Source organism: Methanoculleus sp. UBA303 (assembly GCA_002501655.1).
GTDB lineage: Archaea > Halobacteriota > Methanomicrobia > Methanomicrobiales > Methanoculleaceae > Methanoculleus.
Genome location: DANY01000009.1, coordinates 19,619 through 74,787, shown reverse-complemented (window position 1 = coordinate 74,787; position 55,169 = coordinate 19,619). Strand labels below are relative to the sequence as shown.

The following is a 55,169-nucleotide window of genomic DNA, read 5'->3' as shown; positions in this document are numbered from 1 at the left end:
TTGCAGGGGCAGGGGCGACCGTCATCGGGCTGAACTGCAACGTCTCGGGCCGGTTCGCCCGCCCTTCGGAGCCGCTGGAGGCAAATCTCCCCTATATCGGCGAGATCGTCCGGAGGCGAGAGGCTGCGTGTGCGGTGATTCACGACGGCGACGCCGACCGGATGATGGCGTTCGATGAGCGGGGCCGCTACATCGACGGAGACCATCTTCTTATGCTCTTCGCGAAGTACCTTGACCGGAAGCGCGTGGTCACCACCGTCGACGCCTCCATGGCGATCGAAGAGGTCGCGGAGGTCCGCCGCACGCCGGTCGGCGACAGCTTCGTCTCCGAGGAACTCCTCTCGTGGGGAGATTTCGGCGGAGAGGCGTCGGGGAGCTGGATCTTCCCCGAGCACTCCTACTGCCCTGACGGGGTCTATGCCGCGGCCCTGCTCTGCGAGATTGCGTCGGAGTGGTCGATCGCCGAAGAACTGGACCGGATGCCCCGGTATACCCTCCTCCGGGAGTCGTACCGCGTCGCTGTTCCGGGGGGGATCATGGCGGCGATGGGAGCTGATGAGCCTACGCATGGCGTCCGATACAGTGACGACGACGGCTGGTACCTGATCCGGGCGAGCGGCACCGAACCGAAGGTCCGGATCACGGCCGAGGGAAAGACGCCCGCAAAAGCAAAAAGAATGCTCGATGCAGGGCATACAGCCCTTGAGAGAGCGAAACGTGTTTCGGGAGCAGAGTAGGAGTGAATAGTATGCAGTGTGTCGTGTTAGCAGCAGGAGAGGGGAAACGGATGCGCCCCCTGACCGCCCGGCGTCCGAAGGTTATGCTTCCCATCGCCAACCGCCCGATGATGGAACACCTGGTCCTCGCGGCCCGGGACGCAGGAATCACCGACTTCATCTTCGTCGTCGGTTACTTTGAGCGTGAGATCCGGAACCACTTCAGGGACGGCAGCACTCTTGGCGTGAATATCACCTACGTCACCCAGCGGCACCAGCTCGGGACCGCCGACGCTCTCCGGGCGACGGCAGGAATGGTCAACGGGCAATTTCTCCTCCTCAACGGCGATATGGTCCTCAAGAGGAACGACATCGAGGAACTCTGCCGGATGAGCGCCCCCTGTATGGGAATACACGAGACAGACCACCCACAGGACTACGGCGTGGTGACCGTGGAGGATAGCCGTATCACCGGTCTTGAGGAGAAGTCGGAACACCCGAAGAGCAACCTGATCAACGCGGGAGCTTATCTCTTCAACCCGGACATATTCAACCTCCTTGCGGGGATCAAGATATCAGGCCGGGGTGAGTTCGAGCTGACCGACGCCCTCGAGTCCTACATCAGGGAAGGAACGCTCAATGCGTACCCGCTGGACTACTGGCTCGACGTCGGACAGCCGTGGGATCTCCTTGACGCAAACGAGGCGCTCCTCTCCTCGCTGCACCACGAACGGTGCGGCACCGTCGAAGACGGGTGCACCCTCCCCGATACGATCAGCATAGGCAAAGGAACCGTCATCCGGGCCGGCACCTACATCGAGGGCCCCTGTGTCATCGGCGAGAACTGCGTCATCGGCCCCCACGCCTATATCCGGGGCTCTACCGCCATCGGTGATGACTGCCATATCGGGCATGCGACCGAGATCAAGAACTCCATCATCATGTCGTCCACCAGGATCCCACACTTCAACTACGTGGGCGACAGTATCGTCGGGAGCGGGTGCAACTTCGGGGCCGGCACCAAGGTCGCGAACCTCAGGCACGACAACGGTGCGGTGAAGGTCTGCGGGAGGACTACCGGCAGGAGGAAGTTCGGCGCCATCATCGGCGATAACGTCCTTTTCGGCATCAACTGCTCGGTCAACGTCGGGAGCCTCGTCGGCAGCAACGCTAAGATTGCCCCCCACTCCCTCGTTGAGGGATGCATCGAGGAAGGATCAGTCATCAGGTGATATGATGCAGGCAATCATTTTAGCAGCGGGAGAAGGGAGCCGCCTCCGGCCGCTCACCCGGAGCAAGCCCAAAGCCATGCTCCCGGTCGCAAACCGGCCGATCATCGAGTACGTCATCGACGCTCTGCTGGAGAACGGGATCCGCGATATCGTTGTGGTGGTCGGCTACCGTAAAGAAGACGTCATCCGGCACCTCAACCGGCTTGAAGCCCCGATCCAGGTCGTCGTGCAGGAGCGGCAGCTCGGGACCGCCGACGCCCTCCGGGCGGCCGAGTCGGAGATCACGGACGACTTCCTCGTTCTCCCCGGTGACAACTACATCAACGCTGAATCGATCGCCCGGATCAAGAGGGAGCGAAATGCCATGCTCGTGGCCGAGCACCCGAACCCCTCGAACTTCGGGGTCGTGGTGATCAGGAACGGCTTCGTCCGCGAAATCATCGAGAAGCCCGAAGATGCCCCGACGTTCACGGTATCGACCGGGGTCTACTCATTCACACCCGACGTCTTCTCCTACCTCCGGACGAACGAGATCCCCGACGCCATCTCCGCCATGATCGCGTCGGGCCAGCGGATACGGGCGATCCCGGCAGACGACTGGCAGGATGCCATCTATCCCTGGGATCTCCTGAAACTGAACAGCCGGATGCTCAAGGGGATCACTCCCGAGATCGGCGGGACGGTCGATGCATCCGTCATCCGCCGGGGTACCGTACATATCGGCACCGGGACGACCATCGGCCCGAACACCGTGATCTACGGCCCCGTCACCATCGGGAGCAACTGCAACATCGGCCCGAACTGCGTGATCATGCCCGATGCGAGCATCGGCAACCGGGTGGTGCTTGAGCCGTTCACCTACGTTGCCGACTCGCTCATCATGAGCGATGTCAAGATAGGATCCCATTCAAGGATCGTCTCGGCGGTCTTCGGCCAGGGGTGCATCCTCGCCGACCATACTACCACCTACCCGTTCGCAAGTTTCATCGAGGTCGGAGACCGGGTCCATAAGGAGGAATTCGGCGCAGTCCTCGGCGACGGGGTCCGTGCAGCACCCTTCACAACATTTAAAAACTGCATAGCAGGTAACAGTGTTACCATTGAAGAGGGGAAGACAGTGGTCGGGCTCATCGAGGACGGCACCCGGGTGATGTAGATGTGCGGGATAGTCGGCTACATCGGAAGACGGGACGCAACGCCGGTCCTGATCCAGGGGTTGAAGCGGCTTGAGTATCGGGGCTATGACTCGTTCGGCATCGCGACGGTCGGGAGTGCGCTCGAGGTTTACAAAAAAATGGGCCGTATATCGGACGGCGAGGCTGGAGTGGTCGGTCTCCATGGATGCACCGGTATCGGGCATACCCGGTGGGCCACCCATGGCGAACCAAGCGACATCAACGCCCACCCGCATACCGACTGCACGGAGAAAATCGCCGTGGTGCACAACGGTGTCATCGAGAACTACAGCGAACTGAAGCGGCAGTTGCAGGCGCGTGGCCACACCTTCCGGTCCGAGACCGATACCGAGGTGATCGTCCACCTCATCGAGGAGCACTATGACGGAGACCTCCTCGCGGCGGTCAACGCAACCCTCCCCCTCCTCGAAGGCTCGTATGCCATCCTCGCAATTGCAGAGGATACGCAGAGGATCGTTGCCGCCCGGAACGCGAGCCCGCTCGTCCTCGGGGTCGGCGACGCCGAGATCTTTGCCGCCTCGGATATGACGCCGCTCCTTGAGTACACCGAGCGTGTGATCTACCTCGAGGACGGTGACGTGGCTGATATAACGTCCGATCACCTCAATATCTTCCACGGCGGCCGGAAGGTGGAGCGCCCGGTCGAGTTGATCAGCTGGTGCGTCGAGGATACCCGGAAGGGCGGGTTTGCCCACTACATGCTCAAGGAGATCTTCGAACAGCCCCAGTCTTTCTACGAGACCATCCGGGCAGGCATCGACGACCATGTGCGGCAGATGGTCACGGAGGCCGGCGAGATCACCCTGGTCGCGTGCGGGACGTCCTACCACACCGCCCTGATCTTCAAGTACCTGGCCGAAGCCCTCTGTAATGTCCCGGTTCGGGTCGAGATGGGGTCGGAGTTCAAGTATTTCACCCCACCCCTCCACGGCCTCGTGATCGCTGTCTCGCAATCAGGGGAGACTGCCGATACGATCGCCGCCTTAAAGATGGCAAAAGCCCGCAACTGCCCCACGCTTGCCATCACCAACGTGATGGGGAGCACCGTCACCCGGGTCGCGGATGAGACCCTGATCATGCGGGCCGGCCCCGAGATCGGCGTCGCCGCAACCAAGTCCTACACGGCACAGCTCGCGGCGCTGATGCAGATCCTCAATGCCCGCTGTGATGGGGCGTTCGACGACATCCTCTCACACGCGCACCTAGCCATCAGTGAGGTCCTCCTCCGCGAGATCAAGGAGGCGGTCACCCTCTGTTCTAAGGCCGAACACGTCTTTTTCGTGGGGAGAGGGGCATTTTACCCGGTCTCGATGGAGGGCGCCTTGAAGATGAAGGAGATCAGCTACGTCCACGCCGAGGGGTATGCGGCGGGCGAACTAAAACACGGGCCGTTCGCCCTGCTCACCCCTGAGACGCCGGTAGTCGCCATATGCACCCCCGGCCCGACCTACAGCGTGATGGCCTCGAATATCAAGGAGATGAAGGCCCGAAAGGCACCGGTCATCGGGCTCGGTGTGGAAGGCGATAAGGAGCTCGCTGAGATTGTGGATATCTTCATCCCCATCCCGAACACACACCTTCTGGTGCAGGTGCTGACCGCATCGGTCGCCCTCCAGCTGCTCGCCTACCACACCGCATGCGCCCTGCAGCGGGACGTCGACAAACCCCGGAACCTGGCAAAGAGCGTGACCGTTGAATGATTGAATATGGACACAACGCCCTCGGTGAGGGGGCGGTGATATTTGAACCGGTGACTCTCGGGTTTCCCTCCCGCGACCGGATCGGCGAGGAAGGATACCCGGGCGCCACCATCGGGAGGAACGCTATCCTCCGGTCGGGCACCATCATCTACTGCGACGTGACGATCGGCGAGGCCTTCCAGACCGGCCATAACGTTCTGATCCGCGAGAAGACAACCATCGGCGACCGTGTCGCGATCGGGACGGCGGCGGTGATCGAGGGCGACTGCACAATCGGCGACGATGTCCGCCTCCAGAGCCTGGTCTACATCCCCACCGGCGCCCGGATCGGCAACCGGGTCTTCGTCGGCCCGAACGCCGTGCTGACGAACGACCGCTATCCGCCGGGGCCCCATGAATCCCTCCGGGGCCCGGTGATCGGGGACGGCGCCGTCGTCGGTGCGAACGCAACGATCCTCCCCGGCGTCACCGTCGGTGAAGGGGCGTTCGTCGCCGCCGGCGCGGTGGTGACAAAGGACGTCCCGCCGGGGGCACTCGCGGTGGGTACACCGGCACGGTTCCGGCCGCTCCCCCCAGAGGCGAGGCGAGGCCGATGAAGATCCCCGTCGCCCGGCCGCTCGTCGGGGAGGAGGAGATAGAAGCCGTCGCCCGCGTGATGCGGTCGGGGATGCTCGCCCAGGGATCGGACGTCACGGAGTTCGAGTCGCGGTTTGCGGAATACTGTGGTGCCCGGCATGCAATCGGCGTCAACTCCGGGACGGCGGCGCTCCACGCGGCCCTCCTTGCCGCCGGCGTCGGGCCCGGGGACTCGGTGATCGTCCCGGCGTTCACGTTCTTTGCGACGGCATCAAGCGTCTCGATGTGCGGGGCAACCCCGCTCTTCGCGGACGTTGATCCACGGACGTTCAACATCGACCCGGAGTCGGTCGCGGATCTCATCAGGCCGGATACCCGGGCGGTCATCGGGGTCCACCTCTTCGGGCAGCCGTTCGACGTCGGTGCCGTCCGCGATCTCTGCGACGACCGCAGGCTCGTCCTCATCGAGGATGCGGCCCAGGCGCACGGTGCGGAGTACCAGGGAAAACGGGCAGGGAGCCTTGCCGACCTCGCCTGCTTCTCGTTCTACCCGACGAAGAACATGACCACCGGGGAAGGCGGTATGGTCACGACCGACGACGACGCCCTTGCAGAGCGGGTCAGGCTCTTCATCAACCACGGGCAGAGCAAGAAGTACTTTCACTCGGCCGTCGGCTACAACTACCGGATGACGAACATCGCCGCCGCCATCGGCCTTGTGCAGCTCGACCGGCTCCGGGGGTTCAACGAGCGCCGGATCCACAACGCTCGATACCTCGACCGCCACCTCGCGGGAACAGGGCTTATCACGCCCTACGTGGCACCGGGCGTCCGGCACGTCTACCACCAGTACGTGGTGAGGCTCCCCGCCGGCTACCCTCTGTCGAGGGATGCGTTCATGGAAGCTCTTTCCGAGCAGGGGATCGGGACCGCCGTCCACTACCCCATCCCCGTCAACCGGCAGCCGGTATACCTGGCTGGAAACAACAGCACCTCCTGCCCGGTATCGGATGACCTCGCGGCCTCGGTCGTGAGCCTGCCCGTCCACCCGTCGGTGACGGACGAAGAACTGGCGTACATCTGCGACGCGGTCCGGGAACTGCAGGAAGCATAACTGGATACCCATGAGAATTCTGCTCGTCTCCACCCAGGACTACATCCACCACCCGATCCCGTCCCGGCACCACAACATATTCGAGGAACTGGCAACACGGCACGAGGTCCACGTCCCCCATTTCCACGTCAGCAGGGGGAAGGAGCGGGAGACACGCCTCCACGTCCACGAAGCGACACAATTTCCCGTGGCAAGCCCCTTCCTCCACTACACCTTAAACGCACCCTGCCACTACCGGGTCATCCGTGATATCATCCGGGACTACGACATCGATGTCGTTGTCGGCGCCCACGTCCTCGCAGGAACGGCGATGATCCGTGCGGCGAAGAAGTTCGGCGTGCCGGTCGTCTTCGACCTGAAGGACTGGTTCCCCGACTCCGCCGCCGCCTACTACAAGAACCCCGCCATGCAGTGGGTGCTCCGGGAAGGCGTCCTCGCCGTAACCCGGTACAACCTCGACCACAGCGATGTCATCACAACGGTCTCGCCCGGGCTCGTTGCGAAACTGAAGAGATACGGCTATGAGGCGGAGTTGATCACGAACGGCGTCAACACCGACCTCTTCCGTCCAATGGATGGCAGAGTAATGCGGGAGGCCCTTGGAATTGCCCCCGATGCGTTCGTTCTCGGGTTCGCGGGCGCCGTCGAGCGGTGGTACGCCCTCGACGAGGTGGTCCGTGCGTTCCCCGAAATCCTCCAGAAGCACGAGAACGCAGAACTTCTGATCGTCGGCGGTTCGCTCTTCACTGGCTACCTGGACGAACTGCGTGCCCTTGCGGCAGACCTCGGGGTCGCCGGGCGGGTGCACTTCACCGGCGCCGTCGAGTACCATGACCTTCCCGGCTACATCGCGCCGATGGACATCTGCCTCATCCCGCTCTCGCCCCCCCAATGGGTCGATATCGCCCTGCCGAACAAGTACTTCGAGTACTCGGCATGCGGGAAACCGATCCTCTCCACCCCCATTCCCGATATGCTCCGGATGGGCGGCGGGAGCATCGCCGTCTACCGGGAGAGAGAGGAGTTCATCGAGAAGGTTGACGAACTGGCCGAGAACCCGGGACGCTGCCCGGCCGGGATCGAGGAGCACAGCTGGAAGAAGAAAGCGGAGGCGTTTGAGAAGGTCTTTACACGGTTAACAGGAAAAGCCCGGTAGGTGCTTCTTTTTCTGCTCTCCCGGATACGCCAAGGTTATTAATGGCTCGAAGGGAAACTGATTCGTAACAAGGAGGGTCCAATGGCTCACGTGGATCTCGGAAAATACCGACCGTATATAATCATAGGTTTTATCGTCCTGTTCACCCTGCTCGCGTTCTGGACGCGAGGTATCCCTTCGGATGGTCTGGTGACCGCCGACGGCGTCAATCTCCTGGAAAACGACGCCTGGTACAACATCCGCCAGGTCGAACAGACCGTCGCGAACTTCCCCGGCTACGCCTGGTTCGACGCGATGACGCTCTACCCGACCGGGGACGTCATCTACTGGGGGCCGCTCTTCATCGAGATCATATCGGCGCTCTGCGTCCTTACCGGCGCAGCGACGCGGCCGGAGATCATGGTGGTGGCGTCGTGGGTCCCGCCGCTGATGGGCGCGGCGATGGTGCCGGTCACCTACCTGCTCGGAAAGAAGATCGCGGACTGGAAGACGGGGATCATCGCGGCAGGCCTCATCGCGGTCATCAGCGGGAACTACGCCTTCCGTTCCCTCTTCGGGTTCGTCGACCACCATATCGCGGAGACGCTCTTCTCGACGATCTTCGTCCTCGCCTACGTTGCGGCACTGCTCGTCACCCGCGACCACCCGTTCTCCCTCAAGGATCGCGGAACCCTCACGGTTGAGGGCCTGAAGGCCCCGGTGCTCGCCTCGGCGCTCGCGGGCGTCGGGTACCTCCTCGGATACTTCAACATGCCGACGATGATCCTCTTCGCGCTCATCGTGACGGCGTTCACCCTGATCCAGTTCGTCCTGGACTTCTTCCAGGACCGGTCAAGCGACTACCTGGTCCTCGTAAACACTATCACCTTCGGTGTCGCGATCATCGGGACGGCAGCGTTCGGCTTCCCGCACCCCGGCCTCGACCTCTCACGCTACACCGTCGGGCACGTCATCGCCTGCGCCGCCCTCATCGCAGGCACGCTCGCGCTCTACGGTCTTGCTACCTACCTCCGCGGGCGCCCGAAGTACTACTTCCCGGCAGCGCTCGCCGGCATCGCGGTCGTCGTCGTGGCGGCGCTCTCTGTCGCCCTGCCTGACGTCTACAACCTCCTGATCGCAAGCCTCTTCGCGTTCTTCGGCGAGCAGCCGGTCACCACAACCGTCCTGGAGGCACGGGCCTGGTCGTTCGATATGGCCTGGGCAGCGTTCAACTGGGGCCTCCTCCTTATGGCGGGCGGGATCGCCTTCCTGCTCTGGTGGAGCCGCGAGAAGGTGAACCCCGCCCACGTCTTCGTCCTCGTCTGGACGGCGATCATCCTCGCCTCGACGATGGCGCACGTCCGGTACGAGTATTACTTTGCTGTCAACGTCGCCCTGCTCTCCGCCGTCTTTGCAGGCGCAGTCCTGAACATAGGGTGGAAAGACGTCACGCGCTTCGCGGGAACGGCAACGTCAGCCGCTCATGCAAGCCCGGCAGCCGCGGAGAAGCGGGAAGAGCCGCCACGAAAGGGGAAGAAGGGAGGGAAAGCCCCGGAGGCCAGAAAGCCGAAGGCTTCCTCCAAAGACCAGCCGGACTACCTGAAAGCAGGGGCGTTCATCGCGGTCGTCGTCGTGACGCTCCTCTTCGCGGGGGGTTCCCTCCAGGCGAACATTGCCCTGGCGAACAACGCCAGGTACGGCGGCGTCGACTCGCAGTGGATGGAAGCGCTCGAGTGGATGGGTGCAAACACCCCCAACCCCGGTGTCGACTACACCGCCATCCTCGACCAGAACACCTTCACCTACCCTGAGGACTCCTACGGCGTCATGTCCTGGTGGGACTACGGCCACTGGATCACCCTCATCGCAAAACGAATCCCGAACAACAACCCCTTCCAGCACGGGGTTGCCGGCCCGAACGGATCGGCCCAGTACTTCGTCGCGACCGACGAAGAGACCGCGAACAAGATCCTCGACAACATCGGCACCCGCTACGTCGTCACCGATATCCAGCTCGATACCGGGAAGTTCCACGCCCCGGCGACCTGGGCAGATCCGGACGTGGGCAGGAGTCCCTTCGAACCGCAGTTCTTCGTCCCCACGAGTACGGCCGCGACGAGCTACCAGGCGGTGCCGTTCTACAGCCAGGAATACTACCTGACGATGGTCTCCCGCCTCCACAACTTCGACGGGTCCATGGCTGACCCGACGTCGCAGGTGATCTACGCCGAGTATCGCGACGCGGGCACGGCGAACGCCTCGCTCCCCGTCATCACACGGACAGAACAGATGAACGCCACCGCGGGTGCCACCGCAGTGGAGGCATACAACAGGAACGCGCCAGCGGGCTCTCATGCCACGCTCCTGAACATGTACTACCAGTACCGGGGCGACTCGATCCTCCAGCCGCTCGAACGGGTGCCGGCGCTCCAGCACTACCGGCTCGTCCACGAGAGCCCCCAGAACGTCTACGGCACCACCGGCACGAGCGGGCCCGACCTGAAATACGTCAAGATCTTCGAGTACGTCCCGGGCGCCGCGATCAGGGGTAGCGGCATCATCGAGGTGCCGGTCGTCACGAACACCGGCCGGACGTTCACCTACCGGCAGGAGAGCGTGAACGGCACGTTCATCGTCCCGTACGCGACCGGAGGGTCGGACGGGGTCAGGACGGCGGGACCCTACCGGATCGTAGACACCAGCCAGACGTTCGAGGTCACCGAAGAGGATATCCTGCAGGGACGCACCATCAACTGAACGAGGATGCGCTCTTCGGTCATTTACGGTGACATCTTCACCAGGCACGACATGGAGGCCCACCCCGAGTCGGGCTCCCGGTTGCGTGTAGCCCTCTCGGGAGTTCCCGACAACGTGCGATGGCGTGCCCCGGTCCTGGCCACCGAAGATGACCGGGAGCAGGTCCACGATCCCCGCTACATCCGGTGGTGCAACAGATGGCAACGGGAACCTGTTTTTTAGACACAAACACCTACGTCACCTGCCACTCTTTCGACGTGGCATCCTACGCCGCCGGGTCGACCTACGCCGCGGTGGAGCGCACACTCGACGGCGAGCGCCTCTTCGCTCTGGTCTGCCCGCCGGCATAGAGGAGCACAGCTGGAAGAAGAAGGCGGAAGCGTTTGAGAAGGTCTTTGCACGACTGACGTGAAAATCCCGAGACTCACCCTGTTTTCCAGCACCGCGGATACGCCAATGTTATTAATGGTTCAGGGGAAACAGAAACGTAGCAAGGAGGGTCCGATGGCTCACGTGGATCTCGATAAGTATCGACCGTATATTATCATTGGCATTATCGTTCTGTTCACCCTGCTCCCGCTCTGGACGCGGGGGTATATTCCGGCGTCTGATATGGTGACCCCCGATGGGGTCAACCTCCTCGGCAACGACCCCTGGTATAGTGTCCGCCAGGTCGAGCAGACCGTCGCGAACTTCCCCGGTTACGCCTGGTTCGACGCCATGACGCTCTACCCGACCGGCGACGTCATCTACTGGGGACCGCTCTTCGTCCAGATCATATCGGCGCTCTGTGTCCTTGTCGGCGCAACGACGCGCCCCGAGATCATGGTGGTGGCATCCTGGGTCCCGCCGCTGATGGGCGCGGCGATGGTGCCGGTCACCTACCTGCTCGCGAGAAAGATCACGGACTGGAAGACCGGCCTCATCGCGGCAGGCCTCATCGCGGTCATCTCCGGGAGCTTCGCCCACCGCTCCCTCTTCGCCTTCGTCGACCACCACATCGCAGAGACCCTCTTCTCGACGATCTTCGTCCTCGCCTACGTCACGGCGCTGCTCACGACACGCGACAGCCCGCTCTCGCGGAAGAACCTTGAGACCCTGAAGATGCCGGTGATAACGGCGGCCGCGGCCGGCGTCGCCTACCTCCTCGGTTTCTTCAACATGCCGACGATGATCCTCCTCGCGCTCATCGTGGCGGGGTTCACCCTGGTCCAGTTTCTCCTGGACTTCTTCCAGGACCGGTCGAGCGACTATCTGGTCCTCGTAAACGCCGTCACCTTCGGCGTCGTGATCGTCGGGATAACAGCGATCGGTTTCCCGCACCCCGGCCTTGACCTCTCCCGCTACACCGTCGGGCACGTCATCGCTTACGCCGGCCTCATCGCCGGGACGCTCGCGCTCTACGGGCTCTCGGTCTACCTGAAAGGGCGCCCAAAGTATTACTTCCCCGCCGCCCTTGCAGGCCTCGCTGCCGTCGCCGTCGCGGTGCTCTTTGTCGCCCTGCCGGACATCTACAACCTCCTGATATCGAGCCTCTTCGCCTTCTTCGGCGAGGCGCCGGTCACCACGACCGTCCAGGAGGCACGGGCCTGGTCGTACAACGATGCCTGGCGAACGTTCCACTGGGGCCTCGTGCTCGCAGCCGGCGGGGTTGCCGCCCTGCTCTGGCAGAACCGTGATAGGGTGAACCCGGCCCACATCTTCGTCCTTATCTGGACGGGAGTCATCCTGGCATCGACCGCCGCACATGTCCGCTACGAATACTATCTTGCTGCAAACATCGCCCTGCTCGCCGCGGTCTTTGCCGGGGCGGTCCTCGACGCGACCTGGAAGGACGTCGCGCGCCTCTTCCGGGCGGGAAGCGGCGGGGCATCCTCCGGCCCCGGAGACGGCGGGAAGCGGGAAGAGCCGCCACGGAAGGGAAAGAAGGGGGCAAGAGCCCCGGATACCCGGAAACCGAAAGTCTCGTCGAGAGACCAGCCGGACTACATCAAGGTAGGAGCCTTCGCTGCGGTCGTCGTCGTCACGCTCATCTTCGCCGGAACCTCACTCCAGACCAACCTCGCCTATGCCGCCGGTGCGAAGTACAGCGGCATCGACTCGCAGTGGATGGAGGCCCTCGAGTGGATGGGCACGAATACGCCCGACCCCGGGGTCGACTTCCACGCCATCTACGACAAGGACACCTTCACCTACCCTGAGGGGTCCTACGGCGTCATGTCCTGGTGGGACTACGGCCACTGGATTACCTTTGTCTCAAAGCGGATCCCGAACAACAACCCCTTCCAGCACGGGGTTGCCGGGCCGAACGGCTCCGCGACCTACTTCGTCTCGACCTCCGAGGAGAAGGCAAACCGGATCCTCGACAACATCGGCACCCGCTACGTCGTCACCGACATCGAACTCGACACCAGTAAATTCCACGCGCCGGCGACGTGGGCCGATCCGGATGTTGGGAGAGCCCGGTTTGAGCCGGAATTCTTTATGCCCGTGAGCGTGGGCTCGACGAGTTACCAGGCGGTACCGTTCTACAACCAGCAGTACTACCTGACGATGGTCTCCCGTCTCCATAACTTCGACGGGTCCATGACCGACCCGGCGTCGCAGGTGATCTACGCCGAGTACCGTGACGCGGGCACGGCGAACACCTCCCTCCCGGTCATCACGCGCACCGAGCAGATGAACGCCACGGCCGCCGCGGCGGCGGTGGAGGCCTACAACAAGAGCGCGCCGGCCGGGTCTCACGCGACGCTCCTGAACATGTACTACCAGTACCGGGGAGACTCGCTCCTCCATCCGGTCGAGCGGGTGCCGGCGCTCCAGCACTACCGGCTCGTCCATGAGACACCCAAGAACATCTTCAATGTCGGCTTGAGTGGGCCTGACCTAAAATCCGTCAAGATATTCGAGTACGTCCCGGGGGCCCGCATCAAGGGCGACGGGATCATCGAGGTGCCGGTCACGACGAACACCGGCCGGGCGTTCATCTACCGGCAGGAGAGCGTGAACGGTACATTCACTGTCCCGTATGCGACGTCCGGATGGTCGGGCGAAGTGAAGACGACGGGACCATACCGGATCGCAGGTACCGACCGGACGTTCGACGTAACCGATGGGGATATCCTGCAGGGACGCACAATCAACTGAACGAGAATGCGGTCTTCAGTCATCTACGGTGACATCTTTACCAGGCACGATATGGAGGCTCACCCCGAGTCGGGCTCCCGGTTACGGGGGGCCCTCTCCGGGGTCCCCGATAACATAAGGTGGCATGCCCCGGTTCGGGCTACCGAGAGAGACCTGGAGCGGGTCCACCGTCCCCAGTACATCCGGTGGGTGCAGGAGATAGCACGAGGAACCTGTTTTTTAGATCCGAATACCTACGTCACCTGCCACTCGTTCGAGGCGGCGTCCTATGCAGCCGGATCAACCTCTGCAGCGGTGGAGCGCACACTCGACGGCGAGCACCTGTTTGCCCTGGTCCGCCCTCCGGGCCACCATGCTGAGCCCGACCGGGCGATGGGGTTCTGCATCTTTAATAATGCCGCCATCGCGGCGGCGAAAGCACTTCTGTCGGTTGACCGGGTGGCGATCCTCGACTGGGACCTGCACCACGGCAACGGCACGCAGACGGCTTTTTACGGGAGCGATCGGGTGCTCTTCTGCTCGGTGCACGAGGCCGACAGTTTCCCGAAGACCGGGTGGGTGGATGAGATCGGCACCGGTGCTGGCCGGGGCTACACTCTCAACGCCCCGCTTGCGGCGGGGTCCACCATCGCCGATTACTGCTACGTCTTTCGCGAGGTCTTCGTCCCGGCGCTCGCCCGGTTCCGACCCGACGTCCTGATCGTCTCGGCCGGACAGGACGCCCTCTCCGACGACGCGCACGGGCAGATGAACCTTGAGCCCGAGGACTACGGCGTGCTCACCGGTATGCTGATCGACGGCACGGACCTCCCTCTCGCCCTGACCCTCGAGGGGGGTTACGGCCCGTCGCACGGGAAGGCGATCGCCGCGATATTTGGTGCCCTCTCGGGGAAGCGGTCTTTGCCTGCAGAGAACCCCCTGCACCGAACCACGAAGAGGGTTGTCGACATCTTAAAGAAGGTCCGGTTCTGCTGAGCGCGACTGGCCGAAGGGCAGGAGCATGAGCACCGCAGGTGCAAGGCGCGGAGGGGAGGCCTTCCCGGCCCCGCCCATATCACCCCTGCGTGGCCTGCCGCCGGTCCGGATCCATGTAGGAGACCTCAAACCCGGGGAGGATGACCCGCACCACCGGCACCGGGGTCCTTGAGAGGTCGCAGACGCAGACCCGGTCCGTATAAGGACTGACCTCATCGAGCACCCGACGTATGTCGAGGTCGAACCGCGGGGTGCTCGCGTCGGGAACATCCCCGATATCGACGGTTTCTCCGTCGGCAAACCACATCCGGTTGATCCGCTTCAGCCGGTCGTATCCCGCCTTCCTGATGACCAGTTCCCGCCGGGGATCGGTGCGGCCGCCCTGGAGGTAACTCCCGCGGCTCTGGGCGACCTCGGTCAGGGCACGGAGCGCCGCGATCTCGGGGGAGGTGTGCGTCCCCGATCCGATGACGATCATCGCCGGGTCCTTCGTGACGGTGTCGTCCGCAGCGGCAGCGACGGTGGGGATGCCGGTCTTCCCGGAGAGCAGCCAGAGGTGGATATCGATACCGTTCTCCTCAAACCGGTCGAGGACCTGCCGGGCGGCGCAGTCGCTCCCGATTGTGAGGCGGCGCCCGAGGTCGCGCTTCTGGTCGGCGAGGCTGAGCGCATCCCGCTCGATCACCTCGAAGAGGGCGTGCAGGATCGCCTCCTCGATGACGTTTCCTGATGCGAGCCCGTTCGAGTCACTCCGGAAGAGGGGTATGGTCATGCCGAGCGAGTCATACGGGTGGAAGACGGCGTTACTCGGGACGTAGACCTCCTCATCGTTCAGAATATCCCACGCCGCCGTCCAGTGGACTTTCTCCCCCTGCTCAAGTCTTCGCGGGAGGATCAGGTCTTCGGGGTGCACCGCCCGCCCCGGGCCGATCTCCTCGTAGGTGGCATACTCCATCCGGTCGCCCCGGTACTCAGCGCAGTAACGCTCGAGCGCCTCCATCATCGCCGAGACCCGGGCATGGACGGGTTCCTTTCCCTTTCCAGCATGGACGCGAACCGCCCCCCGGGCCGCTCCCGGCCGAACCGCCGAGAAGACGGGGATCCCGAGACGGTCGAGAGGGGTCACGTCGATAATCTCCACAACACCGATCTCCGCCATCAACGGCTCTACGGCGGCACGGGTCTCCTCGGGAGAACGGGAGCGGTGCGTTCCGTCAAAATACAGTTTCTCTACCGGGTGAATCGTGATTGCCATTCAAGATCCCTTGGAGGTGATACCTTAATAGTATTGCAGATGTACCTACCACGTATGAGCACGGATGACGTGGTCGTGGGCGCAGTCGTCCGATATCCCCGCACCGGCACGACCGGAAAGGTCCTGCGGGTCGAGGAGATCGACGGATGGAAGTACGCCGAACTCGACAGCACCGGACTCTACTACCGGGTGGACGAACTCGTCGGCGCCGACCGCACGACCGAGCACGTGGAGAGAGAGGAGCGCTCCCTGGAGGACTACCTCAAAGAACACAAAGAACTTAAAGAGCAGCTGGAAGGGGTGTGGGAGAAAGCGACCGATCAGAGCTGTGAAGGCGGCGGGTGAACTATCCCCTCGCTCCACCCCCTTCATACCGAAGTTAACCCTCGATCGGTATGGTGGTAAGTTTCACCGCCTCGACACCTTTCTGTGCCATCAGCCGTTCCGTAATATCCTTCAGCACCGCACCATCCCCGCGGATCAGGATCACCTCAAGGCACTTGTTATGGGTCACGTGCGAGTGGAGGGATGCCTGGATGATATGAGCATACTGGTGCTGGATCTCGGTGAGCGTCTGAAGCAGCCCACGCTGGTCATGCTCATAGACCATGGTAATGACGCCCTGACGCTCTCCTTTTACATCGGATATCCACTGATAGTGGGTGATGTAACTCCGTATCGAATCCCGTATCCCTTCGGAACGGGAGGAGTACCCCCGGAGGCTCAGGATCTCGTCGAATTTATCGAGAAGGTTCTTGGGTAAAGAGATCCCGATACGTGAAAGTTCGGTATCACCTGACATACTATGATCAGCTCCCATATCTCTATTCATGGGGTATAAATTCTCGCTAACATCATGATGCATTTTCATACTTCGTATGCCACACGAGCAGTAGCATACGGAGGTAACCCGGATGCGCTATGCTACTACGACAGGGAGCAGAAAAGTAATCACTACTGATTATGTATAAGTAGTGTCACTCTATATTGGATAAGGAGGTTCGAAAACTTTTGCGAGATGCATTCATTCCCGGCGTCAATATTGGGCTCGTGGGTCATGTCGATCACGGCAAGACCACCCTGGTCAGCGCGCTGACCGGTACCTGGACTGACAGGCACAGCGAGGAGATCAAGCGCGGCATCTCCATCCGGCTCGGCTACGCGGATACAACATTTTACAAGTGCGAGAGGTGCGAGGGAGCACAGGCCTATTCTCCCCAACCCGAATGCCCAAAATGCGGAGGAAAGGCGGTTCCGTTCCGGACGGTCTCGTTCGTTGATGCCCCCGGCCACGAGACGCTGATGGCAACGATGCTCTCTGGTTCCGCGCTGATGGACGGCGCAATGCTCGTTATCGCTGCAAACGAGGCATGCCCGCAGCCTCAGACCAAGGAGCACCTGATGGCACTCGAGCTGATCGGCATCAGAAAGATCGTCATCGTCCAGAACAAGATCGACGTGGTCACCCAGGCCGAGGCGCTTGAGCACTATAAGCAGATCAAACGGTTCATCAAAGGCACCATTGCCGAGAACGCACCGATCATTCCGGTCTCCGCGCAGAAGGGAGTCAATATCGGCGCCCTGATCCAGACTCTCGACGCGGTCATACCGGAGCCTGCCCGCAACCCGGAGATCGACCCGGTGCTGCTCGTCGCACGGTCGTTTGACATCAACAAACCCGGCTGCAGCTGGCGGGACGTGAAAGGCGGCGTCATCGGCGGCTCGCTCATTCGCGGTGTCCTGCATGAGGGTGACGACATCGAGATCCGGCCCGGCCGGCAGGTGCAGGTGGAGAACCGGATGAAGTGGGAGCCGGTCGAGACGAAGATCACCTCCATCAACGCCGGTAAAACCAGGGTGACCGAGGCGGCGCCCGGAGGTCTCCTCGGCGTCGCGACGAAACTCGATCCGGCACTGACAAAGAGTGACGCCCTCGCCGGGCAGGTGGCCGGACTCGTGGGGAGACTCCCACCCGTCTGGGATCGGCTGAAGTTCGACGTCACGCTCATGGACCGGGTGGTTGGTGCAGACAGCGAGCAGATCATTGAGCCGCTCAAACATAAGGAGCCGCTGATGCTCTCGGTCGGCACCGCCGTCACCGTCGGCGTGATCACGAACGCGAAGAAGAACCAGGTGGAGGTCCAGCTGAAGCGTGCGGTCTGTGCGGAGGTCGGCGCACGGATCGCTATCAGCAGGCAGGTCGGCGGGCGATGGCGGCTGATCGGCATGGGTATTCTGGTCGAGTGAAGGTACTCCTCGACACGAACGCCCTCTTAATGCCGGCCCAGTTCGGGATTGACCTGTACGACGAGCTTATGAATCTCTTTGGGGACTTCGAGCCGGTCACGCTGGAAGAGGTGGTCGGTGAGTTACGCGGGCTCACCCGGGGCCGCGGCCGCGATGCAGCTGCCGCCCGTGTGGGCCTCGCGCTGGCCCTGCGCTCGACGATCGTGCCGAGCGGAAGTGCCGCCGATCGCGTGGACGACCGGGTGATCGAGTACGCCCGGCGGGAAAGGTGCACTGTGGTGACGAACGATCGAGAACTCCGGAACGCTCTCCTTCGTGAGGAAATTGACGTCGTTTCGATGCGAAGACAGAGAACATTGGAGCTGATGAGGGGATAGTGAAACCATGTATTACAAGATGACGCTGGAGGACAAGGTGCGGGTTCCGCCCCACCGCCTTGGGGAAGACCTGGAGAAGGTTATTCTCAATGTATTGCAGGAACAGCTGGAAGGCAGCATCGCAAAGGAGATCGGCATATTCATTGCGGTTACGAAGATCCTCAATGTCGGTGAGGGGGAGCTGATCCCCGGGGACGGTGCCGTCTACTACGATGTCAGGTTCGAGGCGGCGGTGCTTCGCCTGGCACTCCAGGAAGTGATCGAGGGGGAGGTGGTGGAGACGACGAGTTTCGGCGCGTTCGTCAGCCTCGGGCCCATCGACGCCATGCTCCACGTGAGCCAGATATCGGATGAATATATCAACTACGACGAGAAGAACGGCAGGCTGATCTGCCAGGACTCGAAACGGTATATTGCTGTCGGCGACGGCATCCGAGCCCGGGTTGTTGCGCTCTCGCTGAATGAGCGCGAGCCCCGGGAGAGCAAGATCGGCCTCACCATGCGGCAGTCGGGCCTCGGGACCACGGTCTGGCTGGAAGAGGAACTTGAACAGGAGAAACAGAAAGGAGCTGCATAATGGTCGTGCGCAAGAAGCTGGTCAAGGTCTGCCGCGAGTGTCACCGGGTCGTCGAAGGAGAGGCCTGCGTGATCTGCGGCACGACTAACCTGAGCGAAGACTGGGCAGGATATGTGGTGATCATCGATCCCGAGCATTCGGATATCGCGAAGAAGATGAATATCACCCTGCCCGGCCGATATGCGCTGAAGGTCCGTTGATGCTCAGGCTTCCCGAAGCGCATCGGGATCTCTTCAAAAAACCGTTCGGCACCCTCTACAGGGACATCAGGGAACTCCTTCCCCAACTCGAAGGCCGTGCGGTCTACACCGTCGGCGATGTGGTGACCCACAATCTCCTGGATGCGGGGATCGTCCCGGATATCGCCATCATCGACGGCTACACGATGCGCTTACCCTGCACCCATTCGCCCCTGCTCCAGGAGAGAAGGGTAACAGCGAAGAACGCCCCCGGCACGATCACCGACGAACTCGTGGATGCAATCGACGAGATGGTCCGGGACCCCCCGGGAGTGATCTTCGTCGACGGCGAGGAGGATCTTGCGGTCATCCCGCTCGTCCTCGCCGCGCCACACGGTGCTGCCATACTCTATGGGCAGCCGGGAGAAGGAGCTGTCCTCCGGCTCGTTGATGCGTCGGCGAAGCGAGAGGCCGCGTCTATGCTGAGAGTTTTTGTGCGTGAGTGAGGAGTGAGGCGAAACCCGCGCCAGCGCTCCATCCCAGAGTATAAATAAATCCGCCAACAATATTTTAGGGATATCGATGGACTTCGAAATTACCCGTGACGTGAGGAACGAGGTGTTGAACCGGAGGGAGCTTGCGTTTACGCTCACCTTTGACGGCCCGACACCCTCGCGGAAGAGCATTCAGGAGAAGCTCGCCGCGATGCTGAATAAGAATGAGAATCTCGTTGTACTGGACCTTGAGCGGACCCGGTTCGGAAAGATGGAAGTCGCCGGCCGTGCCCGGATCTACGACGACGAGGAGAGCAAAAAGTCGACCGAACGGGAGTATCTCCTCAAGCGCGGCGAGCCGAAGGCCGAGAGCGAGGCGTAAGAATGGCAGCCAAGAAGCAGGAATCAACCAAGGTCAAGAGACACGAGTGCTACGAGGTCAAGGGCGACAAGGTAGTCCTGCAGAAGCGGCACTGTCCCCGGTGCGGCCCCGGCGTGCTGATGGCCGAGCACAAGGACCGGGCGGCCTGCGGCAAGTGCGGCTACACCGAGTTCCGGAAGTAATCCTCACCCAGATACCAAATACGATCACGGCCGCAGTTCACCTGCTCCCGTCTGCAGGCCCCGGCCGCGGCCGGCCTTTTTCACAACACAACGGAGCGACATCTGTTTCATGCCGAATATGATACCTGAGGACGGGCTGGTGCTGGGACTTGAGGGAACAGCGTGGAACCTCAGTGCCGCCCTCTTCGGGGAAGACCTGGTCGCCCTCCACTCGTCGCCCTACGTCCCGCCAAAGGGAGGAATCCACCCGCGAGAGGCCGCGCAGCACCACGCCTCGGTGATGAAGGAAGTCATATCCCGGGTGCTCACTGAACCGGAACGGATCCGGGCAGTCGCCTTCTCCCAGGGACCCGGCCTCGGTCCCTCCCTTCGGACGGTGGCGACCGCTGCACGAGCCCTCTCGATTGCCCTTGGCGTGCCGCTCGTCGGTGTCAACCACTGCGTGGCGCACGTTGAGATCGGGAGGTGGGCAACTGGATTTCACGACCCGATCGTCCTCTACGCGAGCGGCGCCAACACGCAGGTGCTCGGCTACTTAAACGGCCGCTACCGGATCTTCGGTGAGACACTGGACATCGGGCTCGGGAACGCACTCGACAAGTTCGCCCGGAGCCACGATCTCCCGCATCCGGGCGGCCCGATCATCGAGAGACTTGCGCGGCAGGGGAACTACATCGAGTTCCCATACACGGTGAAGGGGATGGACCTCGCCTTCTCCGGGCTCGTCAGCGCCGCCCAGGAGAGCACGGCGGCGCTCGAGGATGTCTGCTTTAGCCTGCAGGAGACCGCGTTTGCCATGTGTGTCGAGGTGACGGAGCGGGCGCTCGCGCATGCCGGCAAGGATGAGGTCCTGCTCGTCGGTGGGGTCGGCGCAAATGCGCGGCTGCAGGAGATGCTCCGGATGATGTGCGAGGACCGGGGAGCGTCGTTCGCCGTCCCGGAGCGGACGTACCTCGGCGACAACGGTGCGATGATCGCCTATACGGGAAAGATCATGTTGGAGCACAACATCACGCTCCCCATCGAGGAGTCGCAGATCCGGCCGGGCTACCGGGCGGACGAGGTGGAGGTTACCTGGCGGGCCGAGCCCGGCGAGATCTTTGCTGCCGGGCGCGACGATGGAGGTGTCGCCCGGGGTGCGGAGGCGGTCGTGGAGATCCGCGAGGACGATGTGGTCAAGCGCCGGACGAGCAAGCGTTACCGGGATCCGGTCCTCGACCGGCGACTGATCACGGAGCGGACCCGGGCTGAGGCCCGCCTGATCGCGGCGGCCCGGCGGGCGGGGGTCCCCACCCCGGTGATCAGGGATATTACCGCTGATACAATCGTCATGGAGAGGGCCAGAGGTGAGGTGCTGAAATACGTCACCACACCGGAGACGATCGGCCTCGCGGGCGAGGCGGTTGGGAGGCTGCATGGGGCGGGGATCGTCCACGGCGACCTGACGACGAGCAACATGATCATCCGCGACGGCCAGTGTGTCCTGATCGACTTCGGACTTGCGTCCACGTCATCGGAGATCGAGAGCCGGGGAGTCGACCTCCACGTCTTCTTCCAGACGCTCGAGAGCACCACGGAGAACTTCGAGGAGTTGAAGGAGGCTTTCATCGAGGGGTATGCGGGCGCGTTCCCCGGGGCAGGAGAGGTCCTCTCCCGCGAGCATGAGGTAGAACTGCGGGGGCGCTACCTGTGAGGCTCGCGGTGGTGACGAGCAACGCCAACAAGGCGCGGGAGGTGGCTGCATACTTCGCAGGGGTGCTTGAGGTCGAGCATGTTCCGCTCGCGTGCCCGGAGTTCCGCCACGCCAACGTCGGGGAGATAGCACGAGGAAAGGCGGAGTTCGCCTATCAGACGCTATCTCGCCCGCTGATCGTCGACGACACAGCCTTCTTCATCGACGCGCTCCGGGGGTTTCCGGGGCCATACGCGGCCTACGTCCAGGACACCATCGGGAACGCTGGGGTTCTGAAACTCATGGAGGGCGTGGAGAACCGGGACGCCCACTTCGAGACAGCGATCGCGTTCGCCCGAGAAGACGGTATCCGGATCTTCAGGGGAGTCCTGCCGGGGACGATCGTCGCCCCCCGGGGGACTGATGGGTTCGGCTACGACCCGATCTTCGCATACGAAGGGCGGACGCTCGCCGAGATACCGCTCGTCGAGAAGAGCCGGATATCGCACCGGGCACGGGCACTCGAGGCGTTCCGTGCATGGATCGAGCAGGAGCGCACCGCGTGACAGAACTGTTAATAGTAGCAAGAACGAATAGTATGCATCTGACAAGTGGTGTTTTCAACATGGCAAGATTTCCCGAAGCTGAAGCACGTCTGCTCAATGTAAAGGTCTGTATGAAGTGCAACGCCCGGAACGCAATCCGTGCAACCCGCTGCCGCAAGTGCGGCTCGGATGAACTCCGGCCCAAGTCCAAGGAACGGAAGGCGTAACGCCGTTGCAGCGCTCGCGCGTTATACATCCACCCGGGTGCGGCCCCCGGTCACAAACGGGGCCGGGAGCCGGTATACTCTTTTTCAGGTGTTGTGGGGTAGAGCAGGGAGCGGGAGCAGCCCGTCCTTCAGGCACTGTAATAGGTGACCCGTCTGCCCTCTTCGCTGTACTCGCCCCGATAGGTCTCGATGTTACGCTTGTAGCCGATCCGCTCCACAAAACCGATGTCGCGAAGCCGTTCGCGGACCCGCATCACGTCCGCCTCGTCAGCCCAGTCCCGGGTGTAGACGTAGATGACCGCCCGCTCGTCGCGTGAGTCCGGGTTCGGCCTCGCGGTGCTGACTTTTGCGGATATCCCGAGCATTCCTCTCGCCGTCTCGTCCCGGACCTTCTTCCACGCTGCATCCACCTCGCCCACGGGGACGAAGATGAGCCATTTTCCTACCCGCTCATCATCGAGGCCTCGCGCGAGAGGCCCCGGAGCATCCTGGACGATCCAGTACATCTGCGTCGTCCTCGAGGGCAGGACGCCCTCGCCAGTCCTGATAAGCCCGTAGATCGCGTTGATATCCCCGAACCGCCGGAGGAGCGCCTCGGCGAGCACGGGGTAATCCTCCCGGAACCGCCCGAAGGTCTCGCGGAGATCGACTTCAAAATCGGTTCCCTGCTCGACAAGTTCAAACAGGTGCGGACCCCGGGCACGGAGTTCGCGGTTGAGGAAGGTCTCAAAGATCCCGTATGCGACATCGGCCAGGGACTCCGGATCGATCTCTTCCATACCTATTGGTAACTGCCCGGGCGGTAAAAATAGTTCTGAAGTGTCAACGGCCCAGCCTCTCTGCGACCAGTTCAGCGGCCCGCTCCCCGGAGAGGAGCATCCCGCCAAAGATCGGTCCCATACGGCACTCCCCGGCAACGGCGTTTGCCGCCATCCCGGTGACGAAGAGGCCAGGGAAGACTTCTTTTGTGTGATCGAGGATCTGTGACTCGGCACGTTCGGCCCACATGAAACTCTCGCCCCTGACCTGAAGTCTGCCGCCTTTCCGCTCGATCATGCGGGCGACCATGGCGTCGTGGCCGGTCGCGTCGACGGTGCAGGTGCAGGCCACGGTGAGCGGGTCGACGTGCAGCCCGGCCATATCGACCGGCGTCCAGTTGATGACGAGACCGCCGACCCTGCCGTCGCCCCTGACCATGACGTCCTCGACGGTGGTGAGGTTGAAGAACTCGACACCGGCATCGCAGGCTGCCGCGGTGAGTTTGGAGACCGCTTCAACCGATTTTGCGACGTAGTAGCCCGGCTCGAACTCCCGGTAGGCGATCCCGAACCGGTCGAGGAGCCGCCGTGCTTCTTCCTGGACGACGATCCGGGGAAACATCATCCCGCCGCCCCACATGCCGCCGCCGACACTGAGTTTCTTCTCGATGAGTGCGCACCGAGCACCCCTCTCGCCGAGGAGCGCTGCACAGGCGAGCCCCGACGGCCCGCCGCCGATGACGGCGGCGTCCATATCGAGGTAATCGATGAATGTCCTGTGCTGCTCCTCGAGGATAGCCCTGCTGATGGTCACTTCGTTGAGTGTCATCCAATCAATATTATATCGCCTCAACGAGATAAGAGCACTGGCGCGTGGTGCCGGATACGCCGGAGACCGGTTCAGATGTGAGCGCCCGGAGAGAGTCCGGCATATATCTTAATAGCATCCAGTCCAATAGATCTCTGTCATGAAGTGGACGCGCGACTTCGGTCTCACGATGAGGATGCTTTTAACGTCGTTCCTGCTCCTCATAGTCTACCTGATCTTTCTGGGCGTCCTCTACGCCCTCGGATTCCCCTTTGAGTTCCTCCTGCTGGTGGCTGCCGGGATGGCGTTCCTCCAGTATTTCTTCTCCGATAAACTGGTGCTCTGGAGCACCGGCACCCGGATCGTCGAAGAGGACGAGTACCCGGAACTGCACCGGATGATCGAGCGTCTTGCCACCGCTGCAGACCTCCCGAAGCCGAAGATCGGGGTCATGCCCTCGCCGGTGCCGAACGCGTTTGCGACCGGGAGAGGCCCGAGCCATGCCGTCGTGGCGGTGACCGACTCGATCATGCGGATGCTCACCCCTGCTGAGCTTGAGGCGGTGCTCGCCCATGAGATGTCGCATGTGAAGAACCGGGATATGCTGACCCTGACGATGGCGAGTTTCATATCGATGCTCGCCTTCCTGATCATGCGGAACTGGATCTTCATGGGGCTCTTCGGCAACCGCGACAACAACAACATGGGCGCGCTGATCCTGGTCTACGTCGTCTCGATCGTCGTCTGGCTGGTGAGCACCCTGCTCACCCGTGCTCTCTCCCGCTACCGGGAGTTTGCTGCGGATCGGGGCAGCGCTGCCCTGACAAACAACCCCCAGGCGCTGATATCGGCGCTCCAGAAGATCAGCGGGCGGATGGATTACATCCCCGCTGAGAAGAAACGGGAAGTGGAGGGCGCAAACGCCTTCTTCATCATACCGGCGCTCTCCGGGAACACCCTGATGGAGCTCTTCTCCACGCACCCGTCGCTCGAGAAGCGTGTGGCCGCCCTTGAGGACCTGGCGGCCGGGGCGCCGTGAACTATAACGGCCCCCGGAACCGTAGAAAACCCATCTTTTTTTGAGACCAACTCCCGTTGCAGAGAAACTGTGGGGTTTTCGTTCCCATACCTCCGGGTGGCGCCACCTTTACCGGTACCCGCCCCGTCCTGTTCATCTCCGCCCGTACCGGCGACCCTCCTTGTAGTGGTGCTCACCCTCACGCCGTGCTGCCGGGAGAGAGCCGCATACCGGAATCCAGGGGATTTAACAGTCGATTGCCGCATTGATGGACTCCATAATTTTATTTTAAGATAAATATATATCATCTTTTTACCAAGAGGTGCCCGCTCTGTCAGTCACGGCATGACCCCGAACACCCCCGGAGATCCGGCGAAGCGGCCTTGCGTGCCACGTCGGTGCTGCCCGGGAGATAAAACCCGTTCCCACCGTTGTCCTCATCACGACCCGGCCCCAGTCATGAGCACCCGGGTCCGGCAGAAACAGGTGATTAAAATGACTTTAAGAAGAGTCTGGAGTATCCTTGCCGTTATGTGCATCCTCACCCTGGCCGGTCCCGTCCTCGCGACCCCGGTGGCGGAGGATCTGTCGCAGCTCCTTTCTTTGGGCGATGCCCGGAAGGTGAGCCCCGCGACAGTAGTGTTCGCGCAGGGGGATGACCTCGTAGGTGAACTTCCAGAGAGCATGGAGGTCATAGGGAGGTATGACATCACCATCGATCCGGCTGAGGCTTTTACAATCCAGCCCGTCAACCTCGATAGCCCCATTCAGGCGAAGAGAGATACGCCGATCGGTGCACTGGATGCAGTAGCGAGGGCAGGGGCGTTGAATTACTCGACATACCTTTACAAGACCAGAAACATGTTGATGATCGAAAACATCAACGACTATGGTGACCAGGAAAACCGGCACTGGTATGCGTTCTATGACAATGGAACCTACATCATCGCAAGCGGGGATATGTGGAAGTACTCCGTATCCAATGGTGAAACCATCTGGCTCATCTACTGCGATCTCACGGATTTCGACTCCCAGCAGGAACATTTCTGGGACCGGGCCGTTGCAGGGCTGTCGATCAAGGTCACGCACGGCAAAGCCAACGTGACTCCGGGACCGACCACACCAGGACCGGTAGTAGTAGGACCGACCGCACCAGGACCGGTAGTAGTAGGTCCGACCACACCGGGACCGGTAGTAGTGGGGCCGACCACACCAGGACCCGTTGAGGGGAAGAGTCTCATCGATGTGATCGCCGCGAACGATAACCTGTCATTCTTTGCGGTCGTGCTCAACGCAACAGATCTGGTGACCACGCTACAGAGCGGCGGGCCGTATACGGTCTTTGCGCCGGGCAACGATGCGTTTTGCAATCTGTCGCGCGAAGCCTTCTCCAGGATCTTCGTCGATCAAAACGAGCGGACGCGGGTTCTCTCCGCCCACGTGGTCAACGGTAGTTATACGACCGCAGATCTCCTGAACATGACGCAGGGCGGGAATACAACGACGCTCAGCACCCTTGCCGGGGAGAACCTGACGGTCTCCGCGAACGGCAGCGTTCTCAACGTCAACAACGCCATGATCATCGTCCCGGACATCAGTGCCAGTAACGGCGTCGTCCATATCATCGATAAGGTCCTTGGCCTGCCAGTAGAGGGGCCGGCGCCGACCACACCAGCGGTGGTGACTCCGGAGCCGACCATGCCCACGGGGGTGGTACTGCCGCCGACGACCCCCACAGTGGAGACTTCAGGGCCGACCGCACCAGCGGTGGTGACACCGATGCCGACCATGCCCACGGCGGGGTAGTGGTGACCCCGGCATCATCGGTTGCGGCGGCCCGCGCCTGTCCGGGGACGGCACACGGCTGCCACCCTCACCTCTTTGCATCCGGTGGTAGCTAGGAGCGGGGGCCTCTGGAGGCGCTCCGTGAGCAGAGGGCTCTGCCGGCGATGGGGTATGACAGGTCTTCCAGCCCGGGAGGGCGCCTGAGCCGGAAGCCTTCCCGGGATTTTTCGGGAGGGTTCGGCAACCCGCCGCCAGCCTTCCCGGAAATCCCCGCCGCGGGGCGGCAGGAGGAAGATGGCGTACCGGGCCGGGCAGGGGTAGGCGGACCCGGGCCCCGCAACGGTATGCTGGAGGAGAGGGAGATCCGTATCTTTTTGAGCGGTACGATGGGTAGAACGGCTGAGGGTGGTGATGCGGGATGAGCGGCGTCAGGAGATGGACGATAGTCATAACCTGTATTCTGGTACTCTGTCTGGCTGGAACCGTATCCGGGAGCAAACAGGCGCCTGATCCGGACGATACTGTATGGCCTGACGGAGTTCCCCTCACCCGTGCGGTCCACGGGGGGGACCAAGATGATCCGTCCCCGTATGTGGTGAACGAGAGTCGTGGGGAAATGCGAGTGGCGCATAACCATACGCCCGGCGACCGGAAGATGTTCATCTGCACCAATTTTGCGACGGACGAGGACTACACCATCAACGCAACGTGTGTAGCGATCGGAGAGCACTGCTACGTTTTTGTCGAGGAAGGCTGGCCTCCTGCACAGAGGGAGGCTACGGATCTCATGAACGCCTTCGATCATATCATATATCCCATGGTTACGGCGACGTTCGGCAACGAGACGGGCGTCGACAGGGACCCCAGGGTGTACATCGTGCTGCTCGACATCCGTGACGACAGCCTTTACAACAGTACGAGTGCTACCACATTAGGATATTTTGATGGAAACGCTAAAAACAAGATAGACGTCGTCTTCCTGGATATCGACCAGCGGGGGACCGAGAAGAAGTCAACACTCGCTCACGAGTACCAGCACCTCGTCCATCACTCCCACGACGCCCACGAGAGGAAGTGGATCAATGAAGGATGCAGCGGGTATGCGGAACTCCTCTGCTTCGGCACCCAGAACCAGAAAATCGTCCAATTCTTCACCCGTCTCCCCGGCACCTCCCTCATGGTGACTGATAACCAGTGGGACAGTTCGGATGACAAGACAACCGGAGCGCACTACGGGGCAAGCTTTCTCTGGATCCTCTACCTTGCGGAGAACTACGGAGATCGTTCGGGGTATCCCGGCCACGAGGTGTTCCTGAAGAACCTCGTGGCAAACGAGCTCCCTGGGATGCAGGGGGTCACCACGACGCTTGCGGGGTACGGGTTTGCAGAGTCGTTTGAGGACGTCTTCAAACGCTGGGTGGTCGCCAATTACCTCGATGCAGACGGGGCTGATCCACCATTTGGGTATGCCGGGATCAACCTCACCCGACACCCGCAGAGGGCCGGGTGGGTCAACCTCAGCACAGAGACCGGGTTATCGCACTCGTTCCCCCGGAAGGAACTCCTGCCCTGGTCCGCCGCCTACTACGAGGTAGAAACACGCGACCCGGCCCAGGTTTCGTACACGAACGACCGGGGCTTCTGGATGGAGAAGGTCGTCAACCGGGACGGGGAGGTGGTCGTCGTCGTCTCGCCCCTTGAGGACCGGGGGGCGTTCGTCCTGACGGTATCGGAGGAGGCGGGCAACCGGTCCGCCGGCACCGCGGCGAACGGGACGCCCCCGCTCACGCCTGCAGCACCCAGGGTGGCCAGGTGAACCAACCGCCCGGCGTGCCGCAGGCTGCCGGGCGGACTACCGTCAGACCGGCCGGGGGGCTGCAGGGAGCAGGCGCCGGGTTCCGCGGCGGTGGGCGGGGGCCCCGTGGTCAGGGATATCTTAATAACTCATAGCGCCAGAAATGTATAGACGTACCAGTACGCATCGATGGTCTAGTGGTATGACTTTGGCCTTCCAAGCCAATAGCCCGGGTTCAATTCCCGGTCGATGCATGGGGCTCGTGGTCTAGCTGGTTATGACGTCGCCTTCACACGGCGAAGATCTCGTGTTCGAATCACGACGAGCCCATCCTTAACGGCTTTTGCGTTGAAACGAGACAATCTCGGCCAATTCCTGTTCTGACGTCGTACACAAACTGACCGGAATCCGGGCGCCATCCGGACTCTTCACAGCGCTTCGATCACGTCCCCGACCACAGACTCAAGACCCTCACCCGAACACGCGATGGTGAGATCGGCATACTTCTCGTAGAGCGGCGCACGCTCGTCGTACATCCCCCGGAGGCTCTGGCCCGGAAGGAGGACAATCCCCCGGGTCGTGATGTTCTTGAGCCGCTTTTTCATCTCCTCGTACGCGATCTCCAGGTATACGACCGCCCCTGCCGACTTCAGGTGTGCCATCGCAGCCCCGCTGCACACCACGCTGCCGCCCGTCGCAATCACTGCACGGCAGGGATGAAGCGAGAGGATCGTCTCTTCTTCGATCCACTTGAACACATCAGGCCCGTCCTTGTCAAGGATCTCCTGGAGCATCCTCCCGGTCCGCTCCTGGATCAGGATATCCGTATCGATGAACTGCATCCCGAGGGATTTTGCCAGGATGACGCCCACGGTGCTCTTCCCTGCACCGGGCATGCCGATGAGGATGATGTTTTTGTGGTGATGCATACTGCTTCCCGGAACCCGAGGGACAGAGGGTTCGTTGATATCTCTGTGGGATTCCGAGGAAGATGAAGGTTGTCCGGGTGATCATCCCTCATCTACGGTCATGACGCTTCGACATACCAGAAATTCGAGATCCTGGATGCCATCCATGATGGAGAGGCAGGCCCTACCTAAAAATTATCGAAGCAGGTAAAGGATTAACATATCTTCATCCAGATCATAGTCGTCGACTATGACACGATAATGCTTCTGAAAGGGTTTCGGTGAATCGGGGGGGATCCCCAGCGTTTTGCATGCTTCAAAATAGTCAGTCCCTCCTCCTATGAACCATGGGATATCTTCATTTGAAAAAAGCGGAGACAAATGAATACAGAGATTACAAAGGGCAAAATACTCCCCTTCTTTGGGATCCTCTTCGGTCCTACAATAGTAGTCAAACAACTCTGAAAATTTAATCACTTCGTTCCCATAATCCTCGTACAAAACTCTGGTCATCGACAATTCATCAAGATCTTCTTCTACATCGATATTCCCCACCTCATCATTTGCAGTATCAGTCCCTTGATCCCTCGGGAGCTCCTCTTGCGCCATGAATCTCAATTAACCCACACATAGATAAGAGTAATACACGAGGGTTCAACCGCGTAGAACGTTTAGTTCAGGCCGTTTGCCGGGTCTGAGGTCAACGGTACACCTGACTACGTAGACGATCTGCTCATCCTCACAGGCGCCGTTGATATGTGCGGGATTAAGGATGTATTTCAAGTGTTCTTCTGTGGGATCAGCATAGACGTGCTTTTCATACCTGAACGCCACATCGGCCCATACGCGGCGATGGGAGAGACCATAACCAGCAGGAGCATATAATCACAAGCCACGCAGGAAAACAAGATCTCTAATGACTGATTATCCTGTAGTTACAATCTTGTCTCAAAGAGGCTCAAGTCCCCTCCCCTCACACTGTTATTCGGGGAAATAAGCATCTACGGTTTCTACAACCCTCACATTTAGTACCGCGTCGTTAAACTTCCGCAGACGTCATTTCATGCAAGTTACAGGTCGACAACGTCGTAGAAATGTGGTTTCGGATTTCCGTCCATCAGGAGGTCGCCTTTCGCACGCAGAATCTCATGCTCCTTGCTCGTATGCATCTTCATGAACGTGTCCTTACTCCGGTGCTCGACGATCGCCGCGTACGATCCCTTATCCGAGATCAGGAGTCTTCGTGAAATAAACCCGTCATGCTTCATAAAAGCCGCATTGGACTCCTTAAACCACTCCCTAAATTCAGCATCCTTCCCATTCTTGATCGGCGGAAACTCCACGATATTGACGAACATAACAACCTCCCCAAACACTTCAACAGATGAGTGAGTGTTCCCGAGCGAGCCTGTGTATAACCATAGGCATATAGAAGTTTCCTTGATCCCACGATATCGCGGGGATCACTTGTTCTGGACGAAGCACGGAGGAACCATCGACATAACAACATATATGCAAAGAACCCCAGGTGATTGCTCATATCATCTCCCATAGTCAGTGATCATCACAGGAAACCATGGCGCAATCGCCGCAACCCGCATCGCCGCCGGCGCAGCAATATCGGGGAAACAGGAGCGCAGTGCTCCTGAAAGACCTGAAAAAGCTGCTCGGAAAAGTCGGTCCCGGCTTTATCACCGGTGCGGCCGATGACGATCCCTCCGGTGTCGCGACCTACGCGCAGACAGGCGCAATCTTTGGGTACAGCCAGCTCTGGCTCGTCTGGTTCACCTCTCCGTTCATGATCGTCATCCAGCAGATGTGCGGCCGGATCGGCATGGTGACAGGGAAAGGGCTGGCCGGCGTTATCCTCGATAACTATCCTAAGCCGGTGCTGTATGTAACGGTCTCATCGCTCGTGGTCGTGAACACGATCAACATCGGCGCGGATCTCGGAGCAATGGCCTCCTCGGCGCAGATGCTCCTGGGGTTGCCGTTCCTCTTCTGGCTGGTTCTCATCACGGGGTCCACCATCGCCCTCGAGGTCCTCGTCCCCTACAAAATTTACTCAAGAATCCTCAAGTACCTGGCGCTGACCCTCTTCACGTACGTTCTCGCTGCCTTCGTTGTCCGGCTGGACTGGGATGAGGTTCTTTACGCCACGCTGATCCCGCACATCGAGATCTCGGCTGCCTTCCTGCTCAACATCGTCGCAATCCTGGGCACGACGATCTCCCCGTACCTGTTCTTCTGGCAGGCGTCCGAGGAAGTCGAAGAAGAGGTTGCCGACGGCCGGATCCCCGACATGGGCGCCAGGAGACCTTGCGTGACGAGGCGGGGTATCGTTAAGATGAACCGGGACACGGTCATAGGGATGTTCTTCTCCCAGATTATCATGTTCTTCATCATCGTCACCACAGCCGCCACCCTGCATGCCAGCGGGATCACCACCATCCAGACCGCATCACAGGCAGCTGAGGCCCTGCGGCCGCTGGCCGGTGACCTTCTCCTACCTGCTCTTCGCAGCCGGTATCATCGGCACGGGTCTCCTCGCAGTCCCGGTGCTGGCCGGTGCGTCGGCTTATGCCGTAGCCGAGACAGCCGGGCTGAGAGAGGGGCTCGGCAAGAAACCCGGCCGGGCTCCGGGGTTCTACGTGGTGATCGCCCTATCCGCACTGGTCGGCATGTCCCTCGACCTGCTCGGGATCAGCCCGATCACAGCACTCTACTATGCAGCAGCGCTGAACGGCCTGTCCGCGCCGCCACTGATGGCGCTGGTCACCAGAAGTGCGAACAGGGAGGATATCATGGGCCGGTTCGTCAACTCAAGAGCGAGCAACGTTCTCGGATGGGTGATTGTGCGGGTCATGGCCCTGACCGGTGCGGCGCTCATAATCAACCTGGCGATAGGACGATGACAGAGTAACCTAAGGGAGCGGGTCGCCTCATCGGTCGGGCCCGATATGGCTGGAGGTCTGCCGCAATATTTATTCATCCATAGTTGGCCTGTGGTCCTATCGGGAAGGTCGTCCCAAACTGCAGATCGCATCGAGGGAAACCATGACGAAATCATCCTCCCCCAATCTCACCCGGCTGACGTATCACCGGATCTACACGGACTCACCGGGTGACTCTCACTTTGATGCCGTGACGGCCGACCACATGCCCGATCACTTCCGCAAGCGTTGCCGCGGAGGTCATCCTCATCTCAACCCCCGCTGCCTCAAGCGCGTAGCCGGCCGCTCTCCCCGAGAGCGAATGACGCACAAGGATCACATCAATCTCGTGCGCCAGCAGCATCTCCGCCACCTGTCCGCCCTCTTCCGGGATCCTGCCTTTACAACGAGCATCACATTGATCGTTGAAAGTCTGTGCATCCCCATCCGTCAGGATTGCCAGGCGCCCAGGAAGCATCCAAAAAAGGTGTGGACTTTGTCGCTCGGTGGTCTGTCAATAGTCAAACAATCCGAGATGAAGTCACTCCTCTGGCAGATTTTTCGTCCACGCTTTACAAAACTCTTCGTACGTAGGACGGAAGAACCGCTTGACAATGATAGCAGCAACAACTGCTGCCAAGGCCGCCGCTATACCCAGGTGTGAAACCAGAACTCCGGCCAGTAGCGCTCCGACTGCTATGTCACTAATACCTAACTCGTTTCCGAGTTTTTTGCGATCCTCCTCATCTTCCGCTTCCGTTCCGCAGAGGAGTTTATGTGCCTCCACAGTCCATCTATCGAACAACCGTTGACCGAACTGGCGAATTTCATCCATTGGTCCCATTACTGCCATATCGTATGTAACTTCAAGATCAAATGATCCTGTCATCAGGTATGGATCCTGAGCGAGCGCCTTTGTACGCATTCCGAGCTCTTTATACAACTGATCTTCATCTTTACGAAGAAGTTGTTCAACCGCCGGTTTAGCCGCTTCCTCTAAATTTTTCATAAGGTTACTCCCACAACTCAAGGCTTTCATTCACATATCTCAACCATTGCCTGAAGGCTGATCCGCAGAACCTGTTTCTGCCGGCCGTTGTATCGGTAGAGGCTTGAAGGAATGCATGACCGAACCATAAACAGTATACGCAAGGCCAAGGGGATTTTTCCTCTCCATGAAGTAGCGAGACGCCCCTAAAACAGCCTTCCCGACACTGTCACCCCCTAATAGATCTTTAAAGAACTGTTTTGCAAACGGACAGGCGAATACAGCAGCCATGGGGCATTCCGTTCCAATCACGCACGATGCCCCCCTGTTAAGAAATACATGAATGAAGCTTTCTTTCAGGGTAGGGACAACCTGAGCCGATTCACACATGTTCAGGAAGACGATCGGCCGGGTTTTTTTCAGTGTCCAATCCTTATCGGCATATAATTTGTCGAGATAAAGCTTGCCGCAGGCGAGCTCTATCCAGGATCTATCCTTTTCATATTGCCCGGATGTGAGCGCCCAGTATAAATCCTCAAAAATCCTCTTTCGAGGATCGGTCTTCGCGTAACTTTTATACTTACTGATGAACAATTGGAGGTAATCCTCCAAACCGACAATTGTTTTTCGGGGTTTTGTATGACCATGTGTAAAGAAGTAGAGAATGTCCCAATCGGATTTCAACTGTCTGATGCATACATTGGCGTCAGTGATAGGTAATGTTTCTTCGATACGGCCGGTTGTATCAGAAAGATCATGGAACAACTGTATATGCTCTTTGCTGTTTGGGAACTGGTCCCAAAGCATAAAACAGAGTCTGAGTTTCTCAAGATAGACCGGATTGTCACCTGTAGAGGGCTTATCGATCACGCGCTGCTCTATACAGTAGCGGAGACCCCAGAAGTCCATTGGATCGGGATCTCTGTCGTCCTCCACCTTTCGGTCATAAAGCAGTGCCCATGGAAAGACGAAGTCTGCTGAATCTTTGTCATCAGGTATAATCTGGATGGTGCTGTCTCTGGGCAAGGGATGTTCTTCCAACCAGTTGCCTATGTAAAAGAGAGCGCTGTTAGTATCATATCTGAACAGCATACTCCATAACCTGCTTCCCTCCTCTGCCAATTTGCGGATGTGCTTCCGGAAATCGTCTTCATCGCACGTAAGTTCCTGAAGGAACGTCTTATCCATTACAATCTCGGACCAGAGGGTTCTCACCATGATAAGCTCATTTTCCAGAGCCGCTTCATCAAGGCGAAGAGGTGCTGAAAACTCAATTTTCTGTTTTATGTTATTGTAAAATAAAAATCTCAGCAAATATTTATCGGCCACTTTTTTAATGATGATAGTCATGTCCCGGGGAAGGATATCGGCCATATCCGGCGGTTCCTGTTCGAACTGATCGTACTGTATTGAAATCGTTTTATCGAGACCTAGCTTGGAAGTAGGGGGTTCATCTCTCTTTTCGATGACCTCAGCCTGTATGGTAATCTTCTCAAGATAGAAGAAATCGCATAACAGGCGCAAGGAGATCTTTGCCAAATCTTTCGAGTCCGTTGTCTCTTTTTTTGGTTGTACCCGGAACCAGGCGGGATCAGCAATATCCCCGGAGGGAGGAAGTATGAATGTCTGTACATTCTCCTCGATATCGAAATCATCCCCCTCTGCTACGACCATTATCGTCACCGGGCGGTCACGCTTTGGCTCCTCGATAGGCCGACGTTCACCAACCGTTGGCGGCACACCGGCAGGTTTGGTTTTGACAGTTACCTGCAAGCGATACCATTCGGATCGCACTAACGGTTCTCCTGTCGCGATCTGACGTACCTGATCATCATCAAAGAATGCAACATCCGCATATCGGGGTTCAGTCGGGCCGGTCACAGCGGTCTCGATGACCGTATCGACCGGCGATTCTTTCTCTTCCGTATGATCCGGTTGGGATGAGGGGAGCAACACAGCAGGTGCCGGAGCGGGAGCACAGTGCATCCTGACCGGGCCTCGATCCCCAGGGAGAGCACGCTCAAACATTGCGAGACCTAAACGTACTTCCCTTCGCACGTGTTCATTGGGATCATCCGCACGTTTCGCAAGAGTTGAGGTGATTGTAGAAACGGATCCCGGGACTCTCATATAGTTGAGTGCTTTTACAGGTTGACTCCGAGCCGGTAATTTTCTTGGAGGTTGTTCGAGAGACTTACGCAAAGAGCGTCCAAGGGAGGAGGCGACAACGCGCCGCACTTCCGGCTCAGGATCCTCCAGTCCACCAATAATAGTATCAACAGCCTCCTGTTTGGGGATCATCATGAGCGCATCTGCTGCCGCTTCCTTCACCAGCACATCCTGCCCCTGGAGCAATTCACGCAAAGGTGCAACACACTCGTCAGTCCCATAGAGCCCAAGTGCCTTTGCAGCCCATGCCCTTACCCGGACGTCCTCATCCGAAAGCGTCCCGGTTAAGGCGTCCAGAACATCCAGGGCAAGGGAGTGATCACGATGAGAAATACCATCCCTGGATAATATCCCCCCCAAGGTCCCCAGTGACAGGAGTGCCTCTTTTCGTATATCCAGATCCTGATCCGTCGTTACCGGCAGCAAGCCATCAATCGCAGCAGTTATAGTTCTACTCCAGTCCGCATCCTTAAATGCCTCTTCAAAATCGATGAGACCGAGCGTTCTCGTGGCCTCAAGGCGGACATGAAAGTCGGGATCAGCCAAACCTTCGACCAGCAGGGCGACACTTGGCAGCCCGATCTGACCCAGTGCCTTTGCCGCTTCCTGTACGACCTGGAGATCCTCGTCCTTGAGAGCTGCCACCAGCGACTGAACCGCTTCTTCCGCTTTGAGATCACCGAGCGCCATGGCGGCACCCATCCTGACGGAGGGATGAGGAGAAACAAGAGCCTTCAGGAGCGGCGGGGTAACCCTGTAACCCATTCTCGATAGGATGGAGGCCGCCCCCATGAGAATCCGGAAATCCGGGTTATCCAGCGCGTCAATAAGCGATGATACGGCATCTGTGCCAACCTCTTTGAGCAGGATATCCCGAACTATTTCCCGGGCCTCCGGCCTCTCGCTAGATAGACCGATGATCAGAGTAGAAATAGCTCGTTTATCCTTGAGTCTTCCCAGGGTCTGTGCATATTCTTTAAATTCTGCATCCGCAACATCACCACATTCAAGAGCGTTATTAAACGCAGAAATAAACGACTCGGTCGCCTGCGGGTCTCCTCGTTCCGCTAACGCCCGGGCAGCAGAAATCCGGACATCTGAATCAGAATCACCACATAACGCAGCGATTAAAGCATGCAAGGACTCATCGTCCTTAAGTTTTCCCAAGAAAGCTGCTGCGGCTTCTCGGTCCCTCCAGTCTGGAGCATGCTGCAGGTCATGGACATACTGATCCATTGCGGTGCTTTTTCCCCTCTTCATACACTACCTCCAGGGGATCGGCCTCAATATCCTGGCTCCTTTAACTCTCCGGGCCGAACGTTATAGCCCAATCGTGCACGGCCTCCGGGTAGGACGGCCCGGTTTTTGTCGTCTCTTCAAGGTAGATCCTCCATATGAATCCGTTCTGTTGTAACGCCTGGCGAAATGTCTCCATGTCACCCCGCCTCCGCATCCTGTGCAAGGCCGTGTCCCACTAACAGGGCCACTATGAATGCGAACAGAATATAATGTCTCAAATACGTTCCCCCCTCTGCGGTTGGAATATCAGCCTGACAAGAAAAACTTTTTGCCTTGGCGGCCCAACTACCCCCCCAGGCAATCAATTATCTTTATCGCTATGCTGTGAAAGGAGCCCGCCTGAGCAGCCCCGATGGCAGCGGCGCACACCATTCCGCGGGAGTTCGCGGACGAGGATTACGTTCTGGAGCCCTCGCGCTTTGAGAACCTGAATGCTCCCATCATGCTCCTGCAGGGCGAGAACAGCCCGGAACATCTCAGGGCCAGTACAGAGGCGGTGCATGCGGCGTTACCGAACAGCAGGATCATTGGCATACCCAGGCAACAGCACGTCGCGATGAGCACCGCACCGGAACTCTTCGTCCATCTGGTCACCGGGTTTTCTGATGGAGCCGGACTGACCATGTCGGGGTACGTTGACCCGGACGGATTCAAACGCGCCAGAATACTGGGACCATTTTCGGGCACCTCGTTTTGCATTCCACATATTTTCTGCTCCTTTTTCCCCCTGTAGCCGCACATGCCTGTCAGCGCCAGGGGAGAAAACCTATGTATGAGATATATACTTTATTGTTACATGGAAGATCGGCCCATAAAGGTCCTGGTCATCATGGGCAGCGCCCGGAAGGCAAACACCTACCGCGCAGCCGAGCGGATCCGCGAGATTCTCCAGGAGGAGGCAGCGGTGAACCGGAGGTTGCCGCCCGGGTGGGGGTCACCTCCAACGTGACCATGGGCCCTCTCCCTGCCCACCGGGTGCGGGAGAACGAACGGGAGTTGCAGGCGGTGGCAGAGGCCTTTCTTGCCGCACTCCAGAGGGAAGCGCGGGCAAAGCCGGGATTGTTCGACGTAATGGCGCTCCATATCGGGAGGTCGCCCTGCGATAAACTGGGCGAATCAGCTCCCGCGGAACACGCCTACTGGGCCGGGAAGGGGAGGCGCTACTTTGTGGATGTGCCGGTCAACCTGGTCTACCATGCCCTGGGCGTAGTGATGGAGTGGTACATGCGGCGGCAGGTGCGGAGGGATCTGCGGGAGGTGGGGTGAAGAGACGGGGCGAAGGCAGGAGACGAGGGTTGGTCTAGGGGGTGGTTGCCGCGATCAGCACCGGCCGGGTCCGCCGCCACGACGGCTTTGAGCACATAGTAGGCCGCCCCGTAGGCGTGCTGGGGGACGTGTGCGGTCGCCACCGCCAAGCCCGCGGTGCGGGCAGAGCAAAGCAGGGCGCGTCATGTTCCTTCGCATCGCGGGCAGCGGCATGAGCCCCAAGCGAAGCCCCCGCGGGTCTCGGTCATTCTGAAGAACAAGTCCTAACAACAAGCAGAGGAGGAAGTTACAGAGACCTGATCTCCGATGGAGGAATTGCAGAACCAATTTAGCAACGGGAGGAGAGGAGGGTGTGGAGGCTCGAATGGATGATAACGCCGTAGGAGGGTTTGTCAGGCCGGGGTTTGAGGCGGTGCGGGAGACGTTTATAGAGAATTTCCGGCGCCGCGGGGAGCTTGGAGCAGCCTGTTGCGTATACTATCGCGGGGAAAAAGTTGTCGACCTCTGGGGCGGCATCCGGAACAGGGCGATGGGCGAACCGTGGGAGAAAGACACGATGGCCCTGGTCTTCTCCACAACGAAGGGCATGGCCGGCCTCGCTATGGCGCTCGCTCATTCGCGGGGCCTCTTTAGCTACGACGAGCGTGTGAGCGCGTACTGGCCGGAGTTTGCCCGACAGGGCAAGAGGGAGATCACGATTCGGCAGCTGCTTTCGCATCAGGCCGGGCTCTTCGCCCTGGACGAGCGGCTGGACAGGAGCCTCGTCGCGGACCTCGACAGGCTGGCGGTCGTACTCGCGCGGCAGAAACCGGCCTGGGAGCCGGGAACGCGCCAGGCTTACCACGGCATCACCCTCGGGTTCTACGAGAGCGAACTGCTCCGTCGGGTCGATCCGGAACACCGAAGTCTGGGACAGTTCTTCCAGGAGGAGATCGCCGATCCGCTGGAACTCGACTTCTACATCCGGCTGCCGGAAGAGATCCCGAACTCCCGGCTGGCACCGCTTGAACGGCCACGCAACATGGCGGCGATGCTCTTCACGATGCCTCTCCCGCTCGTGCTCTCCGCGATGAACCCGCGCTCACGCTTCCGCAGGTGCCTGCTGGGGTCGGAGCTGCCGGAGGGGGATAGAGAACACATTTACGCCCGGAACCTGGAGGTGCCCGCAGGGGGAGGTGTCGGAACAGCCCGGGCCATGGCTCGGGCCTACAGTGTCTTCGCAACCGGGGGAAGAGAACTCGGACTACGTGAGGAGACGCTCCGGTGCCTGATGGCACCTGCGGTCCCGCCGGTCCACGGGTTTCGTGACGAGTGCATGAAGGTGGAGATCCGGTTCTCGCTCGGCTTTATGAAGCCGGACCCTGAGAACCCCTTTGGCCATCCGACCTCCTTTGGAGCCCCCGGTTCCGGGGGCTCCTTTGGTTTTGCCGACCCGCACGCCGGGATCGGCTACGCATACATCCCAAACCAGATGGGGGTTCATCTGCAGGACCCAAGGGAAGGCGCACTCCGCACGGCGATGTACCGCTCCATCGGGGAGCCGGACCCGTACCATATGTGAAGGGGAGGCCGCAGGCAGGGCACACGCGAGACCCACGGCTCACCACCCTCATCAAAACCCCTCGCCCTTCCACAGTTTGATAGAGACCCCGCCCCTGCGTACCTGAACGGCAATCCTGCCCATGATCTCCTCTCTCAGCCCCTCGGCAAGCCTTCCCGCCTGCCACTCCCGCTCCGCGGCAGCCTTAGCCGCAGCACCGGCCGGGTCCGCAGCCGCGACGGCTTTAAGCGCATAGTAGGCCGCCCCATAGGCATGCTGGGGAACGTGCGCGGTCGCTACCGCCTGACCCGCGGCACGGGCAGCAAAACAGGCCGCGTCGTTCTCTTTCGCATCGCGGGCAGCGGCATGAGCCCCAAGCGAAGCCCCGCGGATCTCGGCCATCCTGAACACGCCCGTCCGGACCCACGTCCGGCACGCTTCGATGGCCTTGCGCGGCCGGTCATCCCCGGGATAGGCCTCTTCAAAGAGCGGGAGCACCCGCTCGGCGCAGTCCGCAGCCCAGGTTGCCATCGTCATCTGGTCCTCTCTGCTGTACTTCTTCACAAGCAGGTGGTATGAGCCTCCAGTATTTTGAGATACCACAGGGAAGGCTACGTCAACCTATGTTGACATAGCACCGACACCCCTCTTCTAAGTCAACGCGAGTTGACTTACACGGACCCGCCCTCACGTACGAGCGCCGCTCCGCAGAACAGGCAGGCCCTCCTACAGGGCACCCGATCCCCCACAGCTACAGCCGCAGAGGGATTGAATTATGGTGCATGAACGCTTCACCCGGCACCATCGCCTGTTCAGAAGAACGGCGGCCCGGGCCGTCTTCCTCCTTCTCGCGATCGTCTTCGGGCGGGCCCGGCGGGCACCGGAAGAAGCCGGATAACACCGCTCCGCGGTCAGGGCTCTGCGGGTGAACGATCTTGCGACGATGCTCCCCGGCAAACCTTGAATCACCGGCACATTCAATCAATAACCAGCACAAGGACAGGAGAGAGCATGAGCAAGACAATCATCACCGTCGTCGGAAAGGATGCAGTGGGGATCATCGCGAAGATCTGCACGTATCTTGCCGAAAACCAGGTCAATGTTGAGGATATCTCGCAGACGATCGTGCAGGGGTACTTCAATATGATGATGATCGTCGATACCAGCGGATCAACAAAACCGTATGCCGAAATGGTGATCGAACTTGAAGACCTCGGCGATGATATCGGCGTTAAAGTCCGGTGCCAGCGGGAGGACATTTTTACGAAAATGCACCGTATCTGAGGGGTATTATGATCACTATCTTCGAGGTAAACGAGACGAACAAGATGATCGAGCAGGAGAAGCTCGACGTGAGAACCATCACGCTCGGCATCAGCCTCCTTGACTGCTGCGACTCCGATCTCGATGCCTTAAACAGGAATATATACGACAAAATCACCCGGCTGGCAAAGGATCTCGTCTCGACCGGGAGAGAGATTGAACTCGAGTACGGGATCCCGATTGTAAACAAGAGGATATCAGTAACCCCCATCGCACTTGTCGGCGGGCGGGCCTGCAGGTCCCCGGAGGATTTTGTAACGGTTGCAAAGACGCTTGATCGGGCCGCAAGGGATACGGGGGTCAACTTCCTCGGGGGATACTCGGCGATCGTCTCGAAGGGAATGACCTCGAACGAAGAAGCGCTCATCCGCTCAATCCCGGCGGCTCTCGCCTCGACTGAGAGGGTCTGCAGCTCGGTAAACATCGGCTCGACGAAGACCGGGATCAACATGGATGCCGTAAAACTGATGGGAGAGATTGTACGGGAGACAGCCGAGGCGACGAAGGAGAATAACTCTCTTGGCTGTGCGAAGCTGGTCGTCCTCTGCAACGCCCCTGACGACAACCCGTTCATGGCCGGGGCTTTTCACGGTGTCTCCGAGGCTGATGCAATTATTAACGTGGGCGTAAGCGGCCCGGGAGTCATCAAGCATGCACTCGAGGGTGTCCGGGGGAAGAACTTCGAGGTTCTCTGCGAGACGGTCAAGAGGACGGCCTTCAAGGTCACCCGCGCAGGGCAGCTCGTCGCCCAGGAGGCATCGGAGAGACTTGGGATCCCGTTCGGGATCGTGGACCTCTCTCTCGCCCCCACGCCGTCCATCGGGGACAGTGTCGCCGGGATCCTCGAGGAGATGGGGCTCGAGTCGGTCGGTGCACCAGGGACGACGGCCGCTCTTGCTCTCTTAAATGACCAGGTGAAGAAGGGAGGGATCATGGCGAGTTCCTCTGTCGGCGGACTTTCGGGTGCATTCATCCCGGTCAGCGAGGACCAGGGGATGATCGATGCGGTGAACCGCGGCGCCCTCACGCTCGAAAAGCTCGAGGCGATGACCTGCGTCTGCTCAGTCGGCCTCGATATGATCGCAATTCCGGGCGACACACCCGCCTCGACCATATCCGGTATCATCGCAGATGAGGCCGCAATCGGGATGATCAACCAGAAGACGACCGCCGTTCGGCTGATCCCGGTGATAGGAAAGGATGTCGGCGACACCGTCGAGTTCGGCGGGCTGTTAGGCCATGCACCGGTCCAGCAGGTGAATAGATTCGGCTGCGCTGACTTCATAAACCGCGGCGGGCGGATTCCCGCGCCGATCCACAGTTTTAAAAACTGATTGCCGGGGAGGTTCGGCCCCATTTTTCCAGATTCCAGCGGCATGACGACGCCCCAGAACAAACCTTGAACTGCCGGCAGCGCTGGTGGTGCTCTGGGGGCGTGACCTCTACCGGACCAGCCGAACCGGTACTTCCCTGCCGCCCCGACGGGTGGAACCGGACCGCCTGCAGCAGGCTGTGAGAGGGGGATCCGCGGCCCGCCCGATCAGCCGGGAGATGCCGATGGTCTCAGTCAGCCGTGCCTGACAATCGTCTTCGCGACTTCAGACCAATCGCGCCAGGTGAAGTGCCGAGAATGCCAGAAACCCGATCAATGCGCTGAGCGGTATCGTGAGGATCCACGCCGTGACTATCCGGCGCGCAACGCCCCATTTCACAAATTTCACCCCTTTGGTAACACCGACGCCCATGATGGAAGAAGATATGATATGCGTCGTGCTTACAGGAATCCCCACAGCGGAAGCACCGATAATCGTTGCGGCCCCCGCCGTCTCCGCCGTGAACCCATGGATCGGCCGGAGCCTCGTGATCCCGTAGCCCATCGTCTTCACGATCCGCCATCCCCCAAAGAGTGTGCCGAGCGCGATCGCCGCATGTGCGATCAGGATCACCCAGATCGGGACCGGCAGATGGTTCGGGTCGACGCCCGCCCCGAAGTAGCCGATGGAAAACAGGAGCGGAGTAATGATTCCCATAGTCTTCTGTGCGTCGTTGGTTCCGTGGCTGAAACTGTACGCCGCCGCTGACAGGAGCTGGAGACGCTTGAAGTATCGTTCGGCTACCGGTCGTGCGGTGTCCCGGGAGAAGCGAAGCACTACGGTCATAAACAGTAAGCTGATCACAAACCCGACGATAGGCGACAGAACCATGAAGATGACAATGGTCTGGACGGTCGAGATTTTAATTGCCGCAACCCCGGCCGCGGCTATGCCCCCACCCATCAGTCCACCGATGAGCGCATGCGATGAGGATGTCGGGAGACCGGAGTACCACGTTATGACGTTCCAGACGATCGCCCCGATTAGGCCGCAGAGCACGACAAAGGGGATGACCGATGTGTCGATGAAATCGAGTTTGATGATCTTACTGATGGTACTCGCAACTGCGACACCGAACCCGAAGGCCGCGATAAAATTGAAAAAGGCGGCAAATATCACGGCGTCTCTCGGGGAGAGAACCTTTGTCGAGACGACAGTCGAGATAGAGTTTGCCGAATCGTGAAAGCCGTTTGTGAAGTCGAAGAAAAGCGCGATGATGATAATGCCCACGATGAGGATCAAGGTAAAGTCAAGCATCGGATTACCAGTTCTATACTGTTACTCCATGGCGAGTATAGCAATTTTGAATATAAACTATAGACGGATATATGAACCGGAGAATAAATACAGACATACATGAGGTCGCTATATTTCCAAAGGAACGGCCGGGATCATCGGGCAGACTGTTGGCGCGGGAGCGTTCACAAGCCATATTATACCCGCAAACGAACCATCACAAGATGCAGAACCATCCCCACGTCGACCTGAACGCCATCGCATGGGCGGCGATGGATCAGTACGGCTTTATCCCCGGGTTTCCGCCGTCCGTCCTCCGGGAAGTCGGCGCTCTTACCGCAAACGTCTTTCCGGATACCCTCAGCGACCCTCGCGACCTCCGATCGCTCCTCTGGTCGTCGATCGATAACCACGATTCAAAGGACCTCGATCAGATAGAAGTCTGCGAAGAAGAGCCGAACGGGGAGATCCGGGTCAGGGTTGCAATCGCCGACGTCGACGCCTACGTCCCGAAAGAATCGGAGACGGATCGGCATGCCGGCCATAACGGGACATCGGTCTACACCGGCGTCGAGACCTTCCCGATGCTGCCCGACCGCCTCTCGGCGGGCATCACGTCGCTCCTCCCAGGCCAAGACCGGATGGCAGTCGTCATCGAATACACCGTCCTCCCGGATGGGAGCACGAGGCCCGGCGAGATCTACCGGGCGATCGTCACGAACCGGGCAAAACTCGTCTACGAGGAGATCGGCGACTGGCTGGAAGGGACCGGCCCTATCCCCCGGACGGTCAGGGAGACACCGGGACTGGAGAGGCAGATCCTTCTCCAGAACGAGGCGGCCATGCTCCTCAAAAAGCGCCGGACGGAGCGGGGAGCGCTTGCCCTCGAGACGATCGAGGCCGAGCCCGTCGTGGCGGACGGCCGGGTCCTGGGCCTCGTCATCCAGCAGCAGAACCGCGCGCGATGCCTGATCGAGGAGTTCATGGTTGCAGCGAACGGCAGCGTGACAGCGTTCCTGAACGACGCTGGCCTTGCCATGATCCACCGGGTCGTCCGCACACCAAAGAACTGGGAGGGGATCGTGAGGGAGGCGGCGGAGCGTGGCGAGACTCTGCCCATCGAGCCTGACGCGGAGGCGCTCACCGCGTTTCTCATCCGGCAGAAGGCGGCCGACCCCGACCGCTTCCCCGACCTCTCCCTGACCGTGGTGAAACTGATGGGGGCGGGCGAGTATGTGGCGTTCCAGCCGGGCGACGTCCCGGTCGGCCACTTCGCCCTCGCCGTCACCGACTACACCCATGGCACTGCCCCGAACCGGCGCTACGTTGACCTCATCATCCAGCGGCTGATAAAATCAGTCATTGACGGGGAGCGCTATCCTCCCTACACGCCTTTTGAACTTGACGACCTCGCCGTCAGGCTGACTGACCGGGAGAAATCGTCCCAGAAGGTCGAACGCTTCGTCCGGAAGGCGGCGGCCGCAGTCCTGCTCCGGGAGAGGATAGGCGACTCGTTTGAGGCATTCGTCACCGGAGCCTCGGAGAAGGGGACGTATGTCAGGCTGATCGCCCCGCCGGCCGAAGGAAGAATCGTGCTGGGCGAGCACGGTCTCAGGGTCGGCCAGAGGGTACGGGTCCGCCTGCTGGCGACAGACCCATACAGGGGTTTCATCGACTTCGAACATATCGAATGAGGGAGGGGGGCCTCCGGCCGGACCCGGGCTTTCCGGAGCTGAGTCCCGCCGTCCGGTTCAGTAGCCGAGCTGTTCCCGGACCAGGACCAGGGTTATCCTCCCATCCTCAACCTCGTCGTTGAGGATAACGTACTTGCCGATGGCACTCCCGGTGCCGTAGACGCGCCTGGCACGCTGATTCTCAAGGGGCAGGGCGTACTCCCAGCACCGCCGGAGCGCCTCGTCGAGCGTCGGCACGATCTTGTTCGCCCCGGAGACGAGGATGAGGTGGGCCGCTGCGTGAGGCCACGCCCCCATCCGGCTCCCGGTCTTGTCGCACCCCACCACCTCGCCCGACTCGGCGATCGCCTGGACTCCGGAGAGGAAGTAATCGGCGGCCACGCTTTTGCGGCGGAGCGCGTGGCGCTTCTTCTCATCGTTCTCGGCCGTGACGACCGCGTGATAATCCCGCCAGCCCTTCCGGTTCTCCTTGAGCACCCGGTCAAACCCGATCTCGACCAGGGTCGTCGAGGTACCGTTCATGATCTCGGCCCCTTCGGGCAGCAGGTCAACGACCGTCCGGAGCGCTTCCTCTGCCGAATCCATCAGGATCACCCTTATGTTCCGTGCCTCAATCGCTGCAACTGTCTTTTTGATCGTCGCATCGTCCGGTATCCGGCTCCATCGCCCTGCGTCCACCCCGGCATCCGCCATCAGGTTGACCGCACTGTACTCCGTATCTTTCGCCATCTGCTGGGTAACATTTACCATCTGATCACCCCGCCCGGGGTGGACGCGATCCCACATATACCTCTCCCTGCACCAGGCTGCGCAGGAGAGCATCAGGTTTGTCACAAAAGACCGCACGAAATGCTGCAATACCTGTCGCGGCTTCAGTACCACATATGTTCCATGAACACCCGGCCATCCTCCCGAAACCTGACACCCTCCATCTCAAGCAGTCCCCGCTTCATGTCCAGGCCGGCCTGAAACCCACCCAGCCGCCCGTCCGACCGCAGGGCGCGGTGGCAGGGGATGACGAGGGGAAACGGATTCATGGCGAGTGCATTGCCGACCGCTCGTGCAGCGCCGGGATTCTCGAGATACCGGGCGATGCGCCCATAGGTGCTGACGTACCCCCGGGGTATGCCGTATTCGGCGAGGAGCACGCGCCGCCGGAAGGACGGGCACCGGTCCAGGTCGAGCAGGTCGATGTCGAACAACACGTCATCCCCCGCAAGAAATGACCGTATCCCGGCGATCAGCGTCTGGATGCCTTTTTCGCGGGGTTCTTGAACGGAAGGCATGCCCTCGATCGTCACCGCACCGGATCGTGGGGTGCCGGGAAGGATAATTCTCCGCACCTTCGGTCCCGATGCATGGTGAACCCATATGAGACGGACCTGACCATACGCCGTTGTTATATCAGTGACCGCCGGTATCGCATCGGGCTGGCTGTCGGGGGATCGATCCATGGTTTGAGTGGACGGCTGCCCATCATTTAACCTGCGGGATTGAAGGGCCATCCGGTCTCCGGGCAGACCTATTCTCAATACCCATCCGCGATTCCAGGATAGCCTCAATCAGAACCAGGTTACATCGGCACAGCAAAGATTTTGGGTATGGGCGTAAAGAGAGAGTGAATGTTTGAGCAAATAGGATATCTTATCGATGTTGTCATACACTTCGATACCTTCCTGCCTCTCATTATAGAGGAGTACGGGTTATTCGTGTACTTCTTTCTCTTCCTTATAATATTCCTCGAGACGGGGGTCGTCATCGCCCCTTACCTCCCGGGCGATTCGCTTCTCTTCCTCGTAGGCGCGGCCTCCGCACACGGAGACCTCAACGTCCTCCTCTCCCTCACACTACTGGCTCTGGCAGCGATTGCGGGGGATACAGTGAATTTTGGAATTGGAAGGGCGTTTGGCACCCGGTTTCTTTCAAGAGGCATCCCCCTCATAAAACGACACCATATCGAACGAACAGAATCATACTTCAAGGAATATGGTGGGAAGACCATAGTTATAGCCAGATTCATTCCATTTGTCCGGACCCTGGCACCGTTTCTGGCAGGAACAGGAAGGATGGACTACTCCAGGTTTATCATATTTAATGTGTTCGGAGGAGTATTGTGGGTCTTAAGTTTCATCCTGGCAGGATATTTCTTCGGGAATCTGCCTATCATATCCGATAACTTCAACATCGTCACGCTCGCAATCATCGGAGTCTCCTTGCTTGGAGTGGCCTCCATGATACTCGGTATCAAAAAGACATAATATCCAATTTAGGCACGTTGTTGCAGAGTTGTCCAGAGACAGCCCGCGACGCGCCCTCCACAACATCCGACCCCGACGGATAACCAACGACCGTTCGCCAAAAAAGTCACGGGGTCGGCGCGGCCTCCACAGCCGCCTCTTCCGCCTGAACCGCCTGGCTGTCCCAGACGAGAGCACTCTTCATCTCGGTCATGATCACCCTTGAGCCGGGTGGGACCCGGATCGCGTCACCGATATCCTCAGGAGCCCGGGCCCAGACGACCTGGTGTTTGACCTCCCCGTCGGGCAGCAACACCACGACACTGTAGGTGTTCATGCCCTCCTCGGGGGCACCCTCCCTCTCTCCCGGGGTAATACGGTAGCACGTAAACGTGACCGGTCCAGATTCTTCTGCCATCCTCTTTTCTGCTTCACCTTTCATACGCATTCCTCCATCACCCGGACGTGCGCGGGCCCTCGCGGTTCTGCACGACCTCCACGGATAGTGAGAGGCTGCCTCCTCCGCCTGCCGGGGGCTCTGTCCCACGCCGGGGAGCCACCTCCTCTGGATGCCCTCCTAATAATAACTTGCCCATGCCACACCTCCCGGTGAGAGGAACTCCGCACACCCACCCAACCCGGGGGTGCCGGGACCAGGAGAGGGTGAGGGCCAGATGGGCTCCTCGTTCTGCGAGGGTGCTCGTGCACTGCCTGGATAAGCCTGAACACCTGCTGAACCATGCTCGTCCCGGAGCGTGTCGCGTATTATCGATAACAGGATCGTCCCGGCGCCGGGTACCCGGGAAACATACAGTCGAAGCCGGCCGTTGAAAAAGTATTCTGGGAGCCGAGAAGACCGGCCCTCACGCAACGTGGATGTACTGCTCGACCAGTTCCCGGATCGCTTCGTTGTTGCCGTAGAGCCTCTCGCTTAACCCCCGGTCATTAAAGGCCTTCAGGGTGGAGATCCGGCTCTCGATCATGCCCACCGGGAAGATACCGTTCTCCTCGAAGATCTCCCGCTTCGCCTCGAGCGCCTCGGCCGACTCGACACAGGAGGCAGGGAGCTGGTTGAGTTCTGCGAGACGCTCCCTGAACTCGGGCCGGAAGATGTTTCCGCTGACGTAGAGCCGCTCAGCCGCGTCAAGCGCACCGGGCATCTCGATCCCGTGTAGCGACGCCACGACAAGACCGGCGACAATCAGGTAGGGGTCGGCCGAACCGTCGGCGACCCGGTACTCGAACGTCTGCTTCGACGGCCGTTCCTCCCGGCAGCGGTCCTCACAGGGATTGGCATCATGGGTCATGCCGTCGGCGCCGATCCAGCCGAGGGGCACGCGGACCACGACCGAGCGGTTGCGGTCGCCCCAGCAGATCGTCGTCGGCGCCTCCTGGTGGGGGACGAGACGGAGATAGGAGGTCGGGATGCTGTTCCCGAAGGCGGTCAGGGCGCCGGAGGCGTCGAGGATGCCGGCGATCATCTTCCGGGCCATCGGGCTTAATCTGCCGTCCTCGACCATCAGGTTCCGGCCGTCCTTCTCGGCGAGCATATGGAAGTGCATGCCGCTCCCGGCCTTGCCGACGGTGATCTTCGGGGCGAAACTGATCTCGACGCCGTACTGGTTGCCGAGCATCCGCAGGATCCACTTGGCGATGATCACCTGCTCGACCGCCTGCTCGACCGGCATCGGCAGGAACTCAATCTCGTGCTGCTCGTAGTAGGTGTCGCCGTTGCAGAAGCACCCGACCTCCGAGTGGCCGTACTTGATCCTGCCGCCGGCCCGGGCGACGAGACGCATCGCCTCATCCCGCAGGTCCGCAAACTTGACGAAGGGTTCCGCCGAGTGGTAACCCTTCTGGTCGCGGCCGGGGTAGAGATCATCTCGCGGGCTGATGACGTAGTACTCGAGCTCGCCAAGGGTCTTGAACGTGCAGCCGGTCCGGCGGGTGAACTCCTCGTCTGCCTTGCGGAGCACGTACTCAGGCGAGCTCGCGAGCGGTTTGCCGTCGTTGTCGTAGAACGAGCAGAGGAACTCGAGCGTCGGCACCTCGGCAAATGGGTTCACGAAAGCCGTCCGGTAGCGTGGGATCACATAGAGGTCGCTGCTCCCCGCCTCGATAAACGAGAAGAGGTTGCTGCCGTCGACGCGTTCACCATCCGAGAGGATGGTGTCGAGGTGCTCCTTTGAGGAGATGACGAAGTTGAGGGTCTTGAGCTTGCCATCTTCGGCGGCGTAGCGGAAGTTGACCATCTCAATCCGATTCGCCTCGCAGAACCTGATAATATCCTCCCGGGTAAACTCCGCCGGATCCTTCTTGAGAAAACAGACCAGATCGTTTGGGTTCATCAGGATATCAGAATCTTTCATATTTTTTTAACGTTGGTCTCGACCATATAAAAGCGTACTCACCTCTTCACACCAATATGCTCAAAGACCCGGGTTTTCCGGCGCTTGAGAGGAGTCCCGGACCTCACCCGGAACGATGGCAGGCTTCAATCGCCGGACCGGAAGGTACGGGCAGCCTCCGGAACGCATCTGTTCCGTCCTGCGCGATGAATAACACCGGCAACCGGACTCCCTGTCCGCGGGCCCTGAATCTGCGACGCTCATCCCGCCTGCGCAGGGAGTTGCTCAGGCGAATAGTATGGCGGCACGTATCCGGGCGTGATCTTTGAGGTGGCTCATACGCCTCCCGAGCGGTGCGGTTCCCACCTGATGCAGGCACGGTGCACCCGGTGCCTGAGCACCAGCCCACCGTCTTCCCGGACAAGGCGGGCGGCAAGATACTCCCTGAGGATATCCTCCTGCTCCGGGGTCCCGACGAGGAGTCTCCCCCTGAGTGCGTCCACCCCGGCATCGAGATCAGGGACAATGAGCCTGTGCTCATCCGAGGAGACCGAGACATTCGGATAGATCCCCATACGGTAGAGGAGGTTGAAGATGACGTCTGCCTTCGGCCCCGGGAAATACGGCACCCCGTGAAGGCGTGGCCAGATCTCGAGCATGATCTGCTCCCAGTAGGGCAGCCCGGCGAAATGGAAGACGGCAACGGTCCCCGAGCAGACTTCGTTCATCCTCTCGATCGCTTCTTTCAGGTTGGGCATACCGAGAGAGAATGACGCAAAGACGATATCGTACGGCGCATCGAGGTCGCGCTGCAGGTCGGTCTCCTCCCAGTGCCTCCCCACGACGGTAATATTGTCAATCCCGGCTTCCCTGACCGCCCGCTCCATCACATCCCGCATCGCCTGCGCCGGTTCGACCGCGGTGACCGCCGCCGCCCGCAGGGCGAGGGGGATCGCGATCGCGCCCGTGCCGGCCCCGATGTCGAGGACACGGGACCCCGGGGTGACCGGAAGAGAGGAGGTGACCCAGCGGACCCGTTCACAGTCGTCCCCGGCAGAGGGGGTTGCACGTTTTTTCGCCCGTTCACGATTGTCCCAGAAGTCCGAACACCCTCTGTTCCGCTTCAGGGCGGTACTCGTCTCCATCCGGGAGCGCCAGACTTCGTTCCAGTCTATACCGTCATGCCCGCTTGAACCGATCATGCATTGTGTAGTGTGGGGCGGGTCAATAAAAATATAGTTAAAACTCCTTTTTGTCAACCAATCACCATCTACAGAGCCCGCACAGGGGCGGCGGCAGCAAACTTGCCGACCCCGGGTACTGTTCCCCACGCGGGAGCGAGCCCATCCACGGAGCGTGCCGGCGGGATACAGCACAACGGTTACACAGCGGACGGGGCCTTCGGGATGGCGGCATCCTTTCCGTCATCCCGGAGCCCGGCCACCTTCGCGAGCACCGAGAGGCCGAGCCGGGCATTCCTCTTTGCGTAGTCGAACGATACGTGGTTGATGGTGTCGTCCGGGGTATGGGCCGGACCGTGGTCCTCGGAGTGCGTCATCACGGCCGGGAATCCCCGTGCCCGGAAGGGTATATAATCTGAGGCGCAGGTATGGTTGTTCCGGGTCAGGGTGAAGTTTGTGGCGTAGAGGGTGTTGTGGTCCGCCATGAGCGCCGCAATATCGGCAGAACGCTCGTCAGACATGATATCGAGGACGGAGCGGTTCTCCGGGTCGTAGCAGGCCGAGTCGTAGTTGAGGTAGAGCACCACCGGGACCCCCGTATCCGCGGCGCGCGCCGCATAGTCGGCGCTGCCGTACGAACCATCCTCTTCGGCGTTCCAGAGCGCGAACTGCACCGTCCGGTCAAACGAATGCCCGCTCATTACCCGGGCGAGTTCCAGGACAATCGCAACCCCGCACGCGTTATCGGTAGCCCCGGGCGCCCGAGCCGGGTCCGACGACGTGCTGTCGTAGTGTGCCCCCACGATGACAACCTCGCCGGAGGTGTTGCCGCTCCCGGGGAGCGTGGCAATGACGTTGTTGAGTTCACCCCCCTGTTTCTCCACCTCGAGCCCGGGGATATCAGCAAGCCTGGCGTAAAGGTACTCCCCTGCTTCCCGGTTACCCTCCGACCCGAACTCCCGGGTCGGGAACGCCTGCAGGTCGTACGTCGTGTTCCAGAGTTCGGATTCGTTGATCTCCCCGATAATCTCCACGATAGCGGGGTCAGGCTGTCCACGTCCCAGGGGTGCGCCGATGAGGCCTACTGGAACGACTGTGAGGAAGAGGGCCAGGCAGGCAAGCAGCAGGGCACAGGGCAACACCTTCCGGGCACGGGCATGCTGTCGGGGGTATCTGTCGTGCGCCATATCGCGTTCCATGAAGGATCACACCAAAGACGCAGGATTGTGAGCGATAATACATATACTTTCGCCCGGATGACGGGAGGAATGGGATTCCGGAGATCAGCCGTATTTGACCCGGACAAACGAAATCACGTCGTTATTCCGACAGTTTGGGAAGACCTCCCGGGTTCTGGAGGACCCCCGGGGGCCAGAGAGGTATATACCGTATGACGATGACGGATGGGTACCCCGGCCGGGAACGGGTCATCACCGGAGTGCGTAATATGCCCGAACGACCATCAGTGAGCGACGAGTCGACCCTCTTACGGTGGATGCGGCTTGAGATCGGCAGGATCAACGACGGCGTCGTTGTAGAGCGCAAACGCCTCTCCAGGCTCCTCTCGGAGGAACATCCATCGTCCGTCACGAAGGGCGGGAGCGAGCACAAGTTCGACCGGGATGTCCTCCTCCGGCTGAAGCAGGCCCTCCCGGGGGAGCTGCAGAGGCGACTTCGGCTTCCGATCCTCTTCTACTTCGACCCCTCGGTCCCTGACAGTTTCTTCCTCACGGATGAGGCTGCGGTGCAGGCCCTCCAGCGCCTCCAGGAGATCAGCCCCCTCAGGAGGGTGCACGGCGGGAGGCTCTGGATAGCGAAACCTCTTGTATACGCCACCATGAACAGGTATCCGACAGTTATACAGATCATGATGGGCTAGGGGGAGCGACCTTACACTGAAAAAGAGATGGTGTTCTCTCCGGGGCGGCCAATCTCCCCGATGCCCGGCAGGATGCTCACCGGCCTGCCCTCAAACTGGTGGCCGACGATGGGGTATGCAGCCGGCGAGGTACTCTCTGGCCGGTAATCCACATGCCGGGTTTCGTTATCCGGCGAAACTATGGGAGACGGCCGATCCTGGGGTCCGACGACGATGCAGGCAACAAACCCGGCAATGACAAGGACCTGAATGGCAACGGTCAATACTGTGGCCATCTTCTGCTGGTAGATCTCGATCACCTCGCATGCCCATAACAGGGATCGCATATAAATTTTGCTAATTTTATACTATTGAGTGCTATATTTTGTTACCAATAATACATAGGCGTGGTGAACGGCCGAAACCATGCGCCCGGCAGCCGACCGGTCCCGGGGAGACTGCTGCAACCGTAGCCACTTCCGGCGACGAGGGTGGGAACCGCTGTCCTGTCAGCCTGAGCGACCGGCCGGCTGATCAAGGAGCGTTCTTCTTCCCGAAGGTTCGCCGGACCCGTTCAAGCACCGGGCGGGAGACCTCGTCCATCTGCTGATCAAAGTAGGCCACCCATTCCGCGACGACTGCAAGTTCTTCCTGCTGCCCGTCGAGCCGTTCCTGCAGACGGTCGAGGGCCTGCTGAAGTTGTCCGGTCTCCTCTCTCCTCAGTTCCTGTTCCCGCTCGAGCTCACCGGCGAGGCGCGCGATCCGGCGCTCCTGCCTGGCCAGCGTCTCCTGCATCACCCGGATGTCGAGCACCACCTCAGCCGGGAGTGGGACGTCGGTCTGGCCGATCTCCTCCGCTGGTTCTTCCGGCGCAGTCGATCTCCTGCCGGAGCGGACCTCTCCGACGATCTCTTCGGACGTGAGGCCCCTTCCAGAGAGTTCTACGAGTCCCCGGACAACTCTGACCGCCTTCTGCGGAAAAAGCCTGACCGGGCCGATAGTCCGATAGGTAAAGAGGCTGTTGTAGGTCTGGACGAGAGTCCGGACGTCCTGTTCGGAGATCCCGGTGAGGTGCGCTATGTCGCCGATCTTGAGTTCTTTCTCGCTCATGAGCCACCTTTTGCACCCGCTCTCCCGTGAGCGGGGGCCCTACCCTACTTCTTTAGTGTCATCAGATATAGGAGCGTGCCGGATCGCGGGATATTTCTCGCAGCCGTCCAAGTACTGGTACCATGAACCAGGGAAGAGAAGGGAGCGTCCCGGAGGGCACGACCGTCGTCCGGAAGGCAGTGCGGTCTGCCCGCCTCCAGGTGCGGCCGGATGGGACCCTCCGGGTGGTCGCCCCCCCGTCGTTTGATGTCACGGGGTTCCTGCAGCGCAACGCGGCCTGGATCGAGGAGCGGCGCGGGGAATTTGACCGGCTGGCCGCCGAAGGGCGCGGGAGGGAGGACCGGCTCCTCCTGCACGGGCGGTACTACCGCCTGGTCCCGGGCGAGCGGTTTGTGGTCGACGAAGCTCGCGGGGCCGTCGCCTGCCCATCCGTCCCCGGTCTCCGGAGAAGCCTCTCCGGGGTGTTGAAGGAGGAGGTCCTGGACCGGCTGGAGGCCTACACGGACCTTACCGGCCGGAGGCAGGGACAGATCGCGGTGAGACTGCAGAAGACCAGATGGGGGAGTTGCTCGTCACTCGGCAACCTGAACATCAACCTGCGCACCATAGCCCTCCCTGACCCTCTGCGCGAGTACATCGTCGTCCACGAGGCTGCCCACCTCCGCGAGCAGAACCACTCAAAGCGGTTCTGGCTTCTCGTCGGCGACCATTACCCCGACCACCGGGCGGCGGAAGCCGAACTGCGGCGCTACTGGGTCATCCTCGAACGAAACCGGACCTGGGGTTCGATCCAGAGCGCTGGACGCGAGGTATCGGACTAGGGCAACGATTCCCAATTATCGGACTTATTTAGTACT

59 protein-coding genes, 2 tRNA genes and 1 pseudogene (1 of these 62 cut by a window edge) are annotated in these 55,169 nt (G+C 60.3%); 40 read left to right on the top strand and 22 right to left on the bottom strand.

Annotated elements, in window-relative coordinates; genetic code table 11:
• From BP846_RS02265 to BP846_RS02215, 11 genes are all read left to right on the top strand, one after another.
• Nucleotides 1-737 carry the 3' portion of a phosphopentomutase/phosphoglucosamine mutase gene (locus BP846_RS02265; RefSeq protein WP_292392424.1) on the top strand. It extends 526 nt beyond the left edge of the window, so the window shows 737 of its 1,263 coding nt (coding positions 527-1,263); the start codon falls outside the window, past its left edge; its stop codon occupies nt 735-737.
• Nucleotides 738-748: 11 nt separating this feature from the next.
• Entirely contained in the window at nt 749-1,948 is a 1,200-nt protein-coding gene (gene glmU, locus BP846_RS02260) for a bifunctional sugar-1-phosphate nucleotidylyltransferase/acetyltransferase (protein ID WP_292392423.1), read from the top strand.
• 1 nt (nt 1,949) lies between these two features.
• Nucleotides 1,950-3,104 (top strand): bifunctional sugar-1-phosphate nucleotidylyltransferase/acetyltransferase, encoded by a 1,155-nt coding sequence (glmU, locus tag BP846_RS02255; RefSeq protein WP_349680747.1) that lies wholly within the window; start codon nt 1,950-1,952, stop codon nt 3,102-3,104.
• Nucleotides 3,105-4,844: a glutamine--fructose-6-phosphate transaminase (isomerizing) gene (gene glmS, locus BP846_RS02250; RefSeq protein WP_292392422.1), complete on the top strand. Its 1,740-nt coding sequence runs from the start codon at nt 3,105-3,107 to the stop codon at nt 4,842-4,844.
• Entirely contained in the window at nt 4,841-5,440 is a 600-nt protein-coding gene (locus BP846_RS02245; protein ID WP_292392421.1) for an acyltransferase, read from the top strand. The genes glmS and BP846_RS02245 overlap by 4 nt, the downstream gene beginning before the upstream one ends.
• Entirely contained in the window at nt 5,437-6,534 is a 1,098-nt protein-coding gene (locus tag BP846_RS02240; protein ID WP_292392420.1) for a DegT/DnrJ/EryC1/StrS family aminotransferase, read from the top strand. The genes BP846_RS02245 and BP846_RS02240 overlap by 4 nt, the downstream gene beginning before the upstream one ends.
• Nucleotides 6,535-6,544: 10 nt before the next feature.
• Nucleotides 6,545-7,690 (top strand): glycosyltransferase, encoded by a 1,146-nt coding sequence (locus tag BP846_RS02235; RefSeq protein WP_292392419.1) that lies wholly within the window; start codon nt 6,545-6,547, stop codon nt 7,688-7,690.
• A gap of 81 nt (nt 7,691-7,771) precedes the next feature.
• Nucleotides 7,772-10,426 carry an oligosaccharyl transferase, archaeosortase A system-associated gene (locus BP846_RS02230; RefSeq protein ID WP_292392418.1) on the top strand — a complete coding sequence of 885 codons (2,655 nt, stop codon included), beginning with the start codon at nt 7,772-7,774 and terminating at the stop codon, nt 10,424-10,426.
• Between the two features lie 197 nt (nt 10,427-10,623).
• Nucleotides 10,624-10,776 carry a hypothetical protein gene (locus BP846_RS02225; protein WP_292392417.1) on the top strand — a complete coding sequence of 51 codons (153 nt, stop codon included), beginning with the start codon at nt 10,624-10,626 and terminating at the stop codon, nt 10,774-10,776.
• Between the two features lie 154 nt (nt 10,777-10,930).
• The gene (locus BP846_RS02220) at nt 10,931-13,573 is read left to right on the top strand and encodes an oligosaccharyl transferase, archaeosortase A system-associated (protein ID WP_292392416.1); all 2,643 of its coding nucleotides are present in this window, start codon (nt 10,931-10,933) and stop codon (nt 13,571-13,573) included.
• Nucleotides 13,574-13,579: 6 nt separating this feature from the next.
• Complete coding sequence (locus BP846_RS02215) at nt 13,580-14,548, top strand: histone deacetylase family protein (protein ID WP_292392415.1); 969 nt, start codon at nt 13,580-13,582, stop codon at nt 14,546-14,548.
• A gap of 79 nt (nt 14,549-14,627) precedes the next feature.
• On the opposite strand, the gene BP846_RS02210 is transcribed toward BP846_RS02215, so the two are convergent.
• Nucleotides 14,628-15,803, bottom strand: a complete 1,176-nt coding sequence (locus BP846_RS02210) for a YcaO-related McrA-glycine thioamidation protein (RefSeq protein ID WP_292392414.1) — start codon at nt 15,801-15,803, stop codon at nt 14,628-14,630.
• 54 nt (nt 15,804-15,857) lie between these two features.
• Between BP846_RS02210 and BP846_RS02205 the strand changes: the two genes are divergently transcribed.
• Nucleotides 15,858-16,148, top strand: a complete 291-nt coding sequence (locus BP846_RS02205; protein WP_292392413.1) for a DUF2098 domain-containing protein — start codon at nt 15,858-15,860, stop codon at nt 16,146-16,148.
• 34 nt (nt 16,149-16,182) lie between these two features.
• On the opposite strand, the gene nikR is transcribed toward BP846_RS02205, so the two are convergent.
• Nucleotides 16,183-16,605: a nickel-responsive transcriptional regulator NikR gene (nikR, locus tag BP846_RS02200; RefSeq protein WP_292392412.1), complete on the bottom strand. Its 423-nt coding sequence runs from the start codon at nt 16,603-16,605 to the stop codon at nt 16,183-16,185.
• A 209-nt stretch (nt 16,606-16,814) separates the two neighbouring features.
• On the opposite strand from nikR, the gene BP846_RS02195 reads away from it, so the two are divergent.
• The 10 genes from BP846_RS02195 to BP846_RS02150 all read left to right on the top strand — a co-directional run bounded on the left by BP846_RS02195 (nt 16,815) and on the right by BP846_RS02150 (nt 22,685).
• Nucleotides 16,815-18,050 (top strand): translation initiation factor IF-2 subunit gamma, encoded by a 1,236-nt coding sequence (locus BP846_RS02195; RefSeq protein WP_292392411.1) that lies wholly within the window; start codon nt 16,815-16,817, stop codon nt 18,048-18,050.
• The gene (locus tag BP846_RS02190) at nt 18,014-18,427 is read left to right on the top strand and encodes a PIN domain-containing protein (protein ID WP_292392410.1); all 414 of its coding nucleotides are present in this window, start codon (nt 18,014-18,016) and stop codon (nt 18,425-18,427) included. The genes BP846_RS02195 and BP846_RS02190 overlap by 37 nt, the downstream gene beginning before the upstream one ends.
• A gap of 7 nt (nt 18,428-18,434) precedes the next feature.
• Nucleotides 18,435-19,004, top strand: coding sequence for a DNA-directed RNA polymerase (locus BP846_RS02185; protein WP_292392409.1), 570 nt, complete (start codon nt 18,435-18,437; stop codon nt 19,002-19,004).
• On the top strand, nt 19,004-19,204 hold the full coding sequence (spt4, locus tag BP846_RS02180) for a transcription elongation factor subunit Spt4 (protein WP_292392408.1): 201 nt from the start codon (nt 19,004-19,006) through the stop codon (nt 19,202-19,204). Before BP846_RS02185 ends, spt4 begins: the two co-directional genes overlap by 1 nt.
• Complete coding sequence (locus BP846_RS02175; RefSeq protein ID WP_292392407.1) at nt 19,204-19,689, top strand: GTP-dependent dephospho-CoA kinase family protein; 486 nt, start codon at nt 19,204-19,206, stop codon at nt 19,687-19,689. The genes spt4 and BP846_RS02175 overlap by 1 nt, the downstream gene beginning before the upstream one ends.
• A 76-nt stretch (nt 19,690-19,765) precedes the next feature.
• Nucleotides 19,766-20,059 carry a 30S ribosomal protein S24e gene (locus BP846_RS02170; RefSeq protein WP_292392406.1) on the top strand — a complete coding sequence of 98 codons (294 nt, stop codon included), beginning with the start codon at nt 19,766-19,768 and terminating at the stop codon, nt 20,057-20,059.
• Between the two features lie 2 nt (nt 20,060-20,061).
• A complete protein-coding gene (locus BP846_RS02165) occupies nt 20,062-20,241 on the top strand; it encodes a 30S ribosomal protein S27ae (RefSeq protein WP_292383878.1) in 180 nt (59 codons plus the stop codon).
• Nucleotides 20,242-20,350: 109 nt separating this feature from the next.
• Nucleotides 20,351-21,934 (top strand): bifunctional N(6)-L-threonylcarbamoyladenine synthase/serine/threonine protein kinase, encoded by a 1,584-nt coding sequence (locus tag BP846_RS02160; protein WP_292392405.1) that lies wholly within the window; start codon nt 20,351-20,353, stop codon nt 21,932-21,934.
• A complete protein-coding gene (gene rdgB, locus BP846_RS02155; protein WP_292392404.1) occupies nt 21,931-22,479 on the top strand; it encodes an RdgB/HAM1 family non-canonical purine NTP pyrophosphatase in 549 nt (182 codons plus the stop codon). Before BP846_RS02160 ends, rdgB begins: the two co-directional genes overlap by 4 nt.
• Nucleotides 22,480-22,538: 59 nt before the next feature.
• On the top strand, nt 22,539-22,685 hold the full coding sequence (locus tag BP846_RS02150; RefSeq protein ID WP_292392403.1) for a 50S ribosomal protein L40e: 147 nt from the start codon (nt 22,539-22,541) through the stop codon (nt 22,683-22,685).
• A gap of 128 nt (nt 22,686-22,813) precedes the next feature.
• On the opposite strand, the gene BP846_RS02145 is transcribed toward BP846_RS02150, so the two are convergent.
• Together BP846_RS02145 and BP846_RS02140 are read right to left on the bottom strand one after the other, a co-directional pair.
• Complete coding sequence (locus BP846_RS02145) at nt 22,814-23,464, bottom strand: putative phosphothreonine lyase domain-containg protein (protein ID WP_292392402.1); 651 nt, start codon at nt 23,462-23,464, stop codon at nt 22,814-22,816.
• Between the two features lie 43 nt (nt 23,465-23,507).
• Nucleotides 23,508-24,272 (bottom strand): sulfide-dependent adenosine diphosphate thiazole synthase, encoded by a 765-nt coding sequence (locus BP846_RS02140; protein ID WP_292392401.1) that lies wholly within the window; start codon nt 24,270-24,272, stop codon nt 23,508-23,510.
• Between the two features lie 139 nt (nt 24,273-24,411).
• Here BP846_RS02140 and htpX point away from each other — a divergent pair, with 139 nt between their 5' ends.
• The 5 genes from htpX to BP846_RS02115 all read left to right on the top strand — a co-directional run bounded on the left by htpX (nt 24,412) and on the right by BP846_RS02115 (nt 29,179).
• Nucleotides 24,412-25,290 (top strand): zinc metalloprotease HtpX, encoded by an 879-nt coding sequence (gene htpX, locus BP846_RS02135; protein ID WP_292392400.1) that lies wholly within the window; start codon nt 24,412-24,414, stop codon nt 25,288-25,290.
• Nucleotides 25,291-25,764: 474 nt separating this feature from the next.
• On the top strand, nt 25,765-27,075 hold the full coding sequence (locus BP846_RS02130; protein WP_292392399.1) for a fasciclin domain-containing protein: 1,311 nt from the start codon (nt 25,765-25,767) through the stop codon (nt 27,073-27,075).
• A 601-nt stretch (nt 27,076-27,676) separates the two neighbouring features.
• Nucleotides 27,677-28,870, top strand: a complete 1,194-nt coding sequence (locus BP846_RS02125; protein ID WP_292392398.1) for a hypothetical protein — start codon at nt 27,677-27,679, stop codon at nt 28,868-28,870.
• A gap of 162 nt (nt 28,871-29,032) precedes the next feature.
• Nucleotides 29,033-29,103: transfer RNA gene (locus BP846_RS02120), tRNA-Gly, on the top strand.
• 2 nt (nt 29,104-29,105) lie between these two features.
• Nucleotides 29,106-29,179: transfer RNA gene (locus BP846_RS02115), tRNA-Val, on the top strand.
• Between the two features lie 98 nt (nt 29,180-29,277).
• Here the strand turns inward: BP846_RS02115 and BP846_RS02110 are convergent.
• The 3 genes from BP846_RS02110 to BP846_RS02100 all read right to left on the bottom strand — a co-directional run bounded on the left by BP846_RS02110 (nt 29,278) and on the right by BP846_RS02100 (nt 31,115).
• On the bottom strand, nt 29,278-29,778 hold the full coding sequence (locus tag BP846_RS02110) for a shikimate kinase (RefSeq protein WP_292392397.1): 501 nt from the start codon (nt 29,776-29,778) through the stop codon (nt 29,278-29,280).
• Nucleotides 29,779-29,952: 174 nt separating this feature from the next.
• Nucleotides 29,953-30,366 carry a hypothetical protein gene (locus BP846_RS02105; protein ID WP_292392396.1) on the bottom strand — a complete coding sequence of 138 codons (414 nt, stop codon included), beginning with the start codon at nt 30,364-30,366 and terminating at the stop codon, nt 29,953-29,955.
• A 461-nt stretch (nt 30,367-30,827) separates the two neighbouring features.
• Nucleotides 30,828-31,115 carry an antibiotic biosynthesis monooxygenase family protein gene (locus tag BP846_RS02100; protein ID WP_292392395.1) on the bottom strand — a complete coding sequence of 96 codons (288 nt, stop codon included), beginning with the start codon at nt 31,113-31,115 and terminating at the stop codon, nt 30,828-30,830.
• Nucleotides 31,116-31,333: 218 nt separating this feature from the next.
• On the opposite strand from BP846_RS02100, the pseudogene BP846_RS13095 reads away from it, so the two are divergent.
• Nucleotides 31,334-32,200: pseudogene (locus tag BP846_RS13095) on the top strand (NRAMP family divalent metal transporter); the annotation flags it as partial.
• A gap of 52 nt (nt 32,201-32,252) precedes the next feature.
• Entirely contained in the window at nt 32,253-32,672 is a 420-nt protein-coding gene (locus BP846_RS02090) for a divalent metal cation transporter (RefSeq protein WP_292392393.1), read from the top strand.
• Between the two features lie 202 nt (nt 32,673-32,874).
• Here the strand turns inward: BP846_RS02090 and BP846_RS02085 are convergent, their stop codons facing one another.
• The 4 genes from BP846_RS02085 to BP846_RS02070 form a co-directional block, all read right to left on the bottom strand.
• Nucleotides 32,875-33,054 carry a hypothetical protein gene (locus BP846_RS02085; protein WP_292392392.1) on the bottom strand — a complete coding sequence of 60 codons (180 nt, stop codon included), beginning with the start codon at nt 33,052-33,054 and terminating at the stop codon, nt 32,875-32,877.
• Between the two features lie 177 nt (nt 33,055-33,231).
• On the bottom strand, nt 33,232-33,699 hold the full coding sequence (locus BP846_RS02080) for a hypothetical protein (protein ID WP_292392391.1): 468 nt from the start codon (nt 33,697-33,699) through the stop codon (nt 33,232-33,234).
• 39 nt (nt 33,700-33,738) lie between these two features.
• Nucleotides 33,739-37,107, bottom strand: coding sequence for a HEAT repeat domain-containing protein (locus BP846_RS02075; protein WP_292392390.1), 3,369 nt, complete (start codon nt 37,105-37,107; stop codon nt 33,739-33,741).
• Nucleotides 37,108-37,147: 40 nt separating this feature from the next.
• Nucleotides 37,148-37,282 (bottom strand): hypothetical protein, encoded by a 135-nt coding sequence (locus BP846_RS02070; protein WP_292392389.1) that lies wholly within the window; start codon nt 37,280-37,282, stop codon nt 37,148-37,150.
• 216 nt (nt 37,283-37,498) lie between these two features.
• On the opposite strand from BP846_RS02070, the gene BP846_RS02065 reads away from it, so the two are divergent.
• The 3 genes from BP846_RS02065 to BP846_RS02055 all read left to right on the top strand — a co-directional run bounded on the left by BP846_RS02065 (nt 37,499) and on the right by BP846_RS02055 (nt 38,412).
• Entirely contained in the window at nt 37,499-37,879 is a 381-nt protein-coding gene (locus BP846_RS02065) for an alpha/beta fold hydrolase (RefSeq protein ID WP_292392388.1), read from the top strand.
• A 63-nt stretch (nt 37,880-37,942) separates the two neighbouring features.
• Nucleotides 37,943-38,095 (top strand): hypothetical protein, encoded by a 153-nt coding sequence (locus BP846_RS02060; protein WP_292392387.1) that lies wholly within the window; start codon nt 37,943-37,945, stop codon nt 38,093-38,095.
• Complete coding sequence (locus tag BP846_RS02055) at nt 38,074-38,412, top strand: hypothetical protein (RefSeq protein ID WP_292392386.1); 339 nt, start codon at nt 38,074-38,076, stop codon at nt 38,410-38,412. Before BP846_RS02060 ends, BP846_RS02055 begins: the two co-directional genes overlap by 22 nt.
• Here BP846_RS02055 and BP846_RS13050 read toward each other — a convergent pair.
• Complete coding sequence (locus tag BP846_RS13050) at nt 38,337-38,555, bottom strand: hypothetical protein (RefSeq protein WP_349680746.1); 219 nt, start codon at nt 38,553-38,555, stop codon at nt 38,337-38,339. The two genes, BP846_RS02055 and BP846_RS13050, sit on opposite strands and share 76 nt — an antisense overlap.
• 221 nt (nt 38,556-38,776) lie before the next feature.
• Between BP846_RS13050 and BP846_RS02050 the strand changes: the two genes are divergently transcribed.
• On the top strand, nt 38,777-39,973 hold the full coding sequence (locus BP846_RS02050) for a serine hydrolase domain-containing protein (protein WP_292392385.1): 1,197 nt from the start codon (nt 38,777-38,779) through the stop codon (nt 39,971-39,973).
• A gap of 51 nt (nt 39,974-40,024) precedes the next feature.
• Here BP846_RS02050 and BP846_RS02045 read toward each other — a convergent pair whose 3' ends face one another.
• A complete protein-coding gene (locus BP846_RS02045; RefSeq protein ID WP_292392384.1) occupies nt 40,025-40,516 on the bottom strand; it encodes a putative immunity protein in 492 nt (163 codons plus the stop codon).
• 211 nt (nt 40,517-40,727) lie between these two features.
• Between BP846_RS02045 and BP846_RS02040 the strand changes: the two genes are divergently transcribed.
• The 3 genes from BP846_RS02040 (at nt 40,728) to BP846_RS02030 (ending at nt 42,609) form a co-directional block, all read left to right on the top strand.
• Nucleotides 40,728-40,850, top strand: coding sequence for a hypothetical protein (locus tag BP846_RS02040; RefSeq protein WP_292392383.1), 123 nt, complete (start codon nt 40,728-40,730; stop codon nt 40,848-40,850).
• A 113-nt stretch (nt 40,851-40,963) separates the two neighbouring features.
• Nucleotides 40,964-41,236: an ACT domain-containing protein gene (locus tag BP846_RS02035; protein WP_292392382.1), complete on the top strand. Its 273-nt coding sequence runs from the start codon at nt 40,964-40,966 to the stop codon at nt 41,234-41,236.
• Between the two features lie 8 nt (nt 41,237-41,244).
• On the top strand, nt 41,245-42,609 hold the full coding sequence (locus BP846_RS02030) for a PFL family protein (protein WP_292392381.1): 1,365 nt from the start codon (nt 41,245-41,247) through the stop codon (nt 42,607-42,609).
• Nucleotides 42,610-42,873: 264 nt separating this feature from the next.
• Here the strand turns inward: BP846_RS02030 and BP846_RS02025 are convergent, their stop codons facing one another.
• Nucleotides 42,874-43,905, bottom strand: a complete 1,032-nt coding sequence (locus tag BP846_RS02025; RefSeq protein ID WP_292392380.1) for an inorganic phosphate transporter — start codon at nt 43,903-43,905, stop codon at nt 42,874-42,876.
• 203 nt (nt 43,906-44,108) lie between these two features.
• On the opposite strand from BP846_RS02025, the gene BP846_RS02020 reads away from it, so the two are divergent.
• Entirely contained in the window at nt 44,109-45,578 is a 1,470-nt protein-coding gene (locus BP846_RS02020) for an RNB domain-containing ribonuclease (protein ID WP_292392379.1), read from the top strand.
• 57 nt (nt 45,579-45,635) lie between these two features.
• Here the strand turns inward: BP846_RS02020 and BP846_RS02015 are convergent, their stop codons facing one another.
• Both BP846_RS02015 and BP846_RS02010 read right to left on the bottom strand, forming a co-directional pair.
• The gene (locus BP846_RS02015; RefSeq protein ID WP_292392378.1) at nt 45,636-46,328 is read right to left on the bottom strand and encodes a lactate utilization protein; all 693 of its coding nucleotides are present in this window, start codon (nt 46,326-46,328) and stop codon (nt 45,636-45,638) included.
• Nucleotides 46,329-46,450: 122 nt separating this feature from the next.
• On the bottom strand, nt 46,451-46,879 hold the full coding sequence (locus BP846_RS02010) for an MGMT family protein (RefSeq protein ID WP_292392377.1): 429 nt from the start codon (nt 46,877-46,879) through the stop codon (nt 46,451-46,453).
• A gap of 321 nt (nt 46,880-47,200) precedes the next feature.
• Between BP846_RS02010 and BP846_RS02005 the strand changes: the two genes are divergently transcribed.
• Nucleotides 47,201-47,836, top strand: coding sequence for a VTT domain-containing protein (locus BP846_RS02005; protein WP_292392376.1), 636 nt, complete (start codon nt 47,201-47,203; stop codon nt 47,834-47,836).
• 106 nt (nt 47,837-47,942) lie between these two features.
• Here the strand turns inward: BP846_RS02005 and BP846_RS02000 are convergent, their stop codons facing one another.
• The 4 genes from BP846_RS02000 to BP846_RS01985 form a co-directional block, all read right to left on the bottom strand.
• Complete coding sequence (locus tag BP846_RS02000) at nt 47,943-48,257, bottom strand: hypothetical protein (protein ID WP_292392375.1); 315 nt, start codon at nt 48,255-48,257, stop codon at nt 47,943-47,945.
• Between the two features lie 421 nt (nt 48,258-48,678).
• Nucleotides 48,679-50,184 carry a glutamine synthetase family protein gene (locus tag BP846_RS01995; protein WP_292392374.1) on the bottom strand — a complete coding sequence of 502 codons (1,506 nt, stop codon included), beginning with the start codon at nt 50,182-50,184 and terminating at the stop codon, nt 48,679-48,681.
• 314 nt (nt 50,185-50,498) lie between these two features.
• Entirely contained in the window at nt 50,499-51,365 is an 867-nt protein-coding gene (locus BP846_RS01990; RefSeq protein WP_292392373.1) for a class I SAM-dependent methyltransferase, read from the bottom strand.
• A gap of 179 nt (nt 51,366-51,544) precedes the next feature.
• A complete protein-coding gene (locus BP846_RS01985) occupies nt 51,545-52,543 on the bottom strand; it encodes a M28 family metallopeptidase (protein WP_292392372.1) in 999 nt (332 codons plus the stop codon).
• Nucleotides 52,544-52,734: 191 nt separating this feature from the next.
• On the opposite strand from BP846_RS01985, the gene BP846_RS01980 reads away from it, so the two are divergent.
• Complete coding sequence (locus tag BP846_RS01980) at nt 52,735-53,223, top strand: DUF61 family protein (protein WP_292392371.1); 489 nt, start codon at nt 52,735-52,737, stop codon at nt 53,221-53,223.
• 11 nt (nt 53,224-53,234) lie between these two features.
• Here the strand turns inward: BP846_RS01980 and BP846_RS01975 are convergent, their stop codons facing one another.
• Together BP846_RS01975 and BP846_RS01970 are read right to left on the bottom strand one after the other, a co-directional pair.
• Nucleotides 53,235-53,522 carry a hypothetical protein gene (locus BP846_RS01975; protein WP_292392370.1) on the bottom strand — a complete coding sequence of 96 codons (288 nt, stop codon included), beginning with the start codon at nt 53,520-53,522 and terminating at the stop codon, nt 53,235-53,237.
• A 214-nt stretch (nt 53,523-53,736) separates the two neighbouring features.
• The gene (locus BP846_RS01970; RefSeq protein ID WP_292392369.1) at nt 53,737-54,312 is read right to left on the bottom strand and encodes a hypothetical protein; all 576 of its coding nucleotides are present in this window, start codon (nt 54,310-54,312) and stop codon (nt 53,737-53,739) included.
• A gap of 122 nt (nt 54,313-54,434) precedes the next feature.
• On the opposite strand from BP846_RS01970, the gene BP846_RS01965 reads away from it, so the two are divergent.
• Entirely contained in the window at nt 54,435-55,133 is a 699-nt protein-coding gene (locus BP846_RS01965) for a M48 family metallopeptidase (protein ID WP_292392367.1), read from the top strand.
• Nucleotides 55,134-55,169: the final 36 nt, after the last annotated feature.

What these genes read in the sequence shown, in the direction of transcription:
- glmU (WP_292392423.1), top strand. Translation starts at nt 749, where the DNA reads ATGCAGTGTGTCGTGTTAGCAGCAGGAGAGGGGAAACGGATGCGCCCC.
- glmU (WP_349680747.1), top strand. Translation starts at nt 1,950, where the DNA reads ATGATGCAGGCAATCATTTTAGCAGCGGGAGAAGGGAGCCGCCTCCGG.
- glmS (WP_292392422.1), top strand. Translation starts at nt 3,105, where the DNA reads ATGTGCGGGATAGTCGGCTACATCGGAAGACGGGACGCAACGCCGGTC.
- BP846_RS02245 (WP_292392421.1), top strand. Translation starts at nt 4,841, where the DNA reads ATGATTGAATATGGACACAACGCCCTCGGTGAGGGGGCGGTGATATTT.
- BP846_RS02240 (WP_292392420.1), top strand. Translation starts at nt 5,437, where the DNA reads ATGAAGATCCCCGTCGCCCGGCCGCTCGTCGGGGAGGAGGAGATAGAA.
- BP846_RS02235 (WP_292392419.1), top strand. Translation starts at nt 6,545, where the DNA reads ATGAGAATTCTGCTCGTCTCCACCCAGGACTACATCCACCACCCGATC.
- BP846_RS02230 (WP_292392418.1), top strand. Translation starts at nt 7,772, where the DNA reads ATGGCTCACGTGGATCTCGGAAAATACCGACCGTATATAATCATAGGT.
- BP846_RS02225 (WP_292392417.1), top strand. Translation starts at nt 10,624, where the DNA reads ATGGCAACGGGAACCTGTTTTTTAGACACAAACACCTACGTCACCTGC.
- BP846_RS02220 (WP_292392416.1), top strand. Translation starts at nt 10,931, where the DNA reads ATGGCTCACGTGGATCTCGATAAGTATCGACCGTATATTATCATTGGC.
- BP846_RS02215 (WP_292392415.1), top strand. Translation starts at nt 13,580, where the DNA reads ATGCGGTCTTCAGTCATCTACGGTGACATCTTTACCAGGCACGATATG.
- BP846_RS02210 (WP_292392414.1), bottom strand. Translation starts at nt 15,803, where the DNA reads ATGGCAATCACGATTCACCCGGTAGAGAAACTGTATTTTGACGGAACG.
- BP846_RS02205 (WP_292392413.1), top strand. Translation starts at nt 15,858, where the DNA reads ATGAGCACGGATGACGTGGTCGTGGGCGCAGTCGTCCGATATCCCCGC.
- nikR (WP_292392412.1), bottom strand. Translation starts at nt 16,605, where the DNA reads ATGTCAGGTGATACCGAACTTTCACGTATCGGGATCTCTTTACCCAAG.
- BP846_RS02190 (WP_292392410.1), top strand. Translation starts at nt 18,014, where the DNA reads ATGGCGGCTGATCGGCATGGGTATTCTGGTCGAGTGAAGGTACTCCTC.
- BP846_RS02185 (WP_292392409.1), top strand. Translation starts at nt 18,435, where the DNA reads ATGTATTACAAGATGACGCTGGAGGACAAGGTGCGGGTTCCGCCCCAC.
- spt4 (WP_292392408.1), top strand. Translation starts at nt 19,004, where the DNA reads ATGGTCGTGCGCAAGAAGCTGGTCAAGGTCTGCCGCGAGTGTCACCGG.
- BP846_RS02175 (WP_292392407.1), top strand. Translation starts at nt 19,204, where the DNA reads ATGCTCAGGCTTCCCGAAGCGCATCGGGATCTCTTCAAAAAACCGTTC.
- BP846_RS02170 (WP_292392406.1), top strand. Translation starts at nt 19,766, where the DNA reads ATGGACTTCGAAATTACCCGTGACGTGAGGAACGAGGTGTTGAACCGG.
- BP846_RS02165 (WP_292383878.1), top strand. Translation starts at nt 20,062, where the DNA reads ATGGCAGCCAAGAAGCAGGAATCAACCAAGGTCAAGAGACACGAGTGC.
- BP846_RS02160 (WP_292392405.1), top strand. Translation starts at nt 20,351, where the DNA reads ATGCCGAATATGATACCTGAGGACGGGCTGGTGCTGGGACTTGAGGGA.
- BP846_RS02150 (WP_292392403.1), top strand. Translation starts at nt 22,539, where the DNA reads ATGGCAAGATTTCCCGAAGCTGAAGCACGTCTGCTCAATGTAAAGGTC.
- BP846_RS02145 (WP_292392402.1), bottom strand. Translation starts at nt 23,464, where the DNA reads ATGGAAGAGATCGATCCGGAGTCCCTGGCCGATGTCGCATACGGGATC.
- BP846_RS02140 (WP_292392401.1), bottom strand. Translation starts at nt 24,272, where the DNA reads ATGACACTCAACGAAGTGACCATCAGCAGGGCTATCCTCGAGGAGCAG.
- htpX (WP_292392400.1), top strand. Translation starts at nt 24,412, where the DNA reads ATGAAGTGGACGCGCGACTTCGGTCTCACGATGAGGATGCTTTTAACG.
- BP846_RS02130 (WP_292392399.1), top strand. Translation starts at nt 25,765, where the DNA reads ATGACTTTAAGAAGAGTCTGGAGTATCCTTGCCGTTATGTGCATCCTC.
- BP846_RS02110 (WP_292392397.1), bottom strand. Translation starts at nt 29,778, where the DNA reads ATGCATCACCACAAAAACATCATCCTCATCGGCATGCCCGGTGCAGGG.
- BP846_RS02105 (WP_292392396.1), bottom strand. Translation starts at nt 30,366, where the DNA reads ATGGCGCAAGAGGAGCTCCCGAGGGATCAAGGGACTGATACTGCAAAT.
- BP846_RS02100 (WP_292392395.1), bottom strand. Translation starts at nt 31,115, where the DNA reads ATGTTCGTCAATATCGTGGAGTTTCCGCCGATCAAGAATGGGAAGGAT.
- BP846_RS02085 (WP_292392392.1), bottom strand. Translation starts at nt 33,054, where the DNA reads ATGCTGCTGGCGCACGAGATTGATGTGATCCTTGTGCGTCATTCGCTC.
- BP846_RS02080 (WP_292392391.1), bottom strand. Translation starts at nt 33,699, where the DNA reads ATGAAAAATTTAGAGGAAGCGGCTAAACCGGCGGTTGAACAACTTCTT.
- BP846_RS02075 (WP_292392390.1), bottom strand. Translation starts at nt 37,107, where the DNA reads ATGAAGAGGGGAAAAAGCACCGCAATGGATCAGTATGTCCATGACCTG.
- BP846_RS02070 (WP_292392389.1), bottom strand. Translation starts at nt 37,282, where the DNA reads ATGGAGACATTTCGCCAGGCGTTACAACAGAACGGATTCATATGGAGG.
- BP846_RS02065 (WP_292392388.1), top strand. Translation starts at nt 37,499, where the DNA reads ATGGCAGCGGCGCACACCATTCCGCGGGAGTTCGCGGACGAGGATTAC.
- BP846_RS02060 (WP_292392387.1), top strand. Translation starts at nt 37,943, where the DNA reads ATGGAAGATCGGCCCATAAAGGTCCTGGTCATCATGGGCAGCGCCCGG.
- BP846_RS02050 (WP_292392385.1), top strand. Translation starts at nt 38,777, where the DNA reads ATGGATGATAACGCCGTAGGAGGGTTTGTCAGGCCGGGGTTTGAGGCG.
- BP846_RS02040 (WP_292392383.1), top strand. Translation starts at nt 40,728, where the DNA reads ATGGTGCATGAACGCTTCACCCGGCACCATCGCCTGTTCAGAAGAACG.
- BP846_RS02035 (WP_292392382.1), top strand. Translation starts at nt 40,964, where the DNA reads ATGAGCAAGACAATCATCACCGTCGTCGGAAAGGATGCAGTGGGGATC.
- BP846_RS02030 (WP_292392381.1), top strand. Translation starts at nt 41,245, where the DNA reads ATGATCACTATCTTCGAGGTAAACGAGACGAACAAGATGATCGAGCAG.
- BP846_RS02025 (WP_292392380.1), bottom strand. Translation starts at nt 43,905, where the DNA reads ATGCTTGACTTTACCTTGATCCTCATCGTGGGCATTATCATCATCGCG.
- BP846_RS02020 (WP_292392379.1), top strand. Translation starts at nt 44,109, where the DNA reads ATGCAGAACCATCCCCACGTCGACCTGAACGCCATCGCATGGGCGGCG.
- BP846_RS02015 (WP_292392378.1), bottom strand. Translation starts at nt 46,328, where the DNA reads ATGGTAAATGTTACCCAGCAGATGGCGAAAGATACGGAGTACAGTGCG.
- BP846_RS02005 (WP_292392376.1), top strand. Translation starts at nt 47,201, where the DNA reads ATGTTTGAGCAAATAGGATATCTTATCGATGTTGTCATACACTTCGAT.
- BP846_RS02000 (WP_292392375.1), bottom strand. Translation starts at nt 48,257, where the DNA reads ATGAAAGGTGAAGCAGAAAAGAGGATGGCAGAAGAATCTGGACCGGTC.
- BP846_RS01995 (WP_292392374.1), bottom strand. Translation starts at nt 50,184, where the DNA reads ATGAAAGATTCTGATATCCTGATGAACCCAAACGATCTGGTCTGTTTT.
- BP846_RS01990 (WP_292392373.1), bottom strand. Translation starts at nt 51,365, where the DNA reads ATGATCGGTTCAAGCGGGCATGACGGTATAGACTGGAACGAAGTCTGG.
- BP846_RS01985 (WP_292392372.1), bottom strand. Translation starts at nt 52,543, where the DNA reads ATGGAACGCGATATGGCGCACGACAGATACCCCCGACAGCATGCCCGT.
- BP846_RS01980 (WP_292392371.1), top strand. Translation starts at nt 52,735, where the DNA reads ATGACGATGACGGATGGGTACCCCGGCCGGGAACGGGTCATCACCGGA.
- BP846_RS01970 (WP_292392369.1), bottom strand. Translation starts at nt 54,312, where the DNA reads ATGAGCGAGAAAGAACTCAAGATCGGCGACATAGCGCACCTCACCGGG.
- BP846_RS01965 (WP_292392367.1), top strand. Translation starts at nt 54,435, where the DNA reads ATGAACCAGGGAAGAGAAGGGAGCGTCCCGGAGGGCACGACCGTCGTC.